Source organism: Massilia soli, assembly GCF_016809835.1.
Classification (GTDB): Bacteria; Pseudomonadota; Gammaproteobacteria; order Burkholderiales; family Burkholderiaceae_D; genus Telluria_A; species Telluria_A soli.
Genome location: NZ_JAFBIL020000006.1, coordinates 55,259 through 112,929, shown reverse-complemented (window position 1 = coordinate 112,929; position 57,671 = coordinate 55,259). Strand labels below are relative to the sequence as shown.

The 57,671-nt window shown below is 65.2% G+C and carries 46 protein-coding genes (2 of these 46 running past the window's edge); 20 read left to right on the top strand and 26 right to left on the bottom strand.

The window, feature by feature from the left end; genetic code table 11:
- Nucleotides 1–1,190 carry the 3' portion of a transketolase gene (tkt, locus tag I4X03_RS15570; RefSeq protein ID WP_223469157.1) on the top strand. 808 nt of this gene lie to the left of the window's left edge, so only the last 1,190 of its 1,998 coding nucleotides appear in the window; its start codon lies beyond the left edge, outside the window; the stop codon is at nucleotides 1,188–1,190.
- 69 nt (nucleotides 1,191–1,259) lie between these two features.
- Complete coding sequence (gene gap / locus I4X03_RS15565; RefSeq protein WP_223469156.1) at nucleotides 1,260–2,273, top strand: type I glyceraldehyde-3-phosphate dehydrogenase; 1,014 nt, start codon at nucleotides 1,260–1,262, stop codon at nucleotides 2,271–2,273.
- Nucleotides 2,274–2,422: 149 nt separating this feature from the next.
- Here the strand turns inward: gap and glnE are convergent, their stop codons facing one another.
- Nucleotides 2,423–5,185 (bottom strand): bifunctional [glutamate--ammonia ligase]-adenylyl-L-tyrosine phosphorylase/[glutamate--ammonia-ligase] adenylyltransferase, encoded by a 2,763-nt coding sequence (gene glnE / locus I4X03_RS15560; protein WP_223469155.1) that lies wholly within the window; start codon nucleotides 5,183–5,185, stop codon nucleotides 2,423–2,425.
- Nucleotides 5,186–5,351: 166 nt separating this feature from the next.
- Here glnE and I4X03_RS15555 point away from each other — a divergent pair, with 166 nt between their 5' ends.
- From I4X03_RS15555 to tldD, 3 genes are read left to right on the top strand one after another with little or no spacing between them, the layout of a single operon-like run.
- Nucleotides 5,352–9,527: a YhdP family protein gene (locus I4X03_RS15555; RefSeq protein WP_223469154.1), complete on the top strand. Its 4,176-nt coding sequence runs from the start codon at nucleotides 5,352–5,354 to the stop codon at nucleotides 9,525–9,527.
- Entirely contained in the window at nucleotides 9,524–10,321 is a 798-nt protein-coding gene (locus tag I4X03_RS15550) for a carbon-nitrogen hydrolase family protein (protein ID WP_223469153.1), read from the top strand. The genes I4X03_RS15555 and I4X03_RS15550 overlap by 4 nt, the downstream gene beginning before the upstream one ends.
- Nucleotides 10,322–10,381: 60 nt before the next feature.
- Entirely contained in the window at nucleotides 10,382–11,842 is a 1,461-nt protein-coding gene (tldD, locus tag I4X03_RS15545) for a metalloprotease TldD (RefSeq protein WP_223469152.1), read from the top strand.
- A gap of 142 nt (nucleotides 11,843–11,984) precedes the next feature.
- On the opposite strand, the gene I4X03_RS15540 is transcribed toward tldD, so the two are convergent.
- Complete coding sequence (locus tag I4X03_RS15540; RefSeq protein ID WP_223469151.1) at nucleotides 11,985–14,840, bottom strand: TonB-dependent receptor; 2,856 nt, start codon at nucleotides 14,838–14,840, stop codon at nucleotides 11,985–11,987.
- A 510-nt stretch (nucleotides 14,841–15,350) separates the two neighbouring features.
- Here I4X03_RS15540 and aroG point away from each other — a divergent pair.
- The gene (gene aroG / locus I4X03_RS15535; RefSeq protein ID WP_223469150.1) at nucleotides 15,351–16,412 is read left to right on the top strand and encodes a 3-deoxy-7-phosphoheptulonate synthase AroG; all 1,062 of its coding nucleotides are present in this window, start codon (nucleotides 15,351–15,353) and stop codon (nucleotides 16,410–16,412) included.
- 50 nt (nucleotides 16,413–16,462) lie between these two features.
- Here aroG and I4X03_RS15530 read toward each other — a convergent pair whose 3' ends face one another.
- Nucleotides 16,463–19,117 carry a TonB-dependent receptor gene (locus I4X03_RS15530; RefSeq protein WP_223469149.1) on the bottom strand — a complete coding sequence of 885 codons (2,655 nt, stop codon included), beginning with the start codon at nucleotides 19,115–19,117 and terminating at the stop codon, nucleotides 16,463–16,465.
- A 227-nt stretch (nucleotides 19,118–19,344) separates the two neighbouring features.
- Entirely contained in the window at nucleotides 19,345–22,236 is a 2,892-nt protein-coding gene (locus tag I4X03_RS15525) for a TonB-dependent receptor plug domain-containing protein (protein WP_223469148.1), read from the bottom strand.
- Between the two features lie 634 nt (nucleotides 22,237–22,870).
- Between I4X03_RS15525 and I4X03_RS15520 the strand changes: the two genes are divergently transcribed.
- From I4X03_RS15520 to typA, 13 genes are all read left to right on the top strand, one after another.
- Nucleotides 22,871–23,809 carry an ABC transporter permease gene (locus I4X03_RS15520; protein ID WP_223469147.1) on the top strand — a complete coding sequence of 313 codons (939 nt, stop codon included), beginning with the start codon at nucleotides 22,871–22,873 and terminating at the stop codon, nucleotides 23,807–23,809.
- 11 nt (nucleotides 23,810–23,820) lie between these two features.
- A complete protein-coding gene (locus I4X03_RS15515; RefSeq protein ID WP_223469146.1) occupies nucleotides 23,821–24,831 on the top strand; it encodes an ABC transporter permease in 1,011 nt (336 codons plus the stop codon).
- Nucleotides 24,832–24,839: 8 nt separating this feature from the next.
- Nucleotides 24,840–26,531, top strand: a complete 1,692-nt coding sequence (locus I4X03_RS15510) for an ABC transporter ATP-binding protein (protein ID WP_223469145.1) — start codon at nucleotides 24,840–24,842, stop codon at nucleotides 26,529–26,531.
- A gap of 220 nt (nucleotides 26,532–26,751) precedes the next feature.
- A complete protein-coding gene (locus I4X03_RS15505) occupies nucleotides 26,752–27,711 on the top strand; it encodes a DedA family protein/thiosulfate sulfurtransferase GlpE (RefSeq protein ID WP_223469144.1) in 960 nt (319 codons plus the stop codon).
- Nucleotides 27,712–27,859: 148 nt separating this feature from the next.
- Entirely contained in the window at nucleotides 27,860–28,888 is a 1,029-nt protein-coding gene (locus tag I4X03_RS15500; protein ID WP_223469143.1) for a glucokinase, read from the top strand.
- 393 nt (nucleotides 28,889–29,281) lie between these two features.
- The gene (gene scpB, locus I4X03_RS15495; protein ID WP_223469142.1) at nucleotides 29,282–30,085 is read left to right on the top strand and encodes an SMC-Scp complex subunit ScpB; all 804 of its coding nucleotides are present in this window, start codon (nucleotides 29,282–29,284) and stop codon (nucleotides 30,083–30,085) included.
- Complete coding sequence (rluB, locus tag I4X03_RS15490) at nucleotides 30,072–31,997, top strand: 23S rRNA pseudouridine(2605) synthase RluB (RefSeq protein ID WP_223469141.1); 1,926 nt, start codon at nucleotides 30,072–30,074, stop codon at nucleotides 31,995–31,997. The genes scpB and rluB overlap by 14 nt, the downstream gene beginning before the upstream one ends.
- A gap of 327 nt (nucleotides 31,998–32,324) precedes the next feature.
- Nucleotides 32,325–32,813, top strand: coding sequence for a ribosome maturation factor RimP (rimP, locus tag I4X03_RS15485; RefSeq protein ID WP_223469140.1), 489 nt, complete (start codon nucleotides 32,325–32,327; stop codon nucleotides 32,811–32,813).
- Nucleotides 32,810–34,375, top strand: a complete 1,566-nt coding sequence (gene nusA, locus I4X03_RS15480; protein WP_223469139.1) for a transcription termination factor NusA — start codon at nucleotides 32,810–32,812, stop codon at nucleotides 34,373–34,375. Before rimP ends, nusA begins: the two co-directional genes overlap by 4 nt.
- Nucleotides 34,376–34,421: 46 nt before the next feature.
- Complete coding sequence (gene infB, locus I4X03_RS15475) at nucleotides 34,422–37,229, top strand: translation initiation factor IF-2 (RefSeq protein ID WP_223469138.1); 2,808 nt, start codon at nucleotides 34,422–34,424, stop codon at nucleotides 37,227–37,229.
- Between the two features lie 88 nt (nucleotides 37,230–37,317).
- Nucleotides 37,318–37,728, top strand: coding sequence for a 30S ribosome-binding factor RbfA (gene rbfA, locus I4X03_RS15470; RefSeq protein WP_169469122.1), 411 nt, complete (start codon nucleotides 37,318–37,320; stop codon nucleotides 37,726–37,728).
- A complete protein-coding gene (truB, locus tag I4X03_RS15465; RefSeq protein WP_370660525.1) occupies nucleotides 37,703–38,647 on the top strand; it encodes a tRNA pseudouridine(55) synthase TruB in 945 nt (314 codons plus the stop codon). The genes rbfA and truB overlap by 26 nt, the downstream gene beginning before the upstream one ends.
- A gap of 239 nt (nucleotides 38,648–38,886) precedes the next feature.
- The gene (gene typA, locus I4X03_RS15460; RefSeq protein WP_223469136.1) at nucleotides 38,887–40,719 is read left to right on the top strand and encodes a translational GTPase TypA; all 1,833 of its coding nucleotides are present in this window, start codon (nucleotides 38,887–38,889) and stop codon (nucleotides 40,717–40,719) included.
- Between the two features lie 171 nt (nucleotides 40,720–40,890).
- On the opposite strand, the gene I4X03_RS15455 is transcribed toward typA, so the two are convergent.
- From I4X03_RS15455 to flgB, 12 genes are all read right to left on the bottom strand, one after another.
- Nucleotides 40,891–41,901: a hypothetical protein gene (locus tag I4X03_RS15455; RefSeq protein ID WP_223469135.1), complete on the bottom strand. Its 1,011-nt coding sequence runs from the start codon at nucleotides 41,899–41,901 to the stop codon at nucleotides 40,891–40,893.
- A gap of 3 nt (nucleotides 41,902–41,904) precedes the next feature.
- Entirely contained in the window at nucleotides 41,905–42,816 is a 912-nt protein-coding gene (gene flgL, locus I4X03_RS15450) for a flagellar hook-associated protein FlgL (protein ID WP_223469134.1), read from the bottom strand.
- 11 nt (nucleotides 42,817–42,827) lie between these two features.
- On the bottom strand, nucleotides 42,828–44,201 hold the full coding sequence (gene flgK, locus I4X03_RS15445; protein ID WP_223469133.1) for a flagellar hook-associated protein FlgK: 1,374 nt from the start codon (nucleotides 44,199–44,201) through the stop codon (nucleotides 42,828–42,830).
- Nucleotides 44,202–44,262: 61 nt separating this feature from the next.
- Entirely contained in the window at nucleotides 44,263–44,571 is a 309-nt protein-coding gene (locus I4X03_RS15440; RefSeq protein ID WP_223469132.1) for a rod-binding protein, read from the bottom strand.
- Between the two features lie 9 nt (nucleotides 44,572–44,580).
- Nucleotides 44,581–45,687 (bottom strand): flagellar basal body P-ring protein FlgI, encoded by a 1,107-nt coding sequence (locus tag I4X03_RS15435; RefSeq protein ID WP_223469131.1) that lies wholly within the window; start codon nucleotides 45,685–45,687, stop codon nucleotides 44,581–44,583.
- 13 nt (nucleotides 45,688–45,700) lie between these two features.
- Nucleotides 45,701–46,360: a flagellar basal body L-ring protein FlgH gene (gene flgH, locus I4X03_RS15430; RefSeq protein WP_223469130.1), complete on the bottom strand. Its 660-nt coding sequence runs from the start codon at nucleotides 46,358–46,360 to the stop codon at nucleotides 45,701–45,703.
- Entirely contained in the window at nucleotides 46,360–47,148 is a 789-nt protein-coding gene (flgG, locus tag I4X03_RS15425) for a flagellar basal-body rod protein FlgG (protein ID WP_223469129.1), read from the bottom strand. The genes flgH and flgG overlap by 1 nt, the downstream gene beginning before the upstream one ends.
- A gap of 33 nt (nucleotides 47,149–47,181) precedes the next feature.
- Nucleotides 47,182–47,913: a flagellar basal body rod protein FlgF gene (locus I4X03_RS15420; protein WP_223469128.1), complete on the bottom strand. Its 732-nt coding sequence runs from the start codon at nucleotides 47,911–47,913 to the stop codon at nucleotides 47,182–47,184.
- Nucleotide 47,914: 1 nt separating this feature from the next.
- Nucleotides 47,915–49,114, bottom strand: coding sequence for a flagellar hook protein FlgE (locus I4X03_RS15415; RefSeq protein ID WP_223469127.1), 1,200 nt, complete (start codon nucleotides 49,112–49,114; stop codon nucleotides 47,915–47,917).
- Nucleotides 49,115–49,125: 11 nt separating this feature from the next.
- On the bottom strand, nucleotides 49,126–49,815 hold the full coding sequence (locus tag I4X03_RS15410; RefSeq protein WP_223469126.1) for a flagellar hook capping FlgD N-terminal domain-containing protein: 690 nt from the start codon (nucleotides 49,813–49,815) through the stop codon (nucleotides 49,126–49,128).
- Nucleotides 49,816–49,817: 2 nt separating this feature from the next.
- Entirely contained in the window at nucleotides 49,818–50,237 is a 420-nt protein-coding gene (flgC, locus tag I4X03_RS15405; RefSeq protein WP_223469125.1) for a flagellar basal body rod protein FlgC, read from the bottom strand.
- Nucleotides 50,238–50,239: 2 nt separating this feature from the next.
- Nucleotides 50,240–50,602 (bottom strand): flagellar basal body rod protein FlgB, encoded by a 363-nt coding sequence (flgB, locus tag I4X03_RS15400; RefSeq protein WP_223469124.1) that lies wholly within the window; start codon nucleotides 50,600–50,602, stop codon nucleotides 50,240–50,242.
- Nucleotides 50,603–50,704: 102 nt separating this feature from the next.
- Between flgB and flgA the strand changes: the two genes are divergently transcribed.
- Complete coding sequence (gene flgA / locus I4X03_RS15395; protein WP_223469123.1) at nucleotides 50,705–51,424, top strand: flagellar basal body P-ring formation chaperone FlgA; 720 nt, start codon at nucleotides 50,705–50,707, stop codon at nucleotides 51,422–51,424.
- On the opposite strand, the gene I4X03_RS15390 is transcribed toward flgA, so the two are convergent.
- The 10 genes in view from I4X03_RS15390 to fliS are tightly spaced (at most 35 nt apart) and all read right to left on the bottom strand, a layout consistent with a single transcriptional unit that may run on beyond the window.
- Nucleotides 51,414–52,133, bottom strand: coding sequence for a glycoside hydrolase family 73 protein (locus tag I4X03_RS15390; RefSeq protein WP_223469122.1), 720 nt, complete (start codon nucleotides 52,131–52,133; stop codon nucleotides 51,414–51,416). The genes flgA and I4X03_RS15390 overlap by 11 nt on opposite strands.
- Complete coding sequence (flgN, locus tag I4X03_RS15385; protein WP_223469121.1) at nucleotides 52,120–52,548, bottom strand: flagellar export chaperone FlgN; 429 nt, start codon at nucleotides 52,546–52,548, stop codon at nucleotides 52,120–52,122. The genes I4X03_RS15390 and flgN overlap by 14 nt, the downstream gene beginning before the upstream one ends.
- 1 nt (nucleotide 52,549) lies before the next feature.
- Complete coding sequence (gene flgM / locus I4X03_RS15380; RefSeq protein ID WP_223469120.1) at nucleotides 52,550–52,840, bottom strand: flagellar biosynthesis anti-sigma factor FlgM; 291 nt, start codon at nucleotides 52,838–52,840, stop codon at nucleotides 52,550–52,552.
- 35 nt (nucleotides 52,841–52,875) lie between these two features.
- On the bottom strand, nucleotides 52,876–53,823 hold the full coding sequence (locus tag I4X03_RS15375; RefSeq protein WP_223469471.1) for a flagellar motor protein MotB: 948 nt from the start codon (nucleotides 53,821–53,823) through the stop codon (nucleotides 52,876–52,878).
- Complete coding sequence (motA, locus tag I4X03_RS15370) at nucleotides 53,801–54,733, bottom strand: flagellar motor stator protein MotA (protein ID WP_223469119.1); 933 nt, start codon at nucleotides 54,731–54,733, stop codon at nucleotides 53,801–53,803. The genes I4X03_RS15375 and motA overlap by 23 nt, the downstream gene beginning before the upstream one ends.
- Nucleotides 54,734–54,749: 16 nt before the next feature.
- Entirely contained in the window at nucleotides 54,750–55,520 is a 771-nt protein-coding gene (locus I4X03_RS15365) for a FliA/WhiG family RNA polymerase sigma factor (RefSeq protein WP_370660524.1), read from the bottom strand.
- Nucleotides 55,521–55,530: 10 nt separating this feature from the next.
- A complete protein-coding gene (locus I4X03_RS15360) occupies nucleotides 55,531–56,001 on the bottom strand; it encodes a flagellar basal body-associated FliL family protein (protein ID WP_223469118.1) in 471 nt (156 codons plus the stop codon).
- Between the two features lie 2 nt (nucleotides 56,002–56,003).
- Entirely contained in the window at nucleotides 56,004–57,143 is a 1,140-nt protein-coding gene (locus tag I4X03_RS15355) for a flagellar hook-length control protein FliK (protein ID WP_223469117.1), read from the bottom strand.
- A complete protein-coding gene (locus tag I4X03_RS15350) occupies nucleotides 57,140–57,457 on the bottom strand; it encodes a hypothetical protein (RefSeq protein WP_223469116.1) in 318 nt (105 codons plus the stop codon). The genes I4X03_RS15355 and I4X03_RS15350 overlap by 4 nt, the downstream gene beginning before the upstream one ends.
- Nucleotides 57,450–57,671 carry the 3' portion of a flagellar export chaperone FliS gene (gene fliS, locus I4X03_RS15345; protein ID WP_223469115.1) on the bottom strand. It continues 168 nt past the right edge of the window, so only the last 222 of its 390 coding nucleotides appear in the window; its start codon lies off the right edge, out of view; the stop codon is at nucleotides 57,450–57,452. The genes I4X03_RS15350 and fliS overlap by 8 nt, the downstream gene beginning before the upstream one ends.

The window sequence follows — 57,671 nt, the reverse complement described above, 5'->3', positions numbered from 1 at the left end:
CGGAAATCGCGGCAGTGCGCGAACACCTGGTATGGGACGCGATCCCGTTCGACATTCCGGCGCCGATCTACAGCGCATGGGATGCCAAAGAGCAGGGCGCCGCTGTTGAGGGCGACTGGAATGCCAAGTTCGACGGCTACCGCGCACAATTCCCTGAGCTGGCCGCCGAGCTCGAGCGCCGCATGAAGGGCGACCTGCCGGCCAACTTCCAGCAAGTGCTGGACCAGGCCATCGCCGCGACGGTCGAGAAGAAGGAAACCATCGCCACCCGCAAGGCGAGCCAGAACGCGATCCAGGCGCTGGCGCCGGCGCTGCCGGAGTTCCTCGGCGGCTCGGCCGACCTGACCGGCTCGAACCTGACCAACTGGAAAGAGATCACCCCGGTGCGCTCGGGCCAGCCAGGCAACCATATCAATTACGGCGTGCGCGAGTTCGGCATGAGCGCGATCATGAACGGCGTCGCCCTGCATGGCGGCTACATCCCGTTCGGCGCGACCTTCCTGACCTTCTCGGACTACAGCCGCAACGCGCTGCGCATGGCGGCCCTGATGAAGCTGCGCTCGATCTTCGTGTTCACCCACGACTCGATCGGCCTGGGCGAAGACGGCCCGACCCACCAGTCGGTCGAGCACGTGTCGTCGCTGCGCCTGATCCCTAACCTCGACAACTGGCGTCCATGCGACACCACCGAATCGATGGTCGCATGGGGCGCGGCAGTCCAGCGCAAGGACGGCCCGGCAACCCTGATCTTCTCGCGCCAGAACCTGCCGTTCGTCGAACGCAGCGCCGAGCAGGTCGCCAACATCGCGCGCGGCGGCTACGTGCTGCGCGACGCCGCCAACGCCCAGATCATCCTGATCGCCACCGGTTCGGAAATCGAACTGGCGCTCAAGGCGGCCGATGCGTTGACCGCCGAAGGCAACGCGGTGCGCGTGGTGTCGATGCCGTCGACCGACGTGTTCGACCGCCAGGACGCGGCCTACAAGGCCAGCGTGTTGACGCGCGGCGTACCGCGCGTCGCCATTGAAGCCGGCGTCACCGATTTTTGGTATAAATACGTGGGTCTCGAAGGCGCCGTGGTGGGTATCGACACCTTCGGCGAATCGGCGCCGGCGCCGGTGCTGTTCAAACACTTCGGCTTCACCGTCGACAACGTCGTTGCCAAGGCCAAGCTGGTCATGGCCGCTTAAGTCTGCCGTTAGCGCAGGCGCCCAGGCGCCTGCGCCTCGCCCTTCTTTTTCTTTCATCAGGAGTTCAGTATGACGATCAAAGTAGCAATCAACGGTTATGGCCGCATCGGCCGCAATGTGCTGCGCGCGTTTTATGAAGGCGGCAAACAGCAGGACATCCAGATCGTCGCGATCAACGACCTGGGCGACGCCAAGTCGAACGCCCACCTGACCCGCTACGACACTGCGCACGGCAAGTTCCCGGGCACCGTGACCGTCGAAGGCGACAACATGATCGTCAATGGCGATCCGATCCGCGTGTTCGCGCAGCGCAACCCGGCTGAAATCCCATGGGGCGAGCTGGGCGTTGACGTGGTGCTCGAATGCACCGGCTTCTTCACCACCAAGGAAAAGGCCTCGGCCCACCTGAAGGGCGGCGCCAAGAAAGTCATCATCTCGGCGCCGGGCGGAAAGGATGTCGACGCGACCATCGTGTTCGGCGTCAACCAGGACGTGTTGAAGTCGAGCGACACCGTGATCTCGAACGCCTCGTGCACCACCAACTGCCTGGCCCCGCTGGTCAAGCCGCTGAACGACGCGATCGGCCTGGAAACCGGCCTGATGACCACCGTGCATGCCTACACCAACGACCAGGTGCTGTCGGACGTGATGCACGAAGACCTGCGCCGCGCCCGTTCGGCCACGATGAGCATGATCCCGACCAAGACCGGCGCCGCCGCCGCGGTTGGCCTGGTGCTGCCTGAGCTGAACGGCAAGCTGGACGGCTTCGCGATCCGCGTACCGACCATCAATGTCTCGCTGGTCGACCTGTCGTTCATCGCCAAGCGCGACACGACCGTGGAAGAAGTCAACGAGCTGATGAAGGCTGCTGCGGAGTCGGGCGCGCTGAAAGGCATCCTGACGTACCAGACCGAGCCGCTGGTCTCGATCGACTTCAACCACAACCCGGCATCGTCGAACTTCGATTCGACCCTGACCAAGGTATCGGGCCGCCTGGTCAAGGTATCGTCGTGGTACGACAACGAGTGGGGCTTCTCGAACCGCATGCTCGACACCACCGTGGCGCTGATGAACGCGAAATAAGCGTTCGGCGGCAAATGAAAAACCGGCGCATGCGCCGGTTTTTTTTCGCTAAGTCACCGTAAAGTGTGGAAATGCGCTCCCGCCACCAGTGCGTCGTACCCGCGAAGGCGGGTACCGATACTCAGAGGCGTTTGGAACGAACCGTGTCACTACTGATCGTTCTCCGAATGGGTTCCCGCCTGCGCGGGAACGACCGGGGTAAACACCTGTGACCACAATGCGCGCGCCTTGGCCGCCCGCGTCGCCACGCGCGCCTGCTCGACCCGGGCGTTGTCGCGCCCCTGCAGCCGCTGCTGGTGCTGCAGCTTGCGCATCAAGCGGTAGGCGTCGCCCACTTCGCCCGCCAGCACCGGATCGATGATCCCCAGTTCCCCGCACAGCCGCAGCAGCGCGATATTGCCGGTGTTGAGCGTGAGCCCCGGGTGCGCCGCCGCATGGCGCAGTACCAGGTACTGGACGATAAACTCGATGTCGATCATGCCGCCCTCGTCGTGCTTCAGATCGAACAGGGCGGTGCGGTTCGGGTGCGCGTCGCGCATCCGCTTGCGCATCTTGAGCACCTCGTCGCGCAGCGCATCGAGCTTGTCGCTGCGGTCGATCCGCAGCACGCTGTCGCGGATCGCTTCGAAGCGCGCGCCGATGCCGGCGTCGCCGGCGCAGAAGCGCGCCCGCGTCAGCGCCTGGTGTTCCCACAGCCATGCCGAATTGCGCTGGTAGCGCTCGAACGCGGCCACCGACGACACCAGCATGCCGCTGGCGCCATCGGGGCGCAGCGCGGTGTCGATGTCGAACAGGATCCCGGCCGGCGTCGTCGCCGTCATCCAGGTGATGAAGCGCTGCGCCAGCTTGGCGTAGTTGCCAGGCGCTTCCTGGTCGTCGTCGTCGAACAGGAAGATCACGTCGAGGTCCGACACGTAGCCCAGTTCCTTGCCGCCCAGTTTTCCGTAAGCGATGACGGCGAACTTCGGCACCTCGACGTGGCGCGTGGCGACCGTCTCCCAGACCGCCTGGATGGTGGCCGCGACGATGGTGTCGGCCAGCGCCGACAAGAAGTCGGCCAGCCGTTCTACCGTCAGCAGCCCGGCCAGGTCTTGCGCCAGCAGGCGGAACATGTAGGCGTGGTGCGCTTCGCGCAGCAAATCCATCTGGCGCTCGGTGTCGCCGGCGGCGGTGCCGAGCTGCTCGCGCAGTTCGGCCGCCAGCACCGTGTAGTCGGGCAGCGCCTGGCGGGCATGGTCGTCGAGCAGTTCGTCGAGCAGTACCGGGTGGCTGGTCAGGAAGGTCGCTGCCCAGCCGCTGGCATGCATCATGTCGACCACGCGCTTGAGCGTGTGCGGGTATTCGGTCAGCAGCGACAGGTAGGCCGAGCGGCGCGCGATGGCGTCGAAGAAATCGAGCAGGCGCCCGAGCGTGGCCCCGGCCGCGCCGCTGCCGTCTTCCAGCGCGGCGTTGGCCACCAGCGGCAGCGCCGCCGTCACCAGCGCCAGCATGCGGGTGCGGCTGGCGTCGGCCATCGCCTGCACGCGCGGGCTTTTCCAGGTGTTGACCAGGCGGTTGGCTGCCTGCGACGGATCGTCGAAGCCCAGCGCGGCCATGCGCGCCTCGACCGATTCGACGCTTTCGAGGTCGATCTGTTCGTGCGCCGGTTCGCTGCCGTCGCCTTCGGTCTTGTCGCTGAAAATTTCGTCGAACTGGCCGGCCACGAACACCCGGTGCTCGTCGAGCCTCGCCAGCAGGGTCGCCACGTCCGGCAGGCGCATCATGCGCGCGACGGCGGCCTGGTCTTCTTCGCGGGCCGGCAGCGTGTGGGTCTGGGCATCGTCCAGGTATTGCAGCCGGTGTTCGAGGTTGCGCAGGAAGTTATACGAGCCGAGCAGGCGGGCGACGGTGTCGGCGCCCAGCAGCTCCTTGTCGGCCAGCATGCACAAGGTGGCGCGGGTGGAGCGGTCGCGCAGCGTGGCGTCGCGCCCGCCGCGGATCAGCTGGAACACCTGCGCCAGGAATTCGATCTCGCGGATGCCGCCGCGCCCCAGCTTGACGTTGTTGCTGCGGTCCGGATGCAGCCGTTCCTGGCGGTTGACCTCGGCGCGAATTTGCGCGTGCATGTTGCGGATCGCGTCGATCACGCCGAAGTCGAGGTAGCGCCGGTAGACGAACGGCCGGACGATGGCGTCGAGCGCCTCGATGTCTTCCGGGGCGCCGGTGACCGCGCGCGCCTTGACCCAGGCGTAGCGCTCCCATTCGCGGCCCTGCACGATCAGGTATTCCTCGACCATGTTCAGGCTGGCCACCAGCGGCCCGGAGGCGCCGTTCGGGCGCAGCGCCATGTCGACCCGGAAGGTGAAGCCGTCCTCGATGATCTCGGAGATCGCCGCGATCAGCTTCTTGCCCAGCCGGTTGAAAAATTCATGGTTCGACAGCTGGCGCTGTTCCGGCAGCGTGGTGGCGGTGTCGCCGTCTTCCGGGTAGACGAAGATCAGGTCGATGTCGGACGAGACGTTCAGCTCGCCGCCGCCTTGCTTGCCCATCGCCAACACCATCATGTCCTGCGGCCTGCCCGACTCGCGGCCGACCGGCTGGCCGTGGCTGGCCACCATCTCTTCCATGATCGCCGCCACGTGGGTGCGGATGGCGAAATCGGCCAGCCCGGTCATGGTCTCGACCACTTCGGCGAGGTCGGCGTGGCCTTCCAGGTCGCGCTGGATCAGGCCGCAGATGAGCAGGTTGCGCAGGCGCCGCATCGCGCGCGGCAAGGGGATGCCGGCCGCCAGTTCGGTCGCCAGTTCGGCGTCCAGGTCGAGCCGCGACAGCGGCTGCCCGACAATTTCCCCGATCCGCCCGGCGCGGGCCGGATCGGCGGCGATCCAGCGTTGGTAAAAGCGCGATTCGGAGACCAGGGACGGGTTGCTCATAAGAATGTAAGGAAGAGTTAAAGTGCGGCTATATAGGGGCCTCTAGGGTAGAATTGGGCCGCGCACCTGTACAGGACAGGTCGATGGTAAGGTAGGCAACGGCATTGATGCAAGCGCTCTCTTATTCACCAGACAAATCACGGCGAGCCCTTTTATTAGCTTATTGATGCAGAACCGCGAACTCGAGACCGCTCCAGCGCACGTGCCAATCGCTGAACGCTGGCGCAGCCTCCGCGCGGCCTATCGCGTGTGCAACCGTGCCAGCCATCATGTGCTGGGTTTCACGATCAAGCTGGTGTTGCTGGTGTATTTCCTGTTCGCCATCGTGTTCCTGTTCCTGCGCTACGCGATCTTGCCGAATATCGATTACTACAAGGACGACATCGAACGCGCCGCCAGCCGCGCGCTTGGCAGCAAGGTGTCGATCGAGCGCATCTACGCCTCGTGGCGCGGGCTGCGCCCCGACTTCTTCCTGGGCGATGTCACCTTGCGCGATGCGCAAGGGCGCACCGTGCTGGCGCTGCCGAGCGTGTCGGCCACGCTGTCGTGGTGGACCCTGGCCGCCGGCGACGTGCGCTTCCAGTCGCTAGAGATCATCCGGCCTGAGCTTGACGTGCGGCGTACCGTCGATGGCAAACTGTATGTCGCCGGCGTCTTGCTGGCCGAAGGGCCGGGCGACACCGACAGCGGCGACTGGGCGTTCAAGCAGCGCCAGATCGTCATCCGCGAAGGCAAGATCAACTGGACCGACGAGAAGCGCGGCGCCCCGACCCTGGCGTTGTCGAACGTCAACATGCTGCTGGCGAACCGCTGGACCGAGCACCGTTTCGGCCTGCGCGCGACGCCGCCGGCCAGCCTGGCGCAGCCGATCGACATCCGCGCCGCGTTTTCCCATCCGCGCTTTGCGCGCCGCATCGCCGACCCGCGCCAGTGGACCGGCGAACTGTACGCCGACGTGCGCCAGACCGACCTGGCCGGCTGGAAGCCCTACGTCGACTATCCCTTCCAGGTCAGCCAGGGCAAGGGCTCGGTGCGCGCCTGGCTGACGCTCGACCACGCGCGCCTGGCCGGGTTTACCGCCGATGTCGGGCTGGTCGACGTCAGCGCGCGCCTGCGCACGAGCTTGCCGCCGCTGGTGCTCAAGCGCGTCAGCGGCCGCATCTCGGCGCGCGAGACGATTCCGCGCGGCGCCGAACCGGGCACGCCGACCTTCGGCGCGAACGGGCACAGCGCCAGCGTGACCGGATTTTCGGTTGAAACCGGCGACGGCCTGGTCTTGCCGGCCACCAGCATCAGCGAGACCTTCATCCCGGCGCGCAAGGGCAAGCCGGAATCGGTGCTGGTGAGCGCCGCCACGCTCGACCTGGCCACGCTGGCGGCGCTCGGCACCCAGCTGCCTTTGAGCCCGACCCAGCGCGCGATGCTGTCGGACTTCGGCCCGCGCGGCCGGGTCGACGACCTGACCGCGCAGTGGCAGGGCCAGTACCCGGCGATCAGCAGCTACCGGATCAAGGCGCGCATGGTCAACCTCGGGCTCAAGCCGCAGGCGGCGCGGCTGGCGCGCGCGAAGAGCGCGAGCGCGCCCGCGGTGGCGGCGGTGCCGGCGATTCCCGGCTTCGACCGGCTGACCGGCACCATCGACGCCAGCGACCAGGGCGGCAGCGTTACCCTCGATTCGCAAGGCGCGCTGCTGCACCTGCCGGCCTGGTTCGCCAACCCCGAGATGCGCTTCGACCAGCTCGACATGAAGGCGCGCTGGAGCTTCGAAAGCCAGGACCGCCTGCGGGTCGACATCGACAACCTGGCCTTCGCGCAAGGATCGCTGACAGCGTCGCTGTCGGGCAGCCACGTGCGCGCGCTGGCGGGCGTGCCGGGCAAGGCGCTGGGCAGCGTCGATCTGAAAGGCAAGCTCGATGGCCTGGAACTGAGCCGCATCGGCGACTACCTGCCGCTGCAGACGCCGCCGCACCTGCGCGACTGGCTGGTCGGCGCGCTGGAAGGCGGCACCGCCCACGACGCCGCGCTGACCTTGCGCGGCGACCTGTCGCAGTTCCCGTTCCGCGCCACTACCGCGGCCGAGCGGGCGCGCGGCGAGTTCCGCGTCGCCGGGCGCATCGCCGACGGCAAACTCAATTATTCGCCGCGCCTGCATGCGCCGGACGGCGTCGCGCCGTTATGGCCGCAGGCCGAGCGCATCGACGGCAGCTTCCTGTTCGAGCGCGCGCGCATGGAGATCCGCGCCGACAGCGGCGCCACGCTGGGCGTCGCGCTGGCCAACGTCAAGGCCGTGATCGCCGACCTCGGTTCGCCCGACAAGCTGCTGGAAATCGACGGCGCCGCCGCCGCGCCGATGCAGGAGTTCTTGCGCTACGTGGGCGCCAGCCCGGTGGCCAACTGGATCGGCCATTTCACCGACGACACCCGCGCCACCGGCAACGCCCGCCTCGGCTTGAAGATGGTGCTGCCGCTGGCGCGCATGGCCGACACCAAGGTGCAGGGCAGCCTGCAGCTGATCAACAACGACATCGTCCTGTTCAGCGACATGCCGCCGGTGCAGGCGGCGATCGGCAAGATCGAATTCTGGGAGCGCGGCGTCAACCTCAGCGGCGTGGGCGGCAGCTTTGTCGGCGGCCCGCTGTCGCTGACCGGCGGCACCCAGCGCGACGGCGCGATCGTCATCAAGCTGGGCGGCACCGTGTCGGCCGACGGCGTGCGCAAGACCTTCCCGTCGGCGCCGATGCAGCGCCTGGCCGGCCACCTGTCGGGCAGCACGCGCTACAGCGGCGCGGTCGAGGTGCGCGAGCGCAAGGTGCAAGTGACGGTCGACTCGACCATGGCCGGCCTCGGGCTGGATTTCCCGGCGCCGCTGCGCAAGGGCGAAGCCGACGCCTTGCCGCTGCGTTTCGTCATGCATGGCGCCCCGGCCAGTGACGGCGGGATCGGCCGCGACGACATCCGCCTGAGCCTGGGCACGGCGATCGCCGCGCGCTACGAGCGCCAGCGCCAGGGCCGCGAGCCATGGCGCGTGCTGCGTGGCGGCATCGGCGTCAACACGCCGGCGCCGGAGCCGGACAGCGGCGTGATGATCAACGTCAACATGAAGTCGCTCAATGTCGACCAGTGGATCGCGCTCAGCAGCAGCATCGGCGGGCCCAGAAGCGAACGTGCCGCGGCCGCTGGCGTGGGCGGACTCAACCTGTCGAGCTACATCATTCCGGACGTGATGGCGGCCCGTGCCAACGAGCTGATCATCGGCGACCGCAAGCTGGCCGAAGTGGTGGTCGGCGCATCGCACCAGAACGATACCTGGCAAGCGAGCATCGACTCGCGCCAGGTGTCGGGCCACGTCACCTGGGCCGAGTCGCCGACCGGGCAGGGCCTGGGCAAGGTCACCGCGCGCCTGGCCTCGCTGGTGATCCCGGAATCGGCGGCCGACGAGGTCAAGAGCCTGCTGGAAGCGGACCGTGGCGCCGCCGCCAGCATTCCCGGCCTCGACATCGTCGCCGAGCGGTTCGAGCTGTTCAACAAACAGCTGGGCCGGCTGGAGCTGCTGGCCAGCAATGTGCCGGCGGTGGCGGGACGCGAGTGGCGCGTCAACCGGCTGTCGCTGATCAATCCCGACGGCAGGCTCAACGGTACCGGCAAGTGGCTGACCAAGGATGGCAAGAGCAGCACCAGCCTGAACTTCGCGATGGAGATCGCCGACGCCGGCAAGCTGCTCGACCGTTTCGGCTTCCCGGATACGCTGCGCCGCGGCAAGGGCAAGCTCAGCGGCGACATCGCCTGGAACGGCTTGCCGTACTCGCTAGACATTCCGACCCTGTCCGGGCAGATCGAGCTCGACGTCGAATCGGGCCAGTTCCTCAAGCAGGACCCGGGCGCGGCCAAGCTGCTTGGCGTGCTCAGCCTGCAAGCGCTGCCGCGCCTGCTCAAGCTCGATTTCAAGGACGTGTTCTCGGAAGGCCTGGCGTTCGACGGCATCAGCGCCGACGCCATTATCACCAAGGGCTTGTTGCGCACCGATAACTTGAAGATGTGGGGCGTGGCCGCCACCGTGTTGATGGACGGCACCGCCGATATTGCAAACGAGTCGACCAATCTCCATGTGGTCGTGATCCCGGAGTTTAATCTGGGAACCGGGCCGCTGGTGTATGCGCTGGCGGTCAATCCGGTGATCGGGATCGGCAGTTTCCTGGCCCAGCTTTTCCTGCGTGCTCCCGTGATGAAGGCGCTGACCTACGAGATGCAGATCACCGGCCCGTGGAAGTCGCCGGTCGTCAAGCGGCTGGGCGCCCCGAAGCCGGCGGTACCGGCGGAACCACCGAAGGCGGAGAAAAAATGACCAAGGTTGCTGCAGTCCAGATGGTATCCACGCCCAGCGTGGCTGAAAACATCGCCACGGCGCGCCGGCTGGTGGCCGAGGCCGCCGCACAAGGCGCCGCGCTGGTGACCTTGCCGGAATACTGGCCGATCATGGGCATGCTCGACGCCGACAAGGTGTCGCACGCCGAGCAGCCCGGCCACGGCCCGATCCAGGACTTCATGGCCGAGACCGCGAAGCAGCACGGCATCTGGCTGATCGGCGGCACCTTGCCGCTGGTGTCGAACGACGCCGCCAGGGTCATGAACACCACGCTGGTGTTCGGGCCGGACGGCAAGCCGGTGAGCCGCTACGACAAGATCCACCTGTTCGGCTTTACCAAAGGGCATGAATCGTACGATGAAGCGCGCACCATCGTGCCCGGCGCCTCGGTCGGCACCTTCGACGCCCCGTTCGGCCGGGTTGGCTTGTCGGTCTGCTACGACCTGCGCTTTCCGGAGCTGTACCGGGCGATGGGCGACTGCACCCTGATCGTCGTGCCGGCCGCGTTTACCCATACCACCGGCATGGCGCACTGGGAAATCCTGCTGCGCGCGCGCGCCATCGAAAACCAGTGCTACGTGCTGGCCTCGGCCCAGGGCGGCACCCACGCCAATGGCCGCCGCACCTTCGGCCACAGCATGCTGATCGACCCGTGGGGCGAGATCAAGGACCTGCTGGCCGAAGGCGAGGGCGTTGTCAGTGGCGAGATCGACCTCGGCTATCTTGCCCGGGTGCGTGAAAGCTTGCCTGCGCTCAAGCATCGCAAGCTGTGAAGCAATCCAAAAAATCTGCTTGTGGCACAATGACCGCACCTTAAGCGAAAGACTTGCACAATGAAACCATTCGAACCCAATCTCTCCTCCCTGGCCGTGGCGCGCGATGTGCTGCTCACGCCGTTCGGCCTGGACGAAGGCAAGATCCTGAAGACCCTGGGCACGATGTTTACGCACAAGGTCGACTACGCCGACTTGTACTTCCAGTTCACCAAGAGCGAAGGCTGGAGCCTGGAAGAGGGCATCGTCAAGACCGGCAGCTTCTCGATCGACCAGGGCGTTGGCGTGCGCGCCATCTCGGGCGACAAGACGGCGTTCTCGTATTCGGATGAAATCTCGGAAAGCGCGCTGCTTGACGCGGCCGCGGCGACGCGCACGATCGCGCGCGCCGGTTCGGGCAAGATCAAGGTTGCCGGCAGCATGACGCAAAGCGGCGGCCGCTCGCTGTACCTGCCGAACGATCCGCTCGCTTCGCTTGACGCGACCGCCAAGGTCAAGCTGCTCGAACGCGTCGAGAAAATGGCGCGCGCCAAAGACCCGCGCGTGGTGCAGGTGATGGCCGGCCTGGCCGGCGAATACGACGTGGTGCTGGTCGCGCGCAGCGACGGCGTGATCGCGGCCGATATCCGTCCACTGGTGCGGGTGTCGGTGACCGTCATCGTCGAGCAGAACGGCCGCCGCGAAACCGGTTCGGCCGGCGGCGGCGGGCGCTACGACTACGGCTATTTCACCGACGCCGTGCTCGACAGCTATGCCACGGAAGCGGTCAAGTCGGCCGTCGTCAACCTCGATGCGCGTGCCGCGCCGGCCGGCCCGATGACCATCGTGCTCGGACCAGGCTGGCCCGGCGTGCTGCTGCACGAAGCGATTGGCCACGGCCTGGAAGGCGACTTCAACCGCAAGGGCTCGTCGACCTTCTCCGGCCGTATCGGCGAGCGCGTGGCGGCCAAGGGCGTCACCGTGGTCGATGACGGCACCCTGGCCGATCGCCGCGGCTCGCTGAACATCGACGACGAAGGCAACCCGACCCAGTGCACCACCCTGATCGAGGACGGCATTCTGCGCGGCTATATCCAGGACACGATGAACGCGCGCCTGATGAAGATGCCGATCACCGGCAATGCGCGCCGCGAATCGTTCGCGCACCTGCCGATGCCGCGCATGACCAACACCTACATGCTCGGCGGCGACAAGGATCCGGAAGAAATTCTGGCCTCGGTCAAGAACGGTTTGTATGCGGTCAACTTCGGCGGCGGCCAGGTCGATATCACCAACGGCAAGTTCGTGTTCTCGGCCAGCGAAGCGTACATGATTGAAAACGGCAAGGTCACCTATCCGGTCAAGGGCGCAACCCTGATCGGCAATGGTCCCGACGTGCTGAACCGGGTGTCGATGATCGGCAACGACATGCGCCTCGATACGGGCGTGGGCGTGTGCGGCAAGGAAGGCCAGAGCGTGCCGGTCGGTGTTGGCCAGCCGACCTTGCGGATTGAAGACGTGACGGTCGGCGGAACGGGTTGAGTGTGCCGCCAATGCGTCGTTCCCGCGCAGGCGGGAACCCGTGTTGAAACCTTCTAGCGCCAACGCATGCGGTGGGGGAGCATGCTGGTGATGGGTTCCCGCCTGCGCGGGAACGACGGTTGGTACGGGCCGATGTGACCAATCAGAACTTGTACCTCACCCCCGCGGTAAAGAACCGCCCCATCGCACCGGGCGCATCGAGCGGATTGTAGGCCTGGGCGCCGTAGGTCAGCGGATCGAGCGGCGCGATCTGGTCGAACACGTTCTGCACCGAGCCAAACACTTCCAGCTTCGGCATCGCCATCCAGCGCAGCGTCAGGTCCACCGTGGTGAACGAGGGCAGCTCGCAATTGGCCGGCGCATCGGCGCCGTTGGCGAAGTGGCTGGCGCAGCCTTCCGGATCGTCCTTGAAGAAGGTGTTCTTGATGTTGCCGCGGAAGTTCATGTTGGCCGAGACCTTCCACACTTCGCGCTCCCACGACAGCCGGAAGTTGACCCGGTCATCCGGCGTGCCGATGCAGTTGGTCACGTCGCAGTTGCCGTGGGTGCCGGCGAAGTCGAGCGAGCTGCCGTCCTGCTCGGTGCGCAGCCAGCGGAACAGGTGGGTCCATTTGGCGTCCATCACGAAGCCGGTGACCTGGCCAACGCTGAAGCCCTGGCGGAACTCCACATCCACGCCGCGCACTTCGCTTTCGGCCGAATTGACGTAGCTGGCCAGCACCGCCGTGATCTGGCCCGGGTCGCCAGCAATGCCGGCGGCGGCAGTCGTGGGGTCGCGCGCGACCCGTCCGGCGGCGATCGCCGCGTTGATCTGCTCCTGGTTGATTTCGTTCTTGCGCTTGACTTCCCAGAAGTCGATCGCGATGTTGGTGCGCGCGTACGGGTCCCAGATCATGCCAAGGTTCATCGTGCGCGCCTTCTCCGGGCTGAGCCCCGGGTTGGGCGAGGTGATGACCGCCACGCTGGCCGGATCGCAGGCCGACTCGACGCCCAGGCCGCAGCGCAGCGGGTCGGCCGCGGTGGAGAACGCCGCCAGGCCGCCGACGCCGTTTTCGGCCGTGCTCGGGGCGCGAAAGCCGCGCGCGTAGGTGCCGCGCAGCGCGAACGATTTTTGCGGCTGCCATTTGAAGCCGACCTTCGGCGTGTACGAGTCGCCGGCGTCGCTGTAGTGGTCGCCGCGCAGCGCAGCCGACAGTTCCAGCGTCTTGTGCACCGGCGCCAGCACTTCGGCGTACAGCGCGGCGACGTTGCGCGCGCCTTTATAGGCCGAATAGCCAAGGCCGATGATGTTGCCGCGCTCGGTGCCGGCGGTCGGTTCCAGCTCGGCCTCTTCGCGCCGGAACTCGCCCCCGACGGCAAGGCCGACCGGGCCGCCGGGTAGCTGGGCAACGTCGCGCGAACCCTTGAGGTCAATCTGGGCCACCCGGGTCTTGGCGTCGTTGGCGATCATCGGCGACAGCGCGTTGTACAGCGCCGGCGAATTCAGGCCCGCGTTCTCGGCGATGCGCCAGACGGTCCCCGGCGGCAAACTGCGGTAAGCCTCGTTCTGGGCCGCCGCCGCCACGTTGGCCAGGCTCGGATTGAGCAGGGCAAAGGCGACGTCGCGCTGCAGGTAGCCGGTGCGCTCGTTGGCGACCTCGTTTTGCGAAAACAGCAGGGCGGTGTCGATCTCCCAGCCGGCGAACTGTCCCTTGGCGCCGGCAACGAAGCGGATGAAGTCGGACTCGATGTTGCTGACCCGCGGGCCGACATCGGCGGCCAGGTAGCGCAGCCGCGCCGTGCTGCCGAAATAGGGGTTGTCGGGGTGGCCGGGGCCCAGCGCGACCGCGGCGTTGCTGACCGGTCCGCCCGGATAGCCGACGTTGGCGTTGATGCCGGACGGGGTGGTGGACGACTCGGATTTACTGCGGTACAAGTTCAGCTCGCTGTACACCTGCCACACCGGGTTCAGCTGCATGGTGCCGCGCGCGAAGAAGTTGATGCGCTCCTGGCTTGGCTGGATCTGGTTGTACACCAGGGTCGAATCGATCAGGCAGCCGCCTAGCGGATCGCCCTGCGGGTGGCTGGTGAAGTTGGCGCAGGCCGCGCCAGGGAACAGCTGGGTAAAGCCGGTGCCGGGGCCCAGGTTGCCGCGGTTGTGATAGTCGAGCGTATCGGGATTGCGCACGTTGCCGTTGATCGCGCTGCCGGCCAGGTTGTTGTCGACGATGGCGCCGGTTCCCCCTAGCGCCTGCTGGGCGCTGTAGCCCCAGTTGCGCAAGTCGACCCGGCCGATATGGCCGCGCTCGGCGCGGTCGCGCAGCCAGACGTCGCTGCGGCGCCCGTATTCCAGGCTCATCAGCACATTGTAGCGGTCGTTGTCGAGGTCGCCGAAGCCGTGGGTGACGGCAACCACGCCGTCGTTGCCGTCGCTTTCCTCCGACTGGCCGAAGCTGGCGCGCATGCTGGTGCCGACGAATTCGCGGCGCAAGATCACATTGACCACCCCGGCAATCGCATCGGACCCGTACAGCGACGAGGCGCCGCTCTTGAGCACCTCGACCCGTTCGATGGCTTCGGACGGGATGATGTTCAGGTCGGCGAACATTTTTTGGCCGTCATCGGCCAGGCCGTAGGGCGCGACGCGGCGTCCGTTGATCAGCACCAGGGTGGAGGCGGCGCCGAGCCCGCGCAGCGAGATGCCGGACGCGCCGGCGGCGAAACCGCTGCCGAAGCCCATCGGCACCGAGCCCTGGTTGTCGACCGCGAGCGTTTGCAGCAGCTCGGCCACCGTGGTTTTGCCGGAGCGCTCGATGTCGGCGCGGTTGAGGGTCAGCACCGAGGACGAGGTTTCCGCTTCGGCGCGCCGGATCAGCGTGCCGGTGACTTCCACGCGGGCGACCGGGGCGGTGGGTTGTGGCTCTTGGGCCTGCGCGGGCAGGGCCAGCGCCGCCAGGCCAAGCGCGCCGCCGCCGGCGAACAAGGGGCGCAATAGGCGGGACAGGACAGTTTCTTTCATTGATAAGCTCCAGGGAACGAATGAGTGACCCCTGTCCGGCAAATGCTCCCTCGTTGACAACAGTCAATAAATCCGAGGAGAAACATGCGCGCGGTTTGATCGCCAGCAGGGCCGGGCAGGGGGGCAGGTGCTCCGAGTTTTGCACCCGCGCCGGTGGCGCGGCTGACGCGCGTCAAGCTAAGCGCCCTTAGCGGGTCAAGTGTGGGAAGGCCGCAACCGGCTCGCCGGCAGCGCCCGCCGCGTCAGGCGCGCGCTGGTAAAGGGCTGCCGCAAAAAGGCTTGCCAATTCGCACGCAATCGGTTTATAGTCATTGCAACCCTTTGGGATCCGACATGCGCTACATTGCTTTCTTTACCTGCCACTTTTACTTTAGCCATTCCAGCCTTCAGGCGGTGGAGTAGCGGCCGGTTCACGTAGCGACAACGAGATCCCCAGCACATTCTAGAAACCGCCAGCGATGGCGGTTTTTTTATTTCCAACATTGATTCGAACTGAACACGGAGAACACCATGCCACGCACCGACGACTTGCGCATCCGCGAAATGAAGGAACTTGTCCCGCCTGCGCACCTGATCCGCGAATTCGCGTGCACTGGCGTTGCCGAACAAACCGCGGCCGGCGCACGCGTGGCCCTGCACCGCATCCTGCACGGCCAGGATGACCGCCTGATGGTCGTCATCGGCCCTTGCTCGATTCATGACACCAAGGCGGCGATGGAATACGCGCGCCGCCTGGCCGGCGAGCGCGAGCGCTTGAAGGGCGAACTGGAAATCGTCATGCGCGTCTATTTCGAGAAGCCGCGCACCACGGTCGGCTGGAAGGGCCTGATCAACGACCCATACATGGACAACAGCTTCCGCATCAACGACGGCCTGCGCATGGCGCGCGAACTGCTGCGCGACATTAATGAACTTGGACTGCCCGCCGGTACCGAATTCCTCGACGTGATCAGCCCGCAGTACATCGCCGACCTGATCAGCTGGGGCGCGATCGGCGCGCGCACCACCGAGTCGCAGGTGCACCGCGAACTGGCCTCTGGCCTGTCGTGCCCGGTCGGATTCAAGAACGGTACCGACGGCAACATCAAGATTGCGGTGGAAGCGATCAAGGCGGCGTCGCAGCCGCACCATTTCCTGTCGGTGACCAAGGGCGGGCACTCGGCGATCGTATCGACCAATGGCAACGAGGACTGCCACATCATCCTTCGCGGCGGCAAGGCGCCGAACTACGACGCGGCCAGTGTCGAGCAGGCGTGCCAGCAGATCGCCGCGCAGGGACTGGCTTCGCGCCTGATGATCGATGCGTCGCATGCGAACAGCTCGAAGAAGCCGGAGAACCAGGTGCCGGTGTGCGCGTCGATTGCCGAACAGGTTGCCGGCGGCGATGACCGTATCGTTGGCGTGATGGTGGAATCGCACCTGGTCGCTGGGCGGCAGGATCTGATTCCGGGCAAGGAGCTGGTCTACGGTCAATCGGTGACCGATGGCTGCATCGATTGGGAGAGCAGCCTGAAGGTGCTGGAAGGATTGGCGCAGGCGGTGCGCCAGCGCCGCGTACGCCAAGACCAGTAAGTCAAAACGGCGGACAAGCGCGCAGCGCGCATCCGCCGGGTGCGTCTCTGCTAGAAGCTGTAGCTCGCCCGCAGGTACAGCGCCCGCCCGACCGGATCGGTGTAGCGCGGGTCATACCCTTTCTGGAACAGGGTCCCCTGGTTGGTGAACGGCGGATCTTCGTCGAGCAGGTTCTTGACGCCAGCCGTCAAGGTCAAGCCCTTGAAGCCGGTGTAGCTGGCCGACACATTCCACAGGCTGTACGCGTCGACCTTGTTGAAGAAAGCCGGATCGACGAAGTTCTGGTCGTCGTACGACGACTTGTACACGTTCGCCAGCATCGCATTCCAGTTGTCCATCGTCCAACCCAGGGTCAGCGTGTGCTGCCAGCGGAACACCGCGCCCATGTCGGCGTAGCGCCCGACGTTCTGGATAAACTCCCCGCCGCGCTCGTTCTGGTATTCGTAGTTATGAATCCAGGTGCCTTCCATGCCTAGCGTGAACCTGCCCATGCCGGTGCGCGGCAGGCGCGCATTGACACTGACGTCGACGCCATCGGTTTCCACTTCGCCGAGGTTGTTAAGGAAGTTCTCGATCGCAAACGGCGAACCGTCCGGGTTGCGCAGGAACAGGTTGCGGTACTTCTCGAAGTTGCCGAAGATCGTCTGTTCAGGCAGCGCGGCGATCTTGTCCTTCAGGCGGATGTGCCAGTAGTCCATGGCCACCGTCACCTCAGGGATCGGCTCGATCACCAGGCCCGCCGCGTAGGTGCGCGACTTCTCCGGTTTCAAATTCGGATTGCCGCCCTGAAGCTTGTACTGCTGCAGGTCGCAGTCGCGCAGCGGGTTGGCGCCCGGCTGCGGCACGCCGCCCGGGCACAGGATCGGATCGTCGTACGAGTCGTTGGTGTCGTTGCGCGACGGCGGCGCATTCTTCTCGAACAAGGTCGGGGCGCGGAAGCCGGTGCTGGCCGAGCCGCGCAGCAGCAATTGGCGGGTTGGCTGGTAGCGCACGCCGATCTTTGGATTGGTGGTGTTGCCGACGTCGTTGTAGCGGTCGAAGCGGGCCGCCAGCTGCACGTCGAGATTCTTGATGAACGGGATCGACAGCTCGCCAAAGATCGCCTGGATGTTGCGCGAGCCGCTCTTCGGCAGCGAGCCCGACAAGCCCGAACTCGACGCCTGCGAGGCGATTGCCTGGTTGACGTCGAAGTCGGCCTGTTCGCGCCGCACTTCCGCGCCCACGGCCACGGCCAGCTGGCCGCCGGCCATCGGCATGATCTCGCGGCTGGCGGTGAAGTCGATTGCGGTGTTCTTCACCTTCGCGCTTTGCACTTCGCCGCGCAGCGCCGTGCTTTGGAGATAGGCGAGGCCGGCGGTGTCCTGCATGCCGAATGGATTCAGGATGCCGTTGGCCACGCCGGCGGCGAACGAGGCGTCCTGCACGTAGCCGCCGACGAAGTTCTCGTTCGACTTGCTGACCGAGTGCGCAAGCCCGGTCTTGTAGTCCCAGCCCGATAGCACGCCTTCCATCGCCAGCACGGCGCGGTCGGCTTTGCCTTCCGAGTCGATCTCGCGCTGGCCTGCCTCGATCGGGCGCCAGTTGACCGACAGCGGCGCGCCGGACAGGCCGGCCATCGCCGGCACGCCGCCGGCATTGCCGGGATAGTAGCGGCTGGTGGGCGGCAGGATCAGGCCGGTCTGCGGCGGCGGCGCGGTGCGCGAGGTGACGTCGTTTTCCGAGTGCAGCAATTCGACGCTGGCGACGTGGCCGCCGCCGACCTTCATCGATCCCTTCGCATAAAAGGCGCGCTGTTCCTGCGCCGGCAGGTTGTCGATCAGCTGGGTGTAGTCCTGGCGGCAGATCGCGCCTTGCGCCACCGAGTTCGGCGGCAGGCAGCCGGTGGCGGCGCCGGGGTTGCCGGCGACGCCGGAGACCGGGTCGAAGAAATTGCCGGGGAAAGTGGTGCCGCTGGTGACCGACAAGCCGCGCGAGGGCACGATGCCGGTGCGCGAGAATGCGCGCTGCTGCGAGGTCAGCACTTCCTGCTTGTGCCAGTCGATCACGCCGAACACGTTGTAGCCGTCGGCGTCGAGGTCGCCGAAGCCGGTCGACAGGTTGACTCTTTCTTCATCGGCGCCGTGCTTGCGCGGACGCACCGCTTCGGCGCTGATGGTGGTGGCGGTGACCGAGCGCCTGGTGATGAAATTGATCACGCCGCCGATCGCGTCGGTGCCGTAGATCGCGGAGGCGCCGTCGCGCAGCACCTCGACGCGGTCGAGCGCGGAGATCGGAATCATGTTGAGGTCGACGCTGGCGGTGTCGTACGGGTGGTTGGCGAGGCGCCGTCCATTGAGTAACACCAGGGTCTTGTCGCCGCCCAGGCCGCGCAAGTCGGCGCTGGCCTGGCCGCCGGTCGGCAGGCCGCTGGTGTTGCCGCCGACAGCGTTGCCGCTGCCCATGCTGGTCTGGTTGGCAGCGATCCGCGACATCGCTTCCTGCGCGGTGGTGACGCCTTGCTTGATGAAGTCTTCGGCTTTGATGATGGTGAGGGGCGTGGCGGTTTCGGCCTGGATGCGCTTGATGGAGGAGCCGGTGATCTCGACGCGCTGGATCGGCTGGCCTTGCTGGTCGACCTGAGCATGCGCAGGCGCGGGCGCGACCGCGGCGAAACCGGCGGCGAACACGGTGGTCAGCGAGGCCGATAGGACTGTTTGTTTCATCATTGCTTTTGCTCCCGGAGGTAAAAAACATGAATCGAATAAACCGCAACAGGCATCTAATCAGTGAGGTAGAAACATTGTCAATAATGAAAAAGGAAGATTGGTGTAAAGACGACAGATGCACCGAATGACCGCAGCGTATCCCACCAAAAATATGCATGGCGTCGATGGCAAGGACCAAAAAAAAGCGTCCCGAAGGACGCTTTTTCAGTACTGTTGGCTGACGCGAATTACATCTTCACGCGCAGGCCGACGTAGTAGCGGCGGCCGATCGGGTCGTAGGTGCCCGCGTCGGTTTCCGCACCGGTGGTGTTGCCCGGCAGGCCACTGATGATCGGTGGCGCCTTGGTGTTGAACGCGTTGTCGACGCCAACATACAGGTCCACTTCCTTGCGCAGGGCGTAGGTCATCTGGAAGTCGTTGTAGACCTTTTCCTTGACGGTGACCGAACCTGCCGGCAGGTCGAAGTCACGCAGGAACACGTTGTCCAGCGCCGACTTGCCGATGTAGGTGGTGTTCGAGGTCACGTTGAACTTGCCCCACTTGTAGCCCAGCGACAGCGAGCCCTTGTTCTTGGCCGCGCCGATTTCGCCTTCCCATGGATCGCTTTCCGCGCCTGGCAGTGGAATGTCGTAGCCGTCGAGCAAGTGGGTCCATGCCAGGCGGGCGTTCAGGCGGCCTGGGCCAACCTTGTCTGCCCATGCCACGGTCACGTCCACCCCTTCGGTACCCAGGCCGCCGCTGTTCGATACCGCGGTGTCGACGAATTCCAGCGAACCGGCGCTGTTGGCGCCGATCGACGCTGGACGTCGGGTGATGAAGTTGCAGAACGAGGTGGTGCCACCGCCATAGCAGCTGTCCAGCGCGTACTGGCGCGGGGTGCTGACGATGGCGTCCTCGATGTCGATCTTGAAGTAGTCAGCCGTGAAGGTGAACTTGCTCAGCATCGGGATCGAACGCGGGGTGATGACCATGCCGACGGTGGTCGAACGGCCTTCTTCTTCGCCCAGCGCAGGATTGCCGCGGTTGTAGCCGCTGACGCCCTGGATGTCCGACTGGTTCAGCGTGAACTGGCCGTTGGCGGCGATGTTCGCGTTGACGCCAGGCGCTGCGCGGCAGGCGTCGTCACGCGCGCCGGCCGAGGTTGCGGTCACGCCTTCGCATGGATCGGAGACCTGTGGGTAGTCCTGGCTCGCTGGCTGGTACAGTTCGTTGATGTTCGGCGCGCGGGTCGACAGGGCGCGGGTAGCACGGAACTTGACGTCCGCAACTGGCGACCATTCGAAACCACCGTTCCAGCTGGTGGTATTGCCGACGGTCGAGTAATCACCCACGCGCACTGCGCCGAGGAAGCTCAGGCTCTTGGCGAATGCCTGGTCCTTCAGCAGCGGGATGCGCGCTTCAAGGTAGGCTTCCTTGACCGAGAACTCGCCTTCGGTCGGTGGGGTTGCATTGCCGGCGTTCAGGCCTGCCTGGGTCAGCGCATCAGGCGTGCTGCTGGAGAATTCCTTGCGCCACTCGTAGCCTGCCGCCACGCCGAGACCGCCAGCTGGCAGCTGGAATGGTTCGCCGGAGATGTTGGCGCCGATGATCTTCTGGGTGGTCTTGGTTTCCAGCGAGCCTGGTGCGTTGACGTATTTCAGTGCAGCTGGCGAAATGCTGTCGCGGCCGAACACACTGATTGGAACGCAGCCCTGCAGGCGTGCTGTTTCGTCGGCGCACATTGGGGTGCCGTTGGCGCCCGGGATCGCTTGCAGCGCGTTGCGGAAGTTCAGCACATTGACCTGGCCGCCCGAAGCCTGGGCTTCCTTGGTCGAACCGTAGATGCCGAAGACTTCATAGTTCCAGTCCTTGATCGTGCCCTTGATGCCCGATGCCAGGCGGAAGGTGTCGCGCTCGGCGGTACTGCCGCGGGTGCCCACTTCCGAAATGCGGCGGGTGAAGAAGTAGTCGCGCAAGCCGTCGCCGTCGGTGTCGCTGATGCGGTCGTACAGGTATTGCGGCACCAGCGGGTTACGTACCGGGACGCCGTTGACCATCATTTCGGCAGGCACCTGGCCGTTGGCATAGATGTCGTCCGAAGCGAGCGCGAACGGCTCGAGCTTGGTGGTTACGCTAGTCGATGCGTAGTTACCTTCGAAGAAGGCGCTATGGTTCTCGCCCAGTGCCAGGTTGCCGCTGGTGGCGAAGTTGTAACGCTCGGTCGGCACGGCGATGGTGCGGAACTCCGAGCGGTTGTAGCCGGTCGGCGCCTGGGTGGCGTTGCCGTTGGTCGATACCGGGATCGGGTTGCCGGCCGCGTCATACGTGAAGCTGCCGGTGTCGTGGTAGAAGTAGCCCTGCGGCGCATAGCCCGAGAAGTACGGGCGGCGTGGCTTGAACAGGTCAGCCGCGTTGCCAGTCAGCGCGCCTTCCGAGTACTGGTCAATCGCCGAGATGTCGCGGTCTTTCGAGAACACCGAACCCTGGCGCGAGTAACCGAAGTGACCCATGATGTTGCTGGCGCCGTCGGCGCTGCTGGTGCCGAAGGTCAGCGACAGCTTGCGCTTGGCGTCGTCGCCTTGCTCGCTGCCGCCGATCGATGCGTCGGCCAGCAGGCCATTGAAATTCTTTTTCAGGATGATGTTGACCACGCCGGCGACCGCGTCGGAGCCGTAGGTGGCCGATGCGCCGCCGGTCAGCAGTTCAACGCGTTCGATGAAGTCGGTCGGGATGGTATTCAGGTCGACCGCGGCCGAGCCTGGCAAGCCCGAGACCACGCGGCGGCCGTTGATCAGCACCAGGGTGCGGTCAATGCCGAGGTTGCGCAGGTCAACGGTGGCGACGCCCGCGCTGGCGGTCGAGAAGTTCGAGTTGGTACGGCTGATCGCCGGGGTGCCCATGGTTGGGTTCTCGAGCAGCAGTTCCTGCAGGTTGGTCGCGCCGGACTGGGCAATGTCGGCTGCGCTCAGCACCTGCAGCGGCGACGGCGATTCCGCGTTCGGCGAGGAGATGCGCGAGCCGGTCACGGTGACTTTCTGGATCTCCGGCGTGGCGGTCTGCGCGAATGCGGCCGACATGCCGAGGGTGACGCCACCGAGGCAGATCAGTCGGATCGAACGGGATAAGGCTTTTTCTAACATGGTGTTATTACTCCCTAATGTAATTTCATGGGTGCGGAAGGTTCTTGCGATTTGCGTTGACGGGCCACCGTTGAAAAGACGGTGCCGTATACGACCCGCCTAATGAAAGCACTGCGTTACTGGGGGTGTCAATGTAGAAAGTTTGCATAAACATGAGAAAAAACAACGTTACAACGATTTTTACGTGTGGCAAAATTAAAATCTATTGCGGCGCAACATATCCGATGAGGGTAACTTTCGCCATCTTGCCTTTATTACTACTGCTTCTGGTGCGCAAAATGCTGTCAAGACTGTTACTTTTGTTGCAGTGCAATATCCACCGGAAAAACTGCGCATGCATACGTTTTTACAGTGTGCAATGTGTGGCTTTTTTGAGATAAACACCCTTCGCCTACATATGCATGTTGCACAGCGAGCAATTGAAAATAGGCCTGGGAATGTCGCGCATGATGGTCGTTACGGCTGAGTGCGCTGCAACATGGCCGCTGCCGGCGCCAGAAGGGCAGCGATCGCTGCGCCTGCGTGGCGTCCGGGGATTTTTTGAGAACGCCGCCGGGGTTTTAAGTTATCGTTACGACTTTTTCTGAGCTGCAATCCCACGCACCGTCGTTACCGTGAAACCGGCAGATCACCTATGTTAGCTTTCGTCCTGCGCCGCCTCTGGCAAATGCTGCCCACCATGGCCGGTGTCGTCCTGCTGGTCTTCCTGCTGTTTAACTGGGTCGGCGGCGATCCGGCGTATATCCTTGCCGGCAAAATGTCGGATGCCGAGGCGATCGCCAATATCCGCCGCCAGCTTGGCGTCGACCAGCCGTACCACGTGCAGCTGTGGATCTTCGTCAAGCAGATACTGACCTTCGACTTCGGCAATTCATGGGCTACCGGCGAGAGCGTGGCGCACATCATGGCGACCCGGCTCGGACCTTCGCTGACGGTGCTGATCCCGCTGACCATACTGGAAACCGGGTTCGGCATCGCGCTGGCGCTGGCCATCGCTTTCGTGCGCGGTTCGCTGACCGACCGCGCGGTGATGATCGCCTGCACCGTCGGCATGTCGATCAGCATCCTGGTCTACATCATCGTGTTCCAGTACGGGCTGGCCTACAAGCTGGGCCTGTTCCCGGTGCAGGGCTGGGGCGCCAGCCTGGGCGAAAACCTGCTGCGCTACGCCACGCTGCCGATCCTGATCGGCCTGGCGGTGTCGATCGCGCCAACCTTGCGCCTGTACCGCAGTTTCGTGCTTGACGAGGTGGGGCAGGACTACGTGCGCACCGCGCGCGCCAAGGGGCTTCCGGAGCGCCGCATCATGTGGGTGCACGTGCTGCGCAATGCCGCGATTCCGATCATCACGCATGTGATGGCGAACCTGCCGGCGCTGCTGATCGGCGCTTTCCTGCTCGAGCGCTTTTTCGGCATTCCCGGCATCGGGCGCGAAGTCATCCTCGCCGTCGAGCGCAGCGACTTCCCGGTGATTAAAGCGATTACCGTCTACGTCGCGGCCGCCACCATGATCTTCAACCTGCTGACCGACCTGCTGTACCAGGCCGTCGATCCGCGCGTCCAGCTTAAATAAGGGGGGGGCGAATGACGAATCACCCAAGCTCGCCCGGCCTGTGGGCGCTCGCCTGGAAGCGCCTGCGCGCCGACCGCGTCGCGATGGTGGCGCTCGCCATCGTCGCGCTGTTCCTGGCGATGCTGGCGCTATCGATGGCCGGCCTGATCGCCGCCGACTGGGAGAAGGAAACCGGCGTGAACTACGCGCCGCCGTCGTTTATCGGCGCGCAGGATTCCTTCCTGGCCGGCGCCGCCGGGCCGCAGGCGGGGCCGCCGCCGCCGAATGAATTCGACCCGCTGGCGCAAGACATCGCGCAGCTGCGCGCCCAGGCCGGCGCCGCGCTGGCGCCCGAAGCGCGCCGCGAGACACTGCCGTTCGGCGCCGACAAGTGGGGCCATGACGTCATCAAGAAAACCATCAAGGGTGGCGAGACCTCGATCGTCGTCGGACTGGTGGCGGCCTTGCTGGCGGTGTCGCTCGGTACCCTGTTCGGCGCGCTGTCCGGCTACTTCGGCGGCGTGGTGGACGATGTGTTCACCTGGTTCTACAGCATCTTCACGTCGATTCCGTCGATCCTGATGATTCTCACCGTCGCCGCGGTGCTGCAGCAGCGCGGTGTGACGACCATTGTGCTGATCCTCGGCCTGACCGGCTGGACCGGCCCGTACCGCCTGATGCGCGCCGAATACATGAAGCACAAGGGACGCGAGTACGTGATGGCCGCCGACGCGATCGGCGCTTCGCACCTGCGCAAGATGTTCTCGCATATCTTCCCCAACGTCAGCCACGTGGCGCTGGTGCAGATGTCGATCCTGGCGGTCGGCTTCATCAAGGCCGAAGTGATTTTGTCCTTCCTCGGATTCGGCGTGCCGGTCGGTGTGGTCTCGTGGGGCAGCATGCTCAATGAAGCCCAGAATGAGCTCATTCTGGGCAAGTGGTGGCAGCTGGCCGCCGCCGCCGCCGCCATGGCGCTGCTGGTGACGGCGTTCTCGCTGTTCACCGACGCATTGCGCGATGCGCTCGACCCGAAACTGAAATAGGCGGCCATATGACAGACACGCAAAACATGCTGCTCTCGGTACGTGACCTGCGGGTGCGCTTCCGCATCGATAAGAAGAATACCTTCGAGGCGGTCAAGGGCATCTCGTTCGACGTTCCGCGCAACTCCACGGTGGCGCTGGTGGGTGAATCGGGCAGCGGCAAGTCGGTCAGCTCGCTGGCCGTGATGGGCCTGCTGCCAGCCGGTACCACGCTGATCGATCCGCAATCGCGCTTGCTGTTCGACGGCCGCGACCTGTTGGCGATGCCGGGCGCGCAGCGGCGCGCGCTGTGCGGCAAGGACATCTCGATGATCTTCCAGGAGCCGATGTCGTCGCTGAACCCGGTGTTCACGGTGGGCTTCCAGATAGGCGAGGTGCTGCGCCGGCACATGGGCATGAGCGCGCGCCAGGCGTGCGTGCGCACGCTCGAACTGCTCGATGAAGTGGGCATTCCCGATCCGGCAAATAAGATCGATGCGTATCCGAGCCAGATGTCGGGCGGCCAGCAGCAGCGCGTGATGATCGCGATGGCCATCGCGTGCGAGCCGCAACTGCTGATCGCCGACGAGCCGACCACCGCACTCGACGTGACGATCCAGAAGCAGATCATGGAGCTGATCGCCAGCCTGCAGCGCAAGCATGCGATGTCGGTGCTGTTCATCACCCACGACCTTGGACTGGTGGGTGAAATCGCCGACCGTGTGATCGTGATGCGCCATGGAGAAGTGCGCGAGGAGGGCGAGGCGCGCCAGGTGCTCGATGCGCCGGCCGATGCCTACACGCGTGCGCTGCTGCATTGCCGGCCCAAGCTCGACGAGCGGCCGATCCGCTTGCCCGTCATCGACGATTACATCGGCAGGCAGGCCGCGCCGGATGTGCGCGCGCCGCAGCGATCGCGTGGCTACACGCCGGGCGAAGACAGCGTGCTGGTGGTAAATAACCTGTCGAAAAGTTTTTACCTGCGCGAGGGGCTGTTCGGCAAGCGCGAGTTCAAGGCCGTCAAGGATGTGTCGTTCACGCTCCCACGCGGGAAAACGCTGGGCGTGGTGGGCGAATCGGGATCGGGCAAGACCACGGTGGGCCTGACGCTGCTGCGGCTGCACAAGGCCACCGGCGGCAGCGCGATGTTCGAGGGGCGCGACCTGATCTCGATGAGCGCGCGCGACTACATGGCCTACAAGCGGCGCATCCAGATCATCTTCCAGAATCCGTATGCGTCGCTGAACCCGCGCTTTACGGTGGGCCAGATCTTGCTGGAGCCGATGCGCATTCACGGCATCGGCGCCAACGATAGCGAGCGCACCGCGCAAGCGATGGCGCTGCTCGACAAGGTCGGACTGCCGGCGGCCGCTTTCCATCGCTACCCGCACGAGTTTTCCGGCGGCCAGCGGCAGCGCATCGCGATTGCGCGCTGCCTGACCATGAAGCCGGAGATCCTGGTTTGCGACGAGTCCGTGTCGGCGCTGGATGTGTCGGTGCAGGCGCAGGTGCTCAATCTGCTGCAGGATCTGCAGGATGAGTTCGGGATGAGTTACATCTTCATCTCGCATGACCTGTCGGTGGTGAAGTACATGTCGGACCAGGTGATGGTGATGCATCAGGGCAGCGTGGTAGAGCTGGCCGATTCAGATGAGCTGTATCGCAATCCGCAGCATGAATACACCAAGATCTTGCTGGGCGCGATTCCGAGAGGCGTGTAGCGTCCCCGATATGGCGTTATGCGACATCGGGTGGCGGGCATTCGTTATGGCTGGCCTTGGAATTTCGCAGTTTCTCTAAAGATAGGAACTTCTGCCGCGAACGGCCGCGCCAGGCGCGGGCGGCGTGGGGTGCCGCGTAACGCTGCGGCGACGCGTGCGCTTTAGTTGGAAATTAATCACGGCGCCGGTTGCCGCCGCCGTTTTCAGCTACCATTATCAGATGCCCGATCTTATCGTCCTGCTGCAAACCTACGGCGTCCTGCTCGTCTTTGCCATCGTGCTGGTCGAGCAGGCCGGTATGCCTATTCCCGCGTTCCCGATCCTGGTGGTGGCGGGGGCGCTGTCGGTCGATGGCACGGTCAGCTGGCCAGCGGCCATCGCGGTGGCGGTCGGGGCCTGCTTGATCAGCGACCTGTTCTGGTTCCGCGCCGGGCGCTTCTACGGCAAGCGCATCCTCAACCTGCTGTGCAAAATTTCGCTGTCGCCGGATTACTGCGTCAGCCAGACGGAGGACAAATTCCGCCGCTTCGGCCCGAAGTCGCTGATCGTCTCCAAGTTCATCCCGGGCTTTAACATCATCGCCTCGCCCATGTCGGGTGCGCTCGGCGTGTCGACGCCGCGCTTCCTGGCCTTCAGCATCACCGGCAGCCTGTTCTGGAGCGGCACCGGTGTCGCGCTTGGCGCCGCCTTCCACAAAAGCGTGGACGAGGTGCTGCAGACGCTGAGCGAGATGGGGACGACCTCGCTGCTGGTAATTCTCGCCCTGCTGGCGCTGTTCATCGGCTACAAATACATCGAGCGGCGCCGCTTCCTGAGCGGCGTGCAAGTCGAACGCATCGGCATCGCCGAGCTGGTCAGCCTGCTGGACGGCGGGCACGACCCGGTCATCATCGACGCGCGCAGTGCCACCGCACGCCAGCTGGAGGAAGCCATTCCCGGCGCGATCATCTTCAATGACTGCGAGCCCGGGCAACTGATGGCAACGCTGGACAAGGATCGCCACGTGGTGGTCTATTGCAGCTGCCCGAATGACGTCACCGCGGCCCAGGTGGCGAAACAGTTCTTGTCCAGCGGCTTCCACCGCGCGCGTCCGCTGCAAGGCGGGCTCGACGCGTGGAATGGCCACCACGGCCAGCTCGCCAAGGATATTGCCGACGCGTCCGAAGCAAAGTTGTGCTGACGTAGGAAGACTACGCGTACGCGGATCGCATCGACCAAGAGCGTAGGGCGCGTCGCAGCAACACTGGCTGTACTAAAACTACAAAGAATGCTTGCGTTGCCTGCGTGTCATCCATTAAGCTCTGGAAGTCCGTATTCGATTCCAAGCCATGACAGTCCAGCAACATTCCTCGCTGCTTTTCCCAGCCCAGACGGCGTTCCACGCTGACGGACCGCGCCTGCTCGCCGATGTCGGCGGCACCAACGCCCGTTTTGCGCTCGAAGTGGCGCCGGGCCAGGTCGAGCTGATCGATGTACTTGCGTGCAAATCGTATCCAACCCTGGCCGACGCGCTGCGCGCCTACCTGGCTTCGCCGAAGGTGGCCGCTGCCGGCTACGGCAAGATTCGCCACGCGGCGATTGCCATCGCCAACCCGATCACTGGCGACTATGTGCGGATGACCAACCACCATTGGGCGTTTTCCATCGAGGCGATGCGCACCGAGTGCACCTTCGATACTTTGCTGGTCATTAATGACTTCACCGCCCTGGCGCGCGCCGTTCCGCACCTGGCGGCCGGGCAAAAGCGCCAGGTCGGCAGCGGTACCGTGCGCGAGGGCAGCCCGATCGGCCTGCTCGGCGCGGGTACCGGGCTGGGCGTGTCTGGATTGATTCCGACCGACAGCAACTGGACGGCCTTGCTGAGCGAGGGCGGGCATGTGACCTTTTCGCCGGCCAACGAGACCGAAGTGGCCATCCTTCAGTTCGCCTGGCGCGAGTACGAGCACGTGTCGGCCGAGCGCCTGATGTCGGGCGACGGACTGGAACTGATTTACCGCGCGCTGGCCCACCACACCGGCCAGCCGGACGGCAAGCTCGGCGCCGCCGACATATCGCGCCGCGCACTGGAAGGCGGCGACGCGCTGTGCGGCAAGGTGATCGACACCTTCTGCGGCATGCTCGGCACCGTCGCCGGCAACCTGGCCGTGACGCTGGGCGCCCAGGGCGGCATCTATATTGGCGGGGGCATCGTTCCGCGCCTCGGGCAGCGCTTCGACCAGTCGCCGTTCCGCCAGCGTTTTGAGCAGAAGGGGCGCTTCGTCAACTACCTGTCGCAGGTGCCAACCTTCGTCATCACGGCCGAGTATCCGGCCTTCCTCGGCGTGTCGACTATCCTCACGGAAAAACTCGGCGCTTGAGGCAGCGCAAACGGTGGGCCATGCGCGGCAGGCCGGCATTTGTCCGCTGGCGCGTTTTATCGGGTACAATTGGCCCCAGTTGAAGGAAACGATGTCAATCGTTCATGTAGTGCGCACCCCGGAGCCCGCCTCCCTGCCGCTGCGGCGAACCAGCGTTTCATTTGTAGAATCAACGGCTTGCGCCCAGCCTTTGCGCCGCGCAGCCGGGTGAGCGAGTCCAGCTCTCGCCACGGCAACATTCCGCCCGCGCACATCAGCCCGGGCGACGGAATCCAGTTTTAACGACTCTCTTCCTGCTGGCGCCACGATGCGACGGCCGCTGTCATTCGTTGACTGGTGTGTTCTTACACTGCCTGCCCTGAATTTTTAGCCAGATCCGCATACGACATCGTTATGAATACTGATGAGGCCAAGATAGTCCTCGAAACCGCTTTGCTGTGCGCGCGCGAGCCGATGTCGATCCATTCGATGAAAAAGCTGTTTATCGATGTGGACGATAACGGCAAGGCGCTGGGCGCCGGCGTTGGCGCCGACACCATCAAGCTGCTGCTGGAAGAGCTGCGCCACGACTGGCGCGGCCGCGGCATCGAAGTGGTGGGCCTGGCCAGCGGCTGGCGCTTCCAGAGCCGCCCGGACATGAAACAGTACCTTGACCGGCTGAATCCGGAAAAGCCGCAGAAGTATTCGCGGGCCACGCTGGAAACGCTGGCGATCATTGCCTACCGCCAGCCGGTGACGCGCGGCGACATCGAAGAGATCCGCGGCGTGGCGGTCAATTCGCAGACGATCAAGATGCTGGAAGACCGTGGCTGGATCGATGTGATCGGCTACCGCGAAGTGATCGGCCGCCCGGCATTGCTGGGCACGACGAAACAGTTTTTGGATGACCTGGGACTCAATGCACTGTCCCAGCTGCCTGAATTGCAGCAAATCAGTGACATGCCGGGCAATTCCGCGATCGAAGAACTCGAAGCGGCCCTGCAGGAGAATTTTGAAAAAGCAGCCGCCGACACGACGGCTGCGAACGACGATGGTGCAGGCAGCAGCGACGCGCAGGAAGTTCCTGAAGCGGTCCTTGAGGAAGCCGGCGCCGACACTTCACCTGTTGAAGTCCTCATTCCCGACCCTGCGCCAGAATCAACGATGGACGCTGCGCCAGGTCAGCACGACCAAGAAACGACTAATGAACCCAACTGATACCCCAGAGATTCCTGCCGGCGCCATGCCAGCTACCGCCGACGCACCTGTCAAGGCCAAGCGCCGCACCAAGGCCCAGATCGAGGCCGATGCCGCCGCGGGCGTGGAAGCGCCGAAGCCCAAGCGCGCCAGCAAGAAGGTCGCAGTAGCCGAGGGCGACGCACCAGCCGCAGTTACCGCGGAAGCGGCGCCAAAGGCGGCCCGCAAGCCGCGCGCGCCGAAGGCGGAAGCGCCTGAAGCCGCAGCGGTCGCCGCGCAGGCAGCGCCAGTTGCCGCCGAAGGCGACGCCGCCGCGCGCGAAGAGCGCGGCCCGCGTCCGCCGCGCGGCCCGCGCCAGATGCGCGAACTGCGCGGCCAGCGCGAAGCGCGCAAGCCACGCGTCGAAGGCGAGCAGGCGCCTGCCGCCGCCGAAGGCGCGGAAGGCGGCGCGGCGCCTGCCGAGCAGGCAGCCCGTCCTGAGCGCGCCGAACGCGGCGAGCGCCCGGACCGCGGTCCGCGCCCGAAAAAGAACAAGAAGGGCAATCCCGGCCTTCAGCACCAGAAGAAGCCACGCCAGAACGACGCCGACGCGGCATTCTCGTACGTCACCTCCGACGCCTACGACGCCGAAGGCGGCCGTTCGCAGCCGGCCAAGGTGGTGCGCCGCGACCTGACCTCGGACGACGACGCGCCGAAGCTGCACAAGGTGCTGGCCGAAGCGGGCCTCGGTTCGCGCCGCGACATGGAAGACCTGATCGTCGCCGGCCGCGTGTCGGTCAATGGCGAGCCTGCCCATATCGGCCAGCGCATCCTGCCGACCGACGCGGTCCGCATCAACGGCAAGCTGATCCAGCGCAAGGTGAGCAACAAGCCGCCGCGCGTGCTGGTGTACCACAAGCCGGCCGGCGAAATTGTCAGCCATGACGACCCGGAAGGCCGTCCATCGGTGTTCGATCGCTTGCCGACCATGAAGGCCGGCAAGTGGCTGGCCGTTGGCCGCCTCGACTTCAACACCGAAGGCCTGCTGCTGTTTACAACCTCGGGCGACCTGGCCAACCGCCTGATGCACCCGCGTTACAACATCGACCGCGAATATGCGGTGCGTACGCTGGGCGAGCTGGAGGAAGGCATGCGCCAGAAACTGCTGGCCGGCGTCGAGCTGGAAGACGGCATGGCGTCGTTTACCAAGATCGCCGATGGCGGCGGCGAAGGCATCAACAAGTGGTACCGCGTGGTGATCGGCGAAGGCCGTAACCGCGAAGTGCGCCGGATGTTCGAAGCGATCGGCCTGACCGTCTCGCGCCTCATCCGTACCCGCTACGGCATCATGTCGCTGCCAACCGGCCTCAAACGTGGCCGCTGGGAAGAGATGGAAGAAAACACCGTGCGCGACCTGCTGGCCGCGTTCGGTGTCGAGAAAAAGGGCGGCGCGGTCGAGCAGCGCGGTCCGCGTCCGCAAGGGCGTCCCGGCGAGCCGAAGGCGCGCGAGGGCCGCGAAGTGCGCACCGAGCGAGCCGAGCGCGATGAGGATAGCCGCAACAACGGCAACCGCATCGACCGCGAAGATGCCAACCGCAATGCCGATCCTTTCCCGAAGCAGCAGCGCAGCGGCCGCCCGGGCGGCGCGCCGCGCGGCCAGGGGCAGGGTTTTGGCAAGGGTCCGGGCTTCGGCCAGGGGCAGGGCGGTGGCCAGGGTGCGCGTGGGCCGGGCGCCGGTGGCCAGGGCGGCCAGGGCGGCCGTGGCCAGGGTGCCGGCGGCCAGGGTGGCCGGGGCAAGCCGGCCGGTGCCGGAGCGTCGGCGGGATCGGGGCGTCCGCGCCAGCCGGATCCGCTGCAGACCACGTTCGGTTTCGGTAATGCGAGCGGTGCAACCCGCGCCCAGGGTCCCCGTGGCGCCGGGCACAGCATGCCGCGCCGCGGCCGCCGCGGTTAATACCACTCGTCGCTCCCGTGAAAACGGGAGCCTATGCTGACCGGCAAAGTATGGGTTCCCGCTTTCGCGGGAACGACGAAATGTCGCGTAAGTGCCTGATTTATTGCCTTAAAGCAGTGTTGTTTGCTTGTTCATTTATCGTGCGATGGATTGCAGCCGTTGCGCGAACGCGCTATAATCCGCAGACTAATAAAAGTTCTTCACACCGTAATTCGTGCGAGTGCTTTCATCTGGTTGGAAATTGGAAGATGGGCATGTGCCCATTTTTTTTTTGGTAAATGCTTTTGAGTGGTCCGTGAATTGGACCTGTGATCTGGAGAAATTTGTTTGCAGCAATTTGATTTAATCGCCAGGACTGTTACCGGCCTGGGCTATGACCTGGTCGACGTCGAGTGGGGCGAGCGCGGGATTTTGCGCGTGTATATCGATTTCACTGCAGAAGATGTTGCCGAAAAAGGCCCGATCACGGTCGAGGACTGCGCCAAGGTAAGTCACCAGCTGTCGCATGTGCTGACGGTGGAAAACGTCAATTACGAACGTCTCGAGATTTCGTCGCCCGGCCTGGATCGTCCAGTCCGCACGCTGGCCGATTTCGTGCGCTTCGAAGGCCATGAGTGCACCGTCAAGCTGCGCGTGGCCATGCCCGGTACGGCGAACCGCAAGACCTTCACCGGCATCTTGCAGGCGGCCGAGGGTGACACACTGAAATTGGAATTTGAAAGTAAGGATGGTCCGGCGCTGTTGGAGTTTACGCTCGCCGACTTGGATAAGGCACGTTTGGTGCCGCAGGTGGATTTTAAGGGACGCAAAGCATGAGTCGCGAAGTTTTATTATTGGTTGATGCGCTGGCGCGCGAAAAGAATGTCGATAAGGATGTCGTTTTCGGAGCGCTCGAATTCGCTCTGGCGCAAGCCACGAAGAAGCGTTATGAAGGCGAGGTCGACATCCGCGTCTCGATCGACCGCGAGTCGGGCGAGTTCGAGTCCTTCCGCCGCTGGCACGTGGTTCCCGATGACGCGGGCCTGCAATTGCCGGACCAGGAAATCCTGCACTTCGAAGCCGTCGAGCAGATTCCCGACATCGAAGTCGACGAATACATCGAAGAGCCGATTGAATCGGTTGAATTCGGCCGCCGCTTCGCCCAGGACACCAAGCAGGTCGTGCTGCAGCGCGTCCGCGACGCCGAGCGCGAGCAGATCCTGGTCGACTTCCTCGAGCGCGGCGACTCGCTCGTGACCGGCACCATCAAGCGCATGGAACGCGGCGACGCGATCGTCGAATCGGGCAAGATCGAAGCACGCCTGCCACGCGACCAGATGATCCCGAAAGAGAACCTGCGTATCGGCGACCGCGTGCGCGCCTTCATCCTGCGCATCGACCGCAACATGCGCGGCCCACAGGTGATCCTGTCGCGCACCGCGCCGGACTTCATCATGAAGCTGTTCGAACTGGAAGTGCCGGAGATCGAGCAAGGCCTGCTGGAGATCAAATCGGCAGCGCGTGACGCTGGCGTGCGCGCCAAGATCGCGGTATACACCGCCGACAAGCGCATCGATCCGATCGGTACCTGCGTCGGCATGCGCGGTTCGCGCGTGCAGGCCGTTACCGGCGAACTGGGCGGCGAACGCGTCGACATCGTGCTGTGGTCGGACGACCCGGCGCAATTCGTGATCGGCGCGCTGGCCCCGGCCAACGTGTCGTCGATCATGGTGGACGAAGAGAAGCACGCGATGGATGTCGTCGTCGACGAAGAAAACCTGGCCATCGCGATCGGCCGTTCGGGCCAGAACGTGCGCCTGGCGTCCGAGCTGACCGGCTGGAAGATCAACATCATGACGGCCGAAGAGTCGGAGAACAAATCGGCGGCTGAAACCGCTGCCGTTCGCGCGCTGTTCATGGAAAAACTGGACGTCGACCAGGAAGTGGCCGACATCCTGGTAGAGGAAGGCTTTGCCAGCCTCGAGGAAATCGCTTACGTGCCGATCTCCGAGATGCTCGACATCGAGTCGTTCGACGAAGACACCGTCAACGAGCTGCGTACCCGCGCTCGCGATGCACTGGTGACCGAAGCGATCGCATCGGAAGAGGGCCTGGAAGGCATGGAAGAGCAGCTGGTGACCCTGGAAGGCATGGACCGCAACACGGCCGGCAAGCTGGGCCTGGCTGGTATCAAAACGGTTGAAGCGTTCGCCGCCTTGGCGTACGACGAATTCGGCGCGATTCTGGCGCTGTCTTCCGACCGTGCACGTGCACTGATTGACACTGAATTTAATGATGTGACCGACGACGAGATGAAGCTGGTCGATTCAAAGTACGACGATCGTGCCAAGGCGCTCCAGGCAAAAGCCTGGGCCCTGGCGGAAACGGCCAAGGCGTAATTTGCATATCTTTATCATCTCCGCGACACATAGAAAAGAGGACTGAATGGCGAGTAACAACGTAGCCCAATTTGCCACCGAACTGAAGATGCCTGCAGATTTGCTGCTGACGCAGCTGCGTTCTGCTGGCGTCGAGAAAAGTTCGACGTCAGATCCATTGTCGAAAGATGATAAGGATAAGCTGTTGAATCACCTGCGCCGTACCCACGGCGCAGCTGGCGAAACCGAAAAGAAGAAGATCACCCTGACTCGCAAGGAAACGACCGAGATCAAGCAGGCTGACGCCTCCGGCAAGTCGCGGACGATCCAGGTCGCCGTGAAGAAAGTGCGCACCTTCGTGCAGCGCGACGACGTTCCTGCGCCTGTCGCAGCCGAGCCAGCCGCACCGGTCATCGACGAGGCCGAAGTAGCGCGCCGCGCCGACGAATCGCGCAAGCAGGCCGAACTGATCGCTCGCCAGGAAGCCGAACTGCGTGAAAAGCAGGAACGCCTCGCCAAGCTGGACGCTGAAAAAGAAGCCCAGGCCAAGCAGGCCGAGCTCGACGCCAAGCGCGAAGCGGAAGACCAGGCCAAGCGCGCCGCAGCAGCAAGCGCCGCCGCCGGTGCCGCCGTCAGCGAGGAAAGCCGCAAGGCCGTCGACGACGAAGCCAAGGCCAAGGCCGATGCCGCCGCCAAGGAAGCCGCCGAGCGCGCCGCCGCCAACGAAAAGGCCCGCAAGGCCGTAGCCGACGAAGTTGCCCAGATCAAGGCCATGATGAACGCGCCACGGCGCGTCATCAAGGCGCCTGAACCGGCGCCTGCGCCAGTTGCCGCGATCAAGCCGAAAGTGGCTGAAGGCACCTTGCACAAGCCAGCCGCCGGCGCTGTCAAGCCTGGCGACAAGGCTGCCAAGCCGGCCGACAAGAAGTCGATCAAGTCGGCGAATGTCTCGTCGACCTGGTCGGACGACGCCAAGAAACGCGGCGCACCAGGCGGCGTCAAGCCACGTGGCAATGTCCCGACCGGCCGTGACGGCTGGCGCGGCGGCGCCCGCGGTGGCCGCCGCAACTCGCATTCGGATGATCGCGAGACCAACTTCCAGGCCCCGACCGAGGCGATCGTCAAGGACGTGCACGTTCCCGAGACCATCACCGTGGCCGAGCTGGCGCACAAGATGTCCGTCAAGGCATCCGAGGTCATCAAGCAGCTGATGAAGCTGGGCCAGATGTGCACGATCAACCAGGTGCTGGACCAGGAAACCGCGATGATTCTCGTGGAAGAAATGGGCCACAAGGCATTTGCCGCTGCCGAAGATGATCCGGAAGCACTGCTGGCCGACCAGGGTGAGCACGCTCACTTCGAGTCGACCGCGCGCGCACCGGTGGTGACGGTCATGGGTCACGTCGACCACGGCAAGACCTCGCTGCTCGATTACATCCGCCGCGCCAAGGTCGCATCGGGCGAAGCGGGCGGCATTACGCAGCACATCGGCGCTTACCACGTCGACACGCCGCGCGGCATGATCACCTTCCTCGATACCCCGGGTCACGAAGCCTTTACGGCGATGCGTGCCCGCGGTGCCAAGGCCACCGACATCGTCATCCTGGTGGTGGCGGCGGACGACGGCGTGATGCCGCAAACGAAGGAAGCAATTGCTCACGCAAAAGCTGCAGGCGTTCCGCTGGTCGTTGCGATCAACAAGATCGACAAGCCGGGCGGCAACCTTGAGCGCGTGACGCAGGAACTGGTCGCCGAACAAGTGGTGCCTGAAGAATACGGTGGCGAGTCGCCGTTCGTCCCGGTGTCGGCAAAAACCGGCCAGGGTATTGACGACCTGCTCGAGCAAGTCTTGCTGCAAGCCGAGATCCTGGAGCTGAAAGCGCCGGTCGAAGCGCCTGCGCGTGGCCTGGTGGTCGAAGGCCGCCTGGACAAGGGCAAGGGCCCGGTCGCCACCATCCTGGTCCAGTCCGGCACGCTGAAGCGCGGCGACGTGATCCTGGCGGGCTCCTCGTATGGCCGCGTGCGCGCCATGCTCGACGAGAACGGCAAGCCGATCAACGAAGCAGGTCCATCGATTCCGGTCGAGATCCAGGGCCTGACCGAAGTGCCGGTCGCCGGTGAAGAAGTCATGGTCATGGCCGACGAGCGCAAGGCGCGTGAAATCGGTCTGTTCCGTCAAGGTAAGTTCCGCGACGTCAAGCTGGCACGCCAGCAGGCTGCCAAGCTGGAAAACATGTTCGACCAGATGGCCGAAGGCGAAGTCAAGAACCTGCCGCTGATCGTCAAGACCGACGTGCAAGGTTCGATGGAAGCCCTGGTCAGCTCGCTGCAGAAGCTGTCGACCTCGGAAGTACGCGTGCAGATCGTGCACTCGGCAGTGGGTGGCATCACCGAATCGGACGTCAACCTCGCGGTGGCGTCGAAAGCGGTCATCATCGGCTTTAACGCCCGCGCCGATGCGCAGGGCCGCAAGCTGGCCGAGTCGAACGGCGTGGACATCCGCTACTACAACATCATTTACGATGCGATCGACGAAGTCAAAGCGGCACTGTCGGGCATGTTGTCGCCAGAGAAGCGCGAAACCGTTACCGGCCAGGTCGAAGTACGCCAGGTCATCCAGGTATCGAAAGTTGGCGCGGTTGCTGGTTGCCTGGTCACCGATGGCGTCGTCAAGCGCTCGTCGTCGGTTCGCCTGCTGCGCAACAACATCGTCGTGTGGACTGGCGAGATCGACTCGCTCAAGCGCTTCAAGGACGACGCCAAAGAAGTGCGCGCCGGCCTCGAGTGCGGCCTGTCGCTCAAGAACTACAACGATATCCAGGTTGGCGACACCCTGGAAGTGTTCGAAGTTCAAGAGGTTGCACGTACCCTGTAATAGCTTGCAGTAACCGTGGGGCGGTTACGCGGCGGGCGCAAGCCCGCCGCGTTCCGCCCCACGTTTTTTTTAAGAGTAAGATACGAACATGGCAAAACATAGCAAATCCATTCCGGTCCGCGGCGTCCGCGTCGCCGACCAGATCCAGCGCGACCTGGCCGAAATCATCGCCTACGAGTTGAAAGACCCGCGCGTGGGCATGGTCACGATTTCCGAAGTCCAGCTCACGCCCGACTACGCCCATGCCAAGGTGTTCTTCACCATGCTCAAGGACGACAAGGAATCGGTCAAGAACACGCTCGACGGGCTGTCCAAGGGCGCCGGCTACATGCGCAACGTGCTGGGCAAGCGCCTGCACATCCACACCTTGCCGACCCTGCACTTCATCCACGACACCTCGACCGCGCGCGGCATGGAAATGTCGCTGCTGATCGACCAGGCCAACGCCACCCGCGCGGCCGACGCCGAGCCGGATGAACCAAAGCAAGACGCAGAATAAGTTGAATAAGCCAATCAAGAAGGTCCGCGACCTGGTCGACGGCGTGCTGCTGCTCGACAAGCCGGTCGGCCTGTCGTCGAATGACGCGCTGATCAAGGCCAAGCGTGTGCTCAATGCCAAGAAGGCGGGCCACACCGGCACGCTCGACCCGTTCGCCACCGGCCTGCTGCCGCTGTGCTTCGGCGAGGCCACCAAGTTTTCGCAAGACTTGCTGGAAGCGGACAAGACCTACGAAACAACGGTGCATCTCGGCATCACGACGAATACCGGCGACACCGAAGGCGAAGCCATCGCGACGCGCGACGTGGCTGTGACGGTCGAACAGATCGAAGCGGTGCTGGCGCAGTTTCGCGGCCCGATCCTGCAAGTGCCGCCGATGTACTCGGCGCTCAAGCGCGACGGCAAGGCGTACTACGAGTACGCGCGCGAAGGCATTACGCTCGAGCGCGAAGCGCGTCCGGTGACGATTCTCGACCTGACGTTCCTGTCGTATGAAGCGCCGTTCCTGAAGCTGTCGGTTACCTGCAGCAAGGGGACGTATATCCGCGTGCTGGGTGAAGATATCGGCAATGCGCTTGGCTGCGGCGCGCACTTGAAGGCGCTGCGGCGCACCCAGGTGGGCGCCTTGACCACCGACGGCATGATCACCTTGGAAGCCTTGCAGGCAGATGCCGCGCCGCTGGCGTTGCTGGCGCCGGTCGATGCGCTGCTGTCGTCGTTCCCGGCGGTGATGCTGACCGAGGACCTGGCCAGGCGCTTCCTGCAAGGGCAACGGCTGGCGCTGGGCAAGGAGAATGTCGATGTGCCGCCTGAGCAGGGCAGGGTGCGTGTGTATCACGGCGCCAAACTGCTTGGCACCGGTATGCTTCAGGAATATGCGATCCTCGCGCCCGAACGTCTCATCGCCGCAAAACAGTAATCCGTCGTTTCCGGCATTGCCGGAAGCGACTTCCCGCGCAGGCGGGAACCCATACGGCGCCCGCGTTCCATGGGTTCCCGCCTTCGCGGGAACGACGGCGCTGGTGAATGAATGACCAACTCGTTGAAATTACTGGCCTTTTTGAATTAGTGCGTCGCAACACGTGCTATACTAGTGGGTTCCAGTAATCCGCAGCATCCTGTCTACCCCCGTACGCTACGTACATTTTCTTTACGACCATGTCAAACTCAAAACGCGCAATTCGTAACATCGCCATCATCGCCCACGTCGACCACGGCAAGACCACCCTCGTGGATCAGCTGCTGCGCCAGTCCGGCACCTTCCGTGAAAACCAGGCGGTCGATACCCGCGTCATGGATTCGAACGACCTCGAAAAAGAACGCGGCATTACGATTCTGTCGAAGAACTGCGCGGTTGAGTACGAAGGCACCCACATCAATATCGTCGACACCCCAGGCCACGCCGACTTCGGCGGCGAAGTCGAGCGCGTGCTGTCGATGGTTGACTCGGTGCTGCTGCTGGTCGATGCACAGGAAGGCCCGATGCCACAGACCCGCTTCGTCACGCGCAAGGCGCTGGCGCTGGGCCTGAAGCCGATCGTGGTCGTCAACAAGGTTGACCGTCCGGGCGCACGCGCTGACTGGGCCATCAACCAGACCTTCGAACTGTTCGACAAGCTGGGCGCTTCCGACGAGCAGCTCGACTTCCCGATCGTCTACGCTTCGGGCCTGAACGGCTACGCCGGCCTGACCGAAGACGTCCGTGACGGCGACATGAAGCCATTGTTCGACGCGATCCTGCAACACGTGCCAGTCCGTGACGACAATCCGGAAGGCCCGCTGCAGATGCAGATCACCTCGCTCGACTACTCGTCGTACGTCGGCAAGATCGGCATTGGCCGCGTCAACCGCGGCACCGTCAAGACCGGCCAGGACGTCATCGTCCTGAACGGCCCGGACGGCGCGCCGATCAAAGGCCGCATCAACCAGGTGCTGAACTTCAAGGGCCTCGAGCGCGTGCTGGTCGACGAAGCTGTCGCCGGCGACATCTGCCTGATCAACGGTATCGACGAAATCGGCATCGGTTCGACCATCTGCGCACCGGACACCCCGGAAGCGCTGCCAATGCTGACCGTCGACGAGCCGACCCTGACCATGAACTTCATGGTCAACAACTCGCCACTGGCTGGCCGCGAAGGCAAGTTCGTCACCAGCCGCCAGCTGCGTGACCGCCTCGACCGCGAACTGAAAGCCAACGTCGCGCTGCGCGTCGCGCCAACCGACGACGACACGATCTTCGAAGTATCGGGCCGCGGCGAACTGCACCTGACCATCCTGATCGAAAACATGCGCCGCGAAGGCTTCGAGATGGCGGTATCGCGTCCACGCGTGGTCTTCAAGATGGTCGATGGCGTACGCCACGAGCCGTTTGAAAACCTGACCGTCGACGTTGAAGAAGCCAACCAGGGCGGCGTGATGGAAGAACTGGGCCGCCGCCGCGGCGACCTGACCAACATGGAATCGGACGGCAAGGGCCGTGTGCGCCTTGAGTACAAGATTCCTGCGCGTGGCCTGATCGGCTTCCAGGGCGAATTCATGACCCTGACCCGCGGTACCGGCCTGATGTCGCACGTGTTCGACGAATACGCGCCAGTGGACAACAGCCGTGGCGAAATGGCTGGCCGTCGTAACGGCGTGCTGATCTCGCAGGACGACGGCGCCGCCGTTGCCTACGCCATCTGGAAACTGCAGGATCGCGGCCGCATGTTCGTGGTCCACAACGACCCGGTGTACGAAGGCATGATCATCGGTATCCACTCGCGCGACAACGACCTGGTGGTCAACCCGATCAAGGGCAAGCAGTTGACCAACGTGCGTTCGTCGGGTACCGACGAAGCGGTGCGCCTGGTGCCGCCAGTCCAGATGTCGCTCGAATACGCGGTGGAATTCATCGCCGACGACGAACTGGTCGAGATCACGCCGAAGTCGATCCGCCTGCGCAAGCGCTACCTGAAAGAGCACGAGCGCAAGAAAGCCAGCCGCGACGCGTAATCGCAAGAATGTACCGGGACTGCAAAGTCCCGGGCATGAAAAAACCCGCGCTGCCAGCAATGGCAGCGCGGGTTTTTTATTGCTACGGCGTCGTTCCCGCGCAGGCGGGAACCCATACTGCGCTCAGCGCTTCAGCGTGAGCATGGATTCCCGCTTGCGCGGGAACGACGGCTAGCGCAGGCCCAGCAGCGCCTGCACGCGATCGCGGCTGATGCCGACCATCGCAGACGTAATCGCCAGCAGCGAATCGTAGCTCGGCGTGGCGGCGGTGCTGACGAAATCCTGCGCCAGCGTTTCCATGCTCGCCGCCGGCACCTCGACCGATGCCGACGCGGCGCGGCTGCGCGCCATGCTCAGCTCGCGCGTGGCGGCGTCCTGCGAACGGCGCACCTGCGCCAGCGCGCGCACCACTTCCTGCAGGCTCTGGCGCAAGGCTTCGGTGCTTTCGGTGCCCCAGCGCTGGGGCACCAGCGCCGCGCCTTCGGCTTCGGTGACCACGCGGCCGCTGCCCAGGATGACCAGGTTCTCGCGCAGCGCAGGCCAGTCCGCTTCCGGCGTGGCGAACACCATCTGGCCATTGGCATTGCTGCTGGCGCGGATATTGGCCGGCTGCAGCGCGCGGTCGAAGCGCTGGATGATCTGCTCGTCGCTCAGGCCAGGTTCGAGGCTGACGCTCAGCGGCTGGCCACTGTTGCTGACCGAGAAAGAGATCACGCGCGCCGGACCGGCGCGCAGCGCCTCGAGGGTCATGCCGCGCATGCTGAATTGCTGGGTCGCGCTGGCACTGCTGTACTGCAGCGCGGCGTCGAGCTTGTCGCCGCCGGACTGGCGCCGGCGCATCAAGGTATTGGCCAGCTGGCGCAGCTGTGCTTCGATCTGCTGCTCGTCGGCTTGCAGGTTGCTGATCTTCCCGCTCAGTTCACCCTTGAGCGCCTGCAATTGGGCGGCGACTTCCTGCAAAAAATCGATGGCTTTCTGGGCGCTGGCGACGTCGCCTTGCAGGCGGGTGTCGAGGCCGGGCAGGCCGCGCCGCAGGGGAGCGGCGGCGGCCGGCGGGGCTGACGGCGGCGACAGTTGCGGCGGACGGCCTTCGGCGCGGCGCTCGGCGGCTTCCGGGCGCGCATTCGGGGCAGTGCCAACGTTGACGGGCGTGGCCGGATAGCTGGAACGCAGGCTGTCCATCGCTTACAGCACCGCGAACAAGGACATGGTGCCGATTTTTGCGTACGCCTTGTAGGTCGCCTGCAAGGCATTCGAATAGCCATTGAGCTCGGTGGCGGCGAAGCCATAGTCGAGCTGTCCGATGTCGGTCAGCGCCATCTGGTTCGACAGGCTGACGTTGCTGTGGTTGATGTCGAGGGTGTCGAGGATGTTGTGCGAGCCGCCCAGTACCGCGATCTTGCCGGCGACCAGGTTGAGCGCGGTATCGAAACCGTCGAGGTTGGCCGCGAGCAGGGCGCGCAGCGCCGGGTCGCTCGGGTCCATGGTTGGCTGCTTGAGCGCGTCGATGACCGCGTCGAGCTGGTTCAGCAGCACTTCCATGCCCTGCACGTTGCCATTGGCGACCTGGGTGATGCCGTTGCCGACCACCACGGTCTGGTCGTTGGTGTTGCCTTCGAAGGTGTAGCGCGCACCGGCCGCGGCCAGCGGATCGTAGGCGATCGGCGCGATGTCGGTCTGGGTGCCGGAGAACACGTAGCGGCCTTCCTGGTCGACCGAATTACCCGAATACATCAGGCTTTCGCGCAGCGCGGTCAGCGGCGTGATCATCGCGCGCAGGTCGTCCGGCGTGTTGCTGCCGTCGGATGACCAGACCAGCAGGTCACGGCCCTGGATGATGTCGTTGACCATGCTGGTCAGGAAGTCTTCGTTCTTGCTCAGGCGGATCTTGATGGCGGCGATGTTTTCGCGGTACTGGTTCAGGGTCGACTCTTCGCGGCGCAGGCGCGACAGGCGCACGTTATCGACCGGATCGTCCGACGGCAGCAGGATGCGCTTGCCGGACGCCATCTGCTGGGTCAGCTCGCCGAGGCGCTCCTGGTTGATCTGGAGCGACTGGTTCATCGTCGACTGATACTGGCTGGTGGCGATTCGCATGCGTTTTCCCCTTAATTCATCATCGCGAGGGTAGCATCGAACAGCGCGTTGGCCACCGACATCACCTTCATGTTTGCCTGGTACATATTCTGGAACTCGACCAGGTTGATCGCTTCTTCGTCCTGGTTGACGCCGCTGGTCGATTTCCAGTCGTCCACGGCCTGGTCGCGGATGGTCTGGCTGGTCTTCAGGGCCGAGCGGTTCTGCTGGCTGTCGACGGCCAGCTTGCCGGTCAGCTGGGTGTCGGCGTCGCCGATCAGGACCATGCCCAGCGAGGTGACGTTGATCGGCTGGTTCTTGATGTCGATCAGCGCTTGCAGGTTCTTGCTGTCGCCTGGCGTGCCGTCGCTGGAGAAGGCCAGGTCGGCGGTCTGGTAGCCGGCCACGATGGTCAGCATGCTGGCGCTGCCGCCGGGGGTGAATACGAACATCGGGCCGCCAGCGGTGCCGTCCATCTTGAAGCCGGCCGCCAGGGTCGTGTTGACCTTGTCGGCGATCTGCTCGGCCATGTCGGAGACGCCTTGCTGCAGCGGCTGGATGATGTCGCGCTCGTACGCGCCGAGGCCGCCGAGCTGGCCGCCCATGGCGACCGGATCGAGGTCGAAGGTGGAGCCGGCAAACGCCAGCGAGAACGTCTGCACGCTGCCGCCGCTGATTTTCAGCTGGCCCGGCACGCCGCCGATGACCAGCGCCTGGCCGGTTTTCAGCGATACGCTGCGGCTGCCGTCCGGCTGGTCCGAAACTTCGAGGTCGAGCTGTGCCGCCAGCGCATCGATGGCCTGGTCGCGCGCGTCGGTCAGCGACGAGTGGTTGGTGCCGGTGGCGGCGGCGATGACGATCTGGCGGTTCAGCGCGGCGATGTTGTCGATCGTGACGTTGGCGGTCGAGACGATGGCGTTGCGCTGCCCGCGCAGCGACTGCATCTGGGCATTGAACACGTTGTTGAGGTTGTTGAAGCGCTGGGCCATGGTGCCGGCCGCGGTCAGCACCTGCTGGCGCAGCGGGGTCGAGGTCGGGTCGACGCCGGCCACCGCGTTCATCGCTTCGAAGAATTTGTCGACACCGGCCGACAGGCTGGCGGCGTCGTCGCCCATCACGCGCTCGAGCTGGGTCAGGTAAGGCTGGGTCTGGGTGTGGCGGCCGACGCCGGAATTGGCGCGCCACATTTGCTGGTTCTTGTAGTCGTCGCTGATGCGCAACAGGTCATTGACTGCCACGCCATTGCCGGCCGAGCGGTTGTTGCCGGTCTGCGGACCCACCGCCGTCAGCAGCGCCATCTGGCGGGTATAGCCCTTGGTCTGCAGGTTGGCCAGGTTCTGGCTGGTGGCAGCCAGCGCCATCTGGGAAGCGAGGGCGCCGGACAGCGCATTGTTCATGATGCTCATTTTGCAATTTCTTTCGCGTGGGTGCAGTCAATGGAACAAGGCGACCAGGGACCTGGAAATATTAAGCTTTTGGCGGCAAAAGTTGCCGCAGGATAGCGTCGGCAATGCCGAAGGCGCGCTGGCCGGCCATTTGTTTCGCCATCATGCCATCGGCCATGTCCTGCATGTCGCGATTGACCGGGTCCTTGAACACGCTGTCCTCGGCCGCCATTTCGCGGGTGCCGGCGCGCATTTGCTTGAGCATGTTGGCGATGAAGAAGCTCTCGAACTCGACAGCGGCCTGGGTGGCCTTGGCGGCGTACACCGGGTCGTCGCCAGGACGGCTGGTATCGGCGCCCGGGCGCGGCAGGGATGGGTCGAAGGTGTTCATGGATAGTCCTTAAATGACGACGAGTTCGCCTTCGATCGCGCCGGCCTGGTCGAGCGCCTGCAGGATCGCCATGATGTCGTCGGGCGTGGCGCCCAGGCTGTTGACGACGTCGATGATGGTTTGCAGCTTGGCGCCCGGCGGCCATTTGAACATCTGGCCCGAGCCCTGGTCAACCGACAGTTTCGATTGCGGCGTCACGGCGGTACGGCCGTTCGACAGCGGGCCCGGCTGGCTGACGTTGCTGCTCTCGGCGATCACCACCTTGAGCGCGCCGTGGGTCACGGCCGCGGCCTTGACGCGCACGCCGTCGGCGATCACCACGGTGCCGGTACGCGAGTTGAACACCACTTTCGGCACGTCGGCGCCGACTTCCACCGGCATCGCTTCAAGCTTGGCCATGAAGGCCACGCGCGCCGTCGGGTTGGTCGGCGCGATCACCGCGATGGTGGCGCCGTCGCTGGTGGTGGCGACCGGGCCGAAGCGGCGGTTGATCGCCTCGACGACATTGGTGGCCGACTGGAAGTTGGCGTTCTTCAAGCGCAGCATCACTTCGGCGCGGGTCGAGAAGTCGGTGGCGATTTCGCGCTCGATGTTGGCGCCGTTCGGAATCCGGCCGCCGGTCGGGGTATTCACGGTCACGCTCGAGCCGCTGTTGCCGGTGGCGTTCAGGCCGCCGACCACCAGGTTGCCCTGGGCCAGCGCGTAAATTTCATTGTCGGCCGCGCGCAACTGCGTCAGCAGCAAGACGCCGCCGCGCAGGCTCTTGGCGTCGCCCAGCGACGAGACGGTGACGTCGATCTGCTGGCCGCGGCGGTAGCCGGGCGGGAACACCGCGCTGACCATGACGGCGGCGACGTTCTTGTTCTTGGCATCGGTGCCTTCCGGCAGCTTGACGCCGAATTGCTTGAGCATGTTGACGACCGACTGGCTGGAGTACTTGACCTGGGTGCTGTCGCCGCTGCCGTTGAGGCCGACCACCAGGCCGTAGCCGACCAGCGGGTTGTCGCGCACGCCTTCGACGCTGACCATGGTACGCAGCGCCTGGGCGGCAAAGACCGGCAGCGTGAGGCAGGAAGCCAATACCAGCGTGGCAAGGCGGAGGAAGCGTGATGGCATGATGTTATGCACCTTAGAAAGGCATCCATGGGCTGACGAAGAAGCGCGTCAGCCAGCCGGGTTGGTTGGCATCGGACAGGGCGCCCTTGCCGGAATACGAAATGCGCGCATTGGCCACGCGCAGCGACGACACCTGGTTGTCGTTGTCGATATCGGCGGCGCGCAGGAAGCCCGACAGGCGCACGAATTCTTCGCCCTGGTTCAGGGTCAGGCTCTTTTCGCCGGCCACGCGCAGCAAGCCGTTCGGCAGCACTTCCTGCACGATCACGGTCAGCGCGCCGGACAGCGCGTTCTGCTGGGTGCTGGTGGCGTCGCCGCTGAAGCTGCGTTCGGCCGAGATGTCGACCGCGGTTTTCGGGAAGGTCTTGCCGAGCAGGCCGGCCGGGGTGACGCCGACGCTGGAATCCTTGCTGATGCTGGTGCCGGCGCGCTTGCTGGCCTGGGTGGTTTCTTCAAGGAACACGGTGACCACGTCGCCGGTGCGGAAGGCGCGCGCATCGGACGTCAGCGGCACCGCGTCGGCATTGAACACGCCGCCCGACAGCCCGCCGCGCACCGCGGCGCGCGGCAGCGGCGCGGTCTGTTCGGCCATGCTTGGCGCGGCCGGCGGCAAGCCCACGCTGGCGCAACCGGCCAGCAGGGCGCCAGCTGCCAGCATCAGTACGGCTTTCATCAGCGCGCCGCCTGTGCCAGGTATTGCAGCATGTTGTCGGCCGCCGACAAGACCTTGGTGTTCATCTCGTAGGTGCGCTGGGCCGCGATCATGTCGACCATTTCTTCGACCACCTGGACGTTCGAGCCTTCCAGCGCGCCTTGCTTGAGCTTGCCGAACGCGCCTTCGCCCGGCGTGCCTTCGTTGGCCTGGCCGCTGGCGGCGGTTTCCTGGAACAGGTTTTCGCCGAGGGCCAGCAGGCCGGTCGGGTTGACGAACGCGGTCAGGGTCAGCTGGCCCAGTTCGGACGGCTGGGTGCTGCCCGGGATGGTCGCCGAGACCATGCCGTTTTCGCCGATGGTGATCGCGGTGGCGTTGGCCGGGACCGTGATCTGCGGCACCAGCGGCAGGCCGGAAGCGTTGACCAGGGTGCCATTGGCGTCGACGCCGAGCTGGCCGGCGCGGGTGTAGGCCGGCTCGCCATCGGGACGGCGCACCTGCAGGAAGCCGTTGCCGGAAATGGCCACGTCGAGCGGCTGGCTGGTGGTCTGGATCGAGCCGTTGGTGAAGACCTTCTGGGTGCCGACCAGGTGGGTGCCGTTACCGAGCTGGACGCCGGACGGCGACAAGGTGTTGTCGGCGCGCTGGGCGCCCGGCTGCTGCTCGACCTGGTAAAACAGGTCTTCGAACACGGCGCGGTCGCGCTTGAAGCCGACGGTGTTGACGTTGGCCAGGTTGTTGGCGATGGTCTGCAGCTTGGCATCCTGGGCTTGTACGCCGGTCTTGCTGATCCACATTGCTGGATTCATGGTTTGCTCCTGATTGGTTGGGGTGCGGCCGCGTTACGCGCCGAGCAGGCGGTTGCCCGCTTCATTCATGGTGTCGCTGGCCTTGAACAGCTTCATCTGCATCTCGAAGCTGCGGTTCAGGCTCATGGTGGCGATCATTTCTTCGACGGCCGAAACGTTGCTGCCTTCCAGGTGGCGGCTCTGCACCTTGACGGCAGGGTCGGCCGCCAGCTGGTCGCCGTTGCGCGCCACGATCAGGCCCGCCTCGTTCTTGGTCAGCTCGCCCGCTTCGCCGTTGACCAGCTTGAGCTTGTCGACCACCTGCATGTCGATGGCGCCGCCCTGCGGCAGGATCGAGATGGTGCCGTCGGCGCCGATCGAGACCGCGTTAAACGGCGGCAGCACGATCGGGCCGCCGTCGCCCAGCAGCGCGTGGCCGCCGACCGACAGCGCGCCGTCGGCGTCGATCTCGATATTGCCGGCGCGGGTGTAGGCTTCGCTGGGGCCGAACTGCACCGCGAGGTAGCCGTTGCCGGCCACCGCCACGTCGAGGTCGCGGCCGGTTTCCTTGACCGTGCCCTGGCGCGTCGACAGCGCGTCGGACTTCATGTTCGCCATGTGGCGGTCGTCGTAGCCGAAGCCGGTTTCGAGCGACTGCGCCGCCGTCACTTCCATGTTGGCGCGAAAGCCCGTGGTGTCCATGTTGGCCAGGTTGTTGGCGTGGACCTGCTGGGAGCGCAGCGCGCGCTCCGCGCCCGACAGTGCGGTGAAGATCAGCTTATCCATGTTACAGCGCCTGCATCAAGGCTTGCATCATGGTGTTCTGGGTCGAGATCACCTTCGAGTTGGCCTGGTAGTTGCGCTGCGAGGTCATCAGGCCCACCAGTTCGGAGGTGATGTCGACGTTGGAACGCTCCAGCGCGCCGGTGTTGAGCTTGCCCGACAGGCCGGTGCCTGGCGAACCGTACAGCGCAACGCCGGAGGCCGAGCTTTCGCGCCAGCTGGTGTCGCTGGTGGCGGTCAGCGAGCCTTCGTCGGCGAAGGTCGCCAGCGCCAGGGTGCCGACCACTTGCTGCTCGTCGTTGCTGTACTTGGCGATGACGGAACCGTCCTGGCCCAGCTCGACGCCAACGAAGGTGCCCGACGCATAGCCGTCGGTGCTGTTGGTGGTGGTGATCGCTTCGCCGGCGAACTGGGTGGTGCCGGTGTAGCCGACGTTGACCGCCAGCGCGGCGGCGCCGTTGCCCGGGGCAGCCACGTTGAGCGTGACCGGCGCCAGCGGCGCGGTCAGCTGGCCGACCGAGTTGAAGCTCAGCGTGGCGCTTGGCGCGGCGGCCGGCGCGGCGCCGTCGAAGCTGTAGTACACCTCGATCTGGCCCGGGGTGGCGGTCTTGACGAAGTACTGCGACAGCGTGTGCTGGGTGCCGAGCGAATCGTAGACGATCGACTGCTTCGACATGTTGTACGAATCCTTGTTCGACACGTTCAGCGGGGTCACCGTCGGTGGCGCCCAGTCGGCCGACAGGTTGCCGACATAGTCGACCTTGGTGCTGGCGGCGGCAGGGATCTGGCCGGTCGGTACCTTGATGTCGCCCATCGCGCCTTGCGCGGCGGAGCCGACCACGGCGGCGTAGCCTTGCGCGCGGCGCTGGTTGCTGTCGACCAGGTAGCCCTGCTTGTCGGCCGAGAAGATGCCGACGCGGCTGTAGGCCATCAGGCCCTGCCCGTCGCGGCTGACGAAGAAGCCGCGGCCGTCGATCGAGGCGTCCATGCCGCGCCCGGTGGTCATCACGCCGCCGTTCTGGCCGATGCTCTGGGTCATCGAGCCGACTTCGACGCCGGTCGCTTGCGCGCCTGCGTACATCGACGAGAAGTTCACGCGCGAGCTCTTGAAGCCGTAGGTGCCGGCGTTGGCGATGTTGTTGGAAGTGGTTTCCAGCTGCTGGTTGATGGCCTGGATACCCGACAGTGCGATTTCGAAACTCATGATGTATTCCTTTAGATAGCGTAGGTAGGGGTAGCAGCAGCCGCAGTGGACTTGCCGTTAAAACCGGTGACGGAGGACGGAGCGACTTCGCCCACGCCAGCCACCTTCAGGATGATGCCGCCGGCGGCGGACATGCGCACCGCTTCCAGGCGGCCGGCGATTTCCACTTCCGGGAACTGGCCATTGCTGGCCGACACTTGCATGCTGTAGCGTCCCGGCGCCAGGCCGAGCTGCTGCGGGTCGATCGTGAACGCCAGCGGGCCGGAACGGTGCGAGCCGAGCGCGATGGTGTGCTTGACGCCGTCGGCGCCGGTCAGCACCAGGTCGGTGGCGGCGCTGGCGGCGGTCAGTTCGATGCTGCCCGAGACTTTTGCGCCGTCGAGCTGGACGCTGCCGGCCGCCACCATGACATCGGAACCCACTTGCGCGCCGAGCGCCAGTACCTGCAGGCTTTGCAGGATGCTGGCCTGCGAGCTGCTGACCTTGGACATGCTCTGCATCGCCTCGGTCTGGCTCAGCTGCGACAGCTGGTTGACGAACTGCGCCGGGTCGCTCGGGGCGAGCGGGTCCTGGTTGCGGATCTGCGCCACCAGCAGCTTGGTGAACATGTCGGAGGTTTCGCTGCCGGGCGCTTGCGCCGAGACCTGGTCGGCGCCGTTCGGGCCCTTGGCGCCGCTATTGTTGACGTTATTGAAGAACATGATCAGCCTTCGCCAAGACGCAGCAGCGATGCCTGCATGGACTTGATCCGTCCCAGCACCTCTACATTGGTTTCAAAAGCGCGCGAGGCCGCCATCATGTCGGTCATCTCGGCCACCTGGTTGACGTTCGGGTAGAACACCATGCCGTCGGCATCGGCCACCGGATTGTCCGGCTCGTAGGCCTTGCGCAGCGGTTCGGCGCTCTCGACGACGTCGAGCACCTGCACCTGGCTGCCCGGGGTCAGGCGGCCGCTGCCGTTGTCGATAATGGCCGCGAACACCGGCTTGCGCGCGCGGTAGGTTTCGCCTTCCGAACCGCCGACCGAGTCGGCGTTGGCGAGGTTGGAGGCCACGGTATTGAGGCGCACCGACTGCGCCGCCATGGCCGAGCCTGCAATTTGGGAAATGTCCTTGAAGCTCATGGTTATTGTCCTGCGATGACTTTGGCCAGGCCGCGCAACTTCATGTTGATGAAGGTGAGGCTGGTGTTGAAATCGGAAGCGTTCTGCGAAAACGCCGCTTGTTCGACGCCGATTTCGACGGTGTTGCCGTCGGCGCTAGGGTGGAACGGCACGCGGTACTGCGCGCTGCCATCGCCGAAACTGGGCAGGGCGCCGGCGTCGCCGTCGACCCGCTCCTGCAGCACGCTGGCGAAGTCGATGTCGCGCGCGGTGAAGCCTGGCGTACTTTCGTTGGCAATGTTGGACGCCAGCACGCGGGTGCGTTCGGCGCGCAACTCCAGGGCATCCGCATGGACTCCCAGTGCCTTTTGGAAATTAATCGTCATTGAACGCTCCTCCGTTGAGTGAACTGCAGTGTGAACTTGTTAGAATGAATGGCCAGCGCAGGGCGGCTTGCCCCGCGCGCAACATTGTCAAAGGTGTTTTCCATGTCCGACATCCGCTGCGCTACCTTGTTGATGCTGTTGCTTGCAGGCGCAGTGCAGGCCGCCGCGCCGACCCTGGCCGCCACGCTGGAAGCGGCGGCGCGGGCCCAGCTGGAGCGGCAGGCCGAGGCGTCCGGGCTGGACCAGCCGGAATTCGCCATCAGCGTGGTCACGCCGCGCGCCGCGCCTGCCTGCGCGCAGCCGTTGACGGTCGATCCGGTCGACACCCGCAACGCCGCGCGCATGCGCTTTGCCGTGAGCTGTAAAAACACACCGGGCGGGCGCAGTGGCGACTGGCGATACGAGTACATTGTGCGCGCCAGGATCAGCGCCAACGTGGCGGTGACGGCCGGGCCGGTCGCGGCCGGGCAGCTGCTGAGCGACGCCGACATCGTGTTCGAGCGCCGCGACATCAGTTCGCTGTCCGACACCATCGGCGCGCAAGCGGCGCTAGGGCAGGCCAGCAAGCGCTCGCTGCGGGCCGGCGAAGTGCTGCGCCAGAGCCAGCTGACCGCGCCGATCCTGGTCAAGCGCGGCGATCCGGTGGTGATGCTGGCGCGGATCGAGGCGATCGAGGTCAGCACGGCCGGCGAAGCGCTCGACAGCGGCGCGCTCGGCGCGGTGGTGCGGGTGCGCAACGTCGCCAACGGGCGCGTGGTGCGCATGCGCGTCACCGCGACCGGCATGGTCGCACCGGCGGCCGAGGCGCCGGTCATTCGCTGACTCCCTGCAGGCGCGTCGCCAGGCGCGCCAGTTTGGCCGCGTACTGCGGGTCGGTGGCGTAACCGCCGCGCGCCAGGCCTTCGGCGAAGGCGCGCGCATCGCTGCCGGCGCCGATCGCGCCCTTGTAGCGTGGATTTTCCAACAGCATCTGGGTGTAATCGCGGAACGCGCTGGCCTGGTCCGGATAGGCGCGGAAGCGCTCGGTTTTCTTGACGGCCGCGCCGTGCTCGAATTCCGTGGTCAGCGATTCAGACACATCGCCCTGCCACTTGCCGCTCGCTTTCAGGCCGAACAGGTTGTGGGTGCTGTCGCCGGCGGCATTGGTCAGCGGACGCTGGCCCCAGCCCGATTCGAGCGCGGCGTGGGCCTGCACCAGTTCCGGCGCGACGCCAAGGCGCTCGCCCGCTTCACGCGCCCACGGAGCGATGTTGTCGAGGAACTCTTCCTGCGATGGCGCCGGATTGAACCCATCCATGGCGGCCGTCGTCGCCGTGCCCTGGCTGCGCGCCTGCCACATGCGGCCTTCGACGCTCAAGCTGGTGGCCCCAGACGCGCCGCCGCCTTCGCTGATGAAGTCGGCGATCTCGCCCTGCATCTCGCTGAACACGCGGCCGAAGCCGCTGCCGCCGCCTACCGCGCTGGCAGGGCGGGCCGACTGGGTCGGCGCCAGCGGCGCGACCGGCGCGGTGTGGAACTCAGCGTGGCGCATAGGTCTGTTCCTCTCCGTGCAGCACGCGCTGCATGATCGAATACTGTTCGGTTACCAGCGCGCTGTTGCGCGCGTTCAGGCGCTTGCATTCCAGGACCATCTGTTCCAGCGCGTGCCAGTCTGCCGCGACCGCCGCGCGCGTCGGCGCGGCCAGGCTGGCGATCAGCTGGGCCATGTCGGCGTCCGGGCCGAGCAGGGCGCGCACCAGCGCCACGCGCTGCACGCGGCGCTGTTCCATCGCCTCCAGCGCCGGCATCAGCAGGTCGGCCAGTTCGGCCAGCTGCGCACTGCGGTGGCGCAGCGCGGCGTCGAACTGGCGTTCGAGCAGCTCGAGCAGGGTCGACGACGCCGCCAGGTCGGCCTGGATGCCGGCCGCCAGCTTGGCCACTGCCTGGTCGCGTGTCATCTTGCTCATCTTATTTGCCGCCGTGGAAACGCTGGATCAAGCCAGCCAGGCGGCCTGCGTCGAACGGCAATTCGCCCTTGGCCAGCAGGTCGCGCAGCTCGGCCACGCGTTGGCTGTCGATTTCCGGCATCTCGCGCAGCGCCGCCATGGCCGGCTGCAGCACTTCCGACTGCAGCGCGGCCTTCGGTCCGGCGCCGCCGGCGCCTGGCGCGACGGTGGACGCCGCTTCGGCGCCGCCTGATGCGCCGGTGCGGTTCAGCGCGAACGAGTCCGATGGGGTGGTGCCGCTGTTGATCTTCATGCGTTGACCTCGGGTCCTGGATTGAATCGTCATAGTTATTGCGCCTTGGCGCCCGTCAGATTGCCGCGCAGCTGGTCGAGCTCGGCCGGTTCGGCCAGGCCGACGTCGGCGCCCGGCACCAGGGCCTGGCCCTTGGTGCGCGGACCGAACATCGCAGCGACGCTGTCGGCCTGCTTGCGCGTCAAGATCAGCAATTCGATGCGGCGGTTGGTCGACGCCGCCGGATTGGCCGGATCGAGCGGCGAGCGGTCGGCCATGCCGACCACCTGCAGCACGCTTTCGGTGTGCATGCCGCCGCGCATCAGGACGGCGCGGGCCGCCATCGCGCGTGCCGACGACAGGGTCCAGTTGGAACGGCCGTCCGGGTCGTCGGCGTACTTCAGCGAATCGGTGTGGCCAACCATCAGCATCTGGTTTTCCATCTTGGCAAACAGCGGGCCCATCTTGTCCAGCAGCGCCACGAAACGCTCGGTCGGCTTGGCGCTGCCGAGCATGAACATGCCTTGCTTCTCGGTGTCATGCAGCATCACGCGCAGGCCGTACGGCATCACCACCGCTTCCAGGTTCGACGCCAGGCCGGCGTCGGCGCTCATCGCCGCCAGCACCTTCGACAGTTCGGCCAGGTCGGACGGGCTGTCGTACATGCGGCGCTGCTGGCCGCTGTCCGGGCTGTTCGAATCGCCGTGGTGGGGCAGGGCGAAGCGCTCGATCAGGCTGCCGCGCGGGCCGCCGCCGATGCTCGGCTTGTGGCCGGCGGCGTCGGTATAGCTGCTGCTCATTTCCTGCACCACCGCCTTGAGGCTTTGCTGTTCGCGCGCGGCCATCAGCCACAGCACCAGGAACAGCGCCATCAGCGCCAGGCAGAAGTCGGCGAACGCCACTTTCCAGGCGCCGCCGTGGTCGTCTTCGGCATGCTTGCGGCCAGCGCGCTTGATGACCGCATGCTCGCCGTGCTTCTTGTCATGCGGCTTTTGCACGCGCATCTCCCCGGCCATCGCCCTGACGGCGGCGCGGCGGCGCCAGGTCGTCGTCACCGCCGCCCATCGCATTGATCCAGCTCTCGAGCTGGGCGAAGCTCGGCTTGATGTTGAGCTGCACCAGGCGGCGCCCGGCGTCGATCGCCAGCAGCGCCGGCTTGCCCGACACGTGGGTGACCAGCACCACCTTGACGGTTTCCATGTTGGCCGCTTCTTCGTTGACCAGCTGCTTCATCATGTTGCTGATCGGGTCGAGCACGCCGTAGCAGAAGAAGATGCCGAGGAAGGTGCCGACCATCGCCGCGCCCACCTTGGCCGAAATCTCGCCGGCGTCGGCGCCGCCGGCCACCGAGTTCATCGCCATCACGATGCCCAGCACCGCGGCCAGGATGCCGAAACCGGGCATCGCTTCGGCGATCTTGTGCAGCGACTTCGACGGCTGCACCAGCTCTTCGTGAATGGCTTCGAGTTCCTGCTCCAGCACGCCTTCGAGCTCGTGCGCGTTGATCTTGCCCATTGCCATCAGGCGGAAGTTGTCGACGATGAAGGCGATCAGCTTCGGCTCTTCCAGGATTAGCGGATAACGCTGGAATACCGGGCTGGCGGCCGGGTCTTCGACGTGGGCGTCGAGCGCCTTCAGGCCGCCGGCGGCGGTCTGCAGCAATTCATACATCAACAGCAGCAGCTGGCGCTGCGATTCCGAGCTCGGCTTCTTGCGCATGACGATCTTGCGCAATTGGTAAGCCATCTCGCTGAGCACGTGGGTCGGGTTGCCCAGCACCAGCGCGCCCAGGCCGGCGCCGCCGATGATCAACACCTCGACCGGGTGGAAGATCGCCTCGAAGGTGCCGCCCATCAGGGCGAAGCCGCCGAAGACGCAGCCCAGGACGATGAAAATGCCGACGACTTGTTGCATGATGTTTCCTTTTCTTTTACTTCGTGTTCGAGACGCCAGCCAGGGCGGCCTTCATTTTTCCCAGCGCCTGCTTGTTGAGCTGGCAGACGCGCGCGTCCGACAGGTCCAGCACGGCGGCGATTTCTTTGTAGCTCAGCTCGAATTCGTAAATCATCTGGATCACCCGCTGCTCGCGTTCGTCGAGCGCGCCGAGCGCCTGCTCGAGGCCGCGCCTGACCAGGTACGCCACTTCCGGGCCCGGGGTCGAATGGGCTTGCTCGGCCGCTTCCTGCAGCACTTCGTCAAAGCTCAGCAGTTCGCCGGCGTTGTCGTCCAGCTCGTGCTGGCGGTAGGCATCGAGCGTCATGCCCAGCGCGTCGGCCGCTTCCTGCGCGCTCGGCTCGCGGCCCAGCTTGCGGGTCAGCGCGCGCACCGCGTCGCGGGTCTTGTGGCTGTCCTGGCGCACGGTGCGCGGACGCCAGTCCATGCGCCGCAGTTCATCCAGGATGGCGCCGCGGATGCGCAGGCTGGCGAAGCTGCCGAAGCCGGTGTCCGGCATGCCATAGCGGCGCAGCGCTTCCAGCAGGCCCATCAGGCCGATCTGTTCCATGTCCTCGCGGCCCATCACGCCCGACACCTGCGCACCGAGCTGGCGCACGATGCGCTTGACCAGCGGCGCATACGCCACCAGCTGCTGCTGCTCTTCGCGCGCGCTCATGCCGGACGCGGCCGCCGCGCTGGCGTAATCGCCCGCGTGGTCGGCCGCGTAGTCGGCGGCATGGTCGGTGTAATCGGTGGAGTAGGCCAAGGTGGTCTTCTTATTCGATGATCAGTTTGCCAATCATGACTTCGGTGAAAGGCTTTGCAGTCTTTTCCGCGGCATAAGTGGCTTCGAACGCGGTGTTCAGGCGGTCGGCAAATTGCTCTACCGTCATCGCCGACGCTTCATTCATGGCATAGCTTGACAGGGCGCGCACCGCAACGGTCCGCAGCATAGGCAGGTGTTCCTTGGCCTTCTTCTCGTTTTCCTCTGTGGTCGACAACACCAGGTCGGTCGAAATGTAGTGCGCCTGGGTGTCGCCGGCGTTGCGCTTTAACATCACAATGACCTTGTCGAGCGTGACGTAGCGGGCTGGCGCCTTGTCTTCGTCGATCACCGGCTGGGCCGTTTCTGCGCTCGCCGCGCCAGCGACGGCGTCGTGCGGGCCGTACCACCACATCGCGCCGCCGGCAATGGCGGCGCTGAACAGGGCGACGCCGGCAAAGGCGAGCATGGAGCTAAGTTTCATTTTCATACGCTGGACTCACGGCTGTTCAGTGAAAAGGTGGATGACGGATTGCCGGCTTCAGCCAACGCCCGCCCTGGGTCGGTCTCATCAGGGGCGCCGTCCTGCTGGCGCTGGCGGCCCTGCTGGTCGAAGCCCTGCTGCGCGCCGCTTGGCGTGCGGGTGGCGCCGGTGACGTTGACCGCCACCTCGGTGAACTGGCGCGAGGCCAGGTCGCTGCGCATGGTCTCGCTGATGGTATTGAGCTGGCGCACCACTTCGCTGTGGGTTGCCGAAATATTCACTTCCAGGCTGCCGGCCATGTGGCGGATGGCGATCTCGATGCGGCCCAGGTTGGGCGGGTCGAGGCGGATCACGGCCTGGTCGATATTGCGCGACAGCTGCAGCTGGAGGCGCTCGCCGAGCGCTTCGCGCAGCGGCTGCTGCCAGGCGGCGGGCGCGGCCGCGGCCAGCTTCAGCTCGCTGGTGGCGGGCGCGGCTGGCTGGGATGGCGCGATGCCGTTGGCGGCCACCGGAGAAGGCGCGTCGGCGGCGGCCGGGGCATCGGCGGCGATGGCGGCCGTGGCCGGCGCCGCGGCTGCCGTTGCGGCCGGTTTGGCGGCGATCTGGAACGGCGTTGCCGGCATCGGCGCACCGGTGAGCGCTGCAGGCGCGGGCGCTGCCGGCCGCGGCGCCGCGGCGAACGCCGCCGTCAGGCTTGCGGCAGCGGCGCCGCCACCGGCAGGCGCTGGCGCGGCGTCGCTGCGCACAGGCGCCGGCGCGGCGGCGGCCAGCGTCGGCATCTGCAGCGGCACTGGCATTGGCATCGGCATGGCAGGCATCATCGCCGCCAGCGTCGGCAGTTCTTCGGCCAGCGGCCGGTCCTGTTGCTGTGCGGCGCTGCCGTCGGCGGCGGCACCGTCGCTGCCGGCCTCGGTATCGGCAGCGGCTCCATCGGCGCCGGCCTGCAGTTCGGCAGGCAGGGTGTCGGCCGGGGCGGCCGCTTCCTGCGGCGCGCCGGACAGGTCCAGGCCCATCCAGTCGGCGAACGCGGTGACTGGCGCGGCCGCGCCGGCGCCGGCCGGGGCGGCCGTTGCGGCAAGCGCGCCCTGCGCCAGCGGGGTGGCGGCGGGACCCGGCGTCGGCGTACTGATCATCATGTTCATGCCGGGTTCTCGCTCAGTTCGTGTTGGTGGTCAAGCGCGTAGGCGATCCAGCCAGCCTTGTTGTCCTGCAGTTCGGTCATCCGCGCCAGGACTTCCATGCGCTGCTCGTCGCAGACCTTGGCGGCCAGCGCATGCGAGGCGCGCAGGCGCGCGACGGCGCGCAGTTCGGCCGCGTCGAACGGGCCGTCGGCCAGCATGGTTTGCAGCTGCGGCGCCAGGTTGGCGACCGCGCCGCACAGGCGCTCCCAGTCGCGCGCGGCGGCCGAGGTGGCCAGCGCGTCGCGCAGCGCGTCGATGGCGGCGCGCCTATCCATTGCGCGCCTGCACGCCGAGCCAGCCCTGGCGGATGGTGGTGAGGATCTTGACCACTTCGTCGACCATCACCGGGTCGAGCGCGATGCCGGCGGTGTGCAGGCGGCCGGCGCAGAAATCGTACAGGCGGCCCAGGTTGGCCACGACTTCGCCGCCCTGTTCGTGGTCAAGCGAGCTCGACAGGCCGTTGATGATCTCGACGCACTTGTCGATGCT

Bases quoted from the DNA above. Each gene is read 5' to 3' on its own strand.
- gap (WP_223469156.1), top strand. From the start codon at position 1,260: ATGACGATCAAAGTAGCAATCAACGGTTATGGCCGCATCGGCCGCAAT.
- glnE (WP_223469155.1), bottom strand. From the start codon at position 5,185: ATGAGCAACCCGTCCCTGGTCTCCGAATCGCGCTTTTACCAACGCTGG.
- I4X03_RS15555 (WP_223469154.1), top strand. From the start codon at position 5,352: ATGCAGAACCGCGAACTCGAGACCGCTCCAGCGCACGTGCCAATCGCT.
- I4X03_RS15550 (WP_223469153.1), top strand. From the start codon at position 9,524: ATGACCAAGGTTGCTGCAGTCCAGATGGTATCCACGCCCAGCGTGGCT.
- tldD (WP_223469152.1), top strand. From the start codon at position 10,382: ATGAAACCATTCGAACCCAATCTCTCCTCCCTGGCCGTGGCGCGCGAT.
- I4X03_RS15540 (WP_223469151.1), bottom strand. From the start codon at position 14,840: ATGAAAGAAACTGTCCTGTCCCGCCTATTGCGCCCCTTGTTCGCCGGC.
- aroG (WP_223469150.1), top strand. From the start codon at position 15,351: ATGCCACGCACCGACGACTTGCGCATCCGCGAAATGAAGGAACTTGTC.
- I4X03_RS15530 (WP_223469149.1), bottom strand. From the start codon at position 19,117: ATGATGAAACAAACAGTCCTATCGGCCTCGCTGACCACCGTGTTCGCC.
- I4X03_RS15525 (WP_223469148.1), bottom strand. From the start codon at position 22,236: ATGTTAGAAAAAGCCTTATCCCGTTCGATCCGACTGATCTGCCTCGGT.
- I4X03_RS15520 (WP_223469147.1), top strand. From the start codon at position 22,871: ATGTTAGCTTTCGTCCTGCGCCGCCTCTGGCAAATGCTGCCCACCATG.
- I4X03_RS15515 (WP_223469146.1), top strand. From the start codon at position 23,821: ATGACGAATCACCCAAGCTCGCCCGGCCTGTGGGCGCTCGCCTGGAAG.
- I4X03_RS15510 (WP_223469145.1), top strand. From the start codon at position 24,840: ATGACAGACACGCAAAACATGCTGCTCTCGGTACGTGACCTGCGGGTG.
- I4X03_RS15505 (WP_223469144.1), top strand. From the start codon at position 26,752: ATGCCCGATCTTATCGTCCTGCTGCAAACCTACGGCGTCCTGCTCGTC.
- I4X03_RS15500 (WP_223469143.1), top strand. From the start codon at position 27,860: ATGACAGTCCAGCAACATTCCTCGCTGCTTTTCCCAGCCCAGACGGCG.
- scpB (WP_223469142.1), top strand. From the start codon at position 29,282: ATGAATACTGATGAGGCCAAGATAGTCCTCGAAACCGCTTTGCTGTGC.
- rluB (WP_223469141.1), top strand. From the start codon at position 30,072: ATGAACCCAACTGATACCCCAGAGATTCCTGCCGGCGCCATGCCAGCT.
- nusA (WP_223469139.1), top strand. From the start codon at position 32,810: ATGAGTCGCGAAGTTTTATTATTGGTTGATGCGCTGGCGCGCGAAAAG.
- infB (WP_223469138.1), top strand. From the start codon at position 34,422: ATGGCGAGTAACAACGTAGCCCAATTTGCCACCGAACTGAAGATGCCT.
- rbfA (WP_169469122.1), top strand. From the start codon at position 37,318: ATGGCAAAACATAGCAAATCCATTCCGGTCCGCGGCGTCCGCGTCGCC.
- truB (WP_370660525.1), top strand. From the start codon at position 37,703: ATGAACCAAAGCAAGACGCAGAATAAGTTGAATAAGCCAATCAAGAAG.
- typA (WP_223469136.1), top strand. From the start codon at position 38,887: ATGTCAAACTCAAAACGCGCAATTCGTAACATCGCCATCATCGCCCAC.
- I4X03_RS15455 (WP_223469135.1), bottom strand. From the start codon at position 41,901: ATGGACAGCCTGCGTTCCAGCTATCCGGCCACGCCCGTCAACGTTGGC.
- flgL (WP_223469134.1), bottom strand. From the start codon at position 42,816: ATGCGAATCGCCACCAGCCAGTATCAGTCGACGATGAACCAGTCGCTC.
- flgK (WP_223469133.1), bottom strand. From the start codon at position 44,201: ATGAGCATCATGAACAATGCGCTGTCCGGCGCCCTCGCTTCCCAGATG.
- I4X03_RS15440 (WP_223469132.1), bottom strand. From the start codon at position 44,571: ATGAACACCTTCGACCCATCCCTGCCGCGCCCGGGCGCCGATACCAGC.
- I4X03_RS15435 (WP_223469131.1), bottom strand. From the start codon at position 45,687: ATGCCATCACGCTTCCTCCGCCTTGCCACGCTGGTATTGGCTTCCTGC.
- flgH (WP_223469130.1), bottom strand. From the start codon at position 46,360: ATGAAAGCCGTACTGATGCTGGCAGCTGGCGCCCTGCTGGCCGGTTGC.
- flgG (WP_223469129.1), bottom strand. From the start codon at position 47,148: ATGAATCCAGCAATGTGGATCAGCAAGACCGGCGTACAAGCCCAGGAT.
- I4X03_RS15420 (WP_223469128.1), bottom strand. From the start codon at position 47,913: ATGGATAAGCTGATCTTCACCGCACTGTCGGGCGCGGAGCGCGCGCTG.
- I4X03_RS15415 (WP_223469127.1), bottom strand. From the start codon at position 49,114: ATGAGTTTCGAAATCGCACTGTCGGGTATCCAGGCCATCAACCAGCAG.
- I4X03_RS15410 (WP_223469126.1), bottom strand. From the start codon at position 49,815: ATGTTCTTCAATAACGTCAACAATAGCGGCGCCAAGGGCCCGAACGGC.
- flgC (WP_223469125.1), bottom strand. From the start codon at position 50,237: ATGAGCTTCAAGGACATTTCCCAAATTGCAGGCTCGGCCATGGCGGCG.
- flgB (WP_223469124.1), bottom strand. From the start codon at position 50,602: ATGACGATTAATTTCCAAAAGGCACTGGGAGTCCATGCGGATGCCCTG.
- flgA (WP_223469123.1), top strand. From the start codon at position 50,705: ATGTCCGACATCCGCTGCGCTACCTTGTTGATGCTGTTGCTTGCAGGC.
- I4X03_RS15390 (WP_223469122.1), bottom strand. From the start codon at position 52,133: ATGCGCCACGCTGAGTTCCACACCGCGCCGGTCGCGCCGCTGGCGCCG.
- flgN (WP_223469121.1), bottom strand. From the start codon at position 52,548: ATGAGCAAGATGACACGCGACCAGGCAGTGGCCAAGCTGGCGGCCGGC.
- flgM (WP_223469120.1), bottom strand. From the start codon at position 52,840: ATGAAGATCAACAGCGGCACCACCCCATCGGACTCGTTCGCGCTGAAC.
- I4X03_RS15375 (WP_223469471.1), bottom strand. From the start codon at position 53,823: ATGCGCGTGCAAAAGCCGCATGACAAGAAGCACGGCGAGCATGCGGTC.
- motA (WP_223469119.1), bottom strand. From the start codon at position 54,733: ATGCAACAAGTCGTCGGCATTTTCATCGTCCTGGGCTGCGTCTTCGGC.
- I4X03_RS15360 (WP_223469118.1), bottom strand. From the start codon at position 56,001: ATGAAACTTAGCTCCATGCTCGCCTTTGCCGGCGTCGCCCTGTTCAGC.
- I4X03_RS15355 (WP_223469117.1), bottom strand. From the start codon at position 57,143: ATGAACATGATGATCAGTACGCCGACGCCGGGTCCCGCCGCCACCCCG.
- I4X03_RS15350 (WP_223469116.1), bottom strand. From the start codon at position 57,457: ATGGATAGGCGCGCCGCCATCGACGCGCTGCGCGACGCGCTGGCCACC.